This window comes from Cupriavidus phytorum, assembly GCF_003254285.1.
Taxonomy (GTDB): Bacteria; Pseudomonadota; Gammaproteobacteria; order Burkholderiales; family Burkholderiaceae; genus Cupriavidus; species Cupriavidus phytorum.
The window spans coordinates 1-56213 of sequence record NZ_QKZN01000005.1; the positions used below are offsets into that span (position 1 = coordinate 1).

Here is a 56213-nt window from a genome sequence, read left to right on the forward strand (position 1 = left end):
TTCTCGCCGCCTTCTTCGTAGTTGAGCACGAACTGCAGCGCGACGCGCGCGCCGCCCGGCCAGCGGGCATGCGGCGGGCGGGCGCCGTAACCGATGAGATCGCGTGGATAGTTATCGTTTGTCATGTGTCGTTGCTTGCTTCAGGAAACCAACCGGCACCGCCGTCCCGCCGCAGGCGCCGACCGTCATGCAATGAGCATGCCAGTGGTGCCGGCGGCGGCGCCGGTACTGCTTAGGGGCCGGGTCCCTGCGGGCCGGCCCGGCCTTGCCGGTACTTCGATTACTCGGTGCCGTGCGAGTTGGCCGCGGCGTTGCGCATGGCCTCTTCGCGCGACTGGATGCCGTTGTAGAACAGGTTCAGCGCTACCGCCACGATGGTGCCGAGCACGATGCCGCTGTGCGTGAACGGGTCGGTCCACTTGGGCAGGTACTGGAAGAACGTCGGCGCCAGCGTCGGGATCATGCCGAAGCCGATCGAGATCGCGACGATGAACAGGTTGTGGCGGTTGCGGTTGAAATCGCACGAGCCCAGGATGCGGATGCCGGTGGCGGCAACCATGCCGAACATCACGATGCCGGCGCCGCCCAGCACGAACTGCGGCACCGAGGCCACCACGTGGGCCATCTTGGGAAACAGGCCGAAGGCGATCAGGATGATGCCGCCGGCCGCCGCGACGTAGCGCGAGCGCACGCCGGTCACCGTCACCAGACCCACGTTCTGCGAGAACGAGGTGTAGGGGAAGGTGTTGAAGATGCCGCCGATCACCGTGCCCAGGCCGTCGGCGCGCAGGCCGCGGGTCAGGTCCTCGTTGCTCAGCTTCTTGCCGGTGATGTCCGACAGCGCCAGGAACATGCCGGTCGACTCCACCAGCGTGATCAGCATGACGATGCACATCGACAGGATCGCGGTCAGCTGGAAGGTCGGCATGCCGAAATGCAGCGGCGTGATCACGGCGACGAAGCTGGCTTCGTCCAGGCCGTCGAACGAGACCTTGCCCAGGCCCATCGCCACCAGCGTGCCGATGATGATGCCGAGCAGCACCGCGCAGTTGGCGACCAGGCCGCGGCCGTACTTGGTCAGCAGCAGGATGATGACCAGCGTCAGGCCGGCGATGCCAAGGTTGGCCAGGTCGCCATAGGCCAGGTTCGGCACTTCCTTGACGACGCCGTCGATGACGGCGCGCGTGGTGGGCTGGCCACCGGCCGACCAGTTGATGGCCACGCGCATCAGCGACACGCCGATCAGCGTGATCACGGTGCCGGTCACCACCGGCGGGAACAACCCCAGCATGCGCCCCATCAGCGGCGCGATCAGGATGCCGAAGATCCCTGACGCGATCACCGCGCCATAGATGCCGAGCAGGCCGACATTGGGGTCGGTGCCGATGGCGATCATCGGCGCCACCGAGGCAAAGGTCACGCCCATCATCACCGGCAGGCGGATGCCGAACTTCCAGAAGCCGATAGCCTGGATCAGCGTGGCCAGGCCGGCGGCGAACAGGTCGGCGTTGATCAGGAACGCCAGCTGGTCCTTGGGCAGCTTGAGCGCGCCACCCACGATCAGTGGCACGGCAACCGTGCCGGCGTACATCACCAGAACGTGCTGCAACCCGAGCGCGAGCAGGCGCCCGGAAGGCAAACGCTCGTTGGTGAGGTCCGTCGGGACCGTGGTGCTTGCGGAATTCATTGGTGCGTCTCCTCTCCTTTGGTTTGATGGGAACGCCACGTCCGTGCCGGCAGTTTGGTCGGTGTTGTTATGGGCCCGCCGTCGCCGCGCTCTCGTTTGCACTGCCTGGGCGCGGTACTGACGACGGGCCTGCTGCCTTCTTCTTGCGGGGGCGTGACGGGAACACCGTGCTAGGTGGAGCGGCCCAGCACGCTGCGAAGATCGAAGCTGCCCGGTTCGTCCGGCTGCACGCGGTCGGCGCAGGCGCCAAGGTGGTGCGCCATGCGCGACTGGGCCAGTGCGGCGTTGCCCTGTTCGAGGGCGTCGAGGATTTCTTCGTGCTCGTCGAACGAGCAGGCGTTGTTGCCCGGCGCTTCCACGCTGGCGATCATCAGCGTGGTGCGCGACACCAGGCGGCGCATCATGTTGACCAGCAGCGCATTGCCCGACAGTTCCGCCAGCGCGGTGTGGAATTCGGCGGACAGGCGGATCCACTTGGGACGGTCGTGGGTCAGGAAGGCCTGGCGCTCGTCGGCCACCATCTGCCGCAGCGGCGCGATCACGGCCTTGACGTCGGGCATCGCGGCCAGCTTTTCCAGCACCGCGCGCTCCAGCATCTGGCGCAGCTCGAACATGTCGTGCGCCTCGTCGGTCGACGGGCTGGCGATAAAGGCGCCGCGGTTGGGCTCGAGGTCGACCATGCCGTCGGCGGCCAGGTGCGACAGCACCTTGCGCACGGTGTGGCGTGCGGTGGCATAGATCTCGCAAAGCGAATGCTCGGTGAGCTTGGTGCGCGGCGGCAGCCGGTGCTCCATGATCGCGTCGTAGATCTCGTGGTACATGCGCTCCTCGACCGAGCCCTTGCGCGCGGGCTTGGCGGGCTTGCCCGGGATCTCGGTCAGGTCGCCAGCCTCGTGGTGGGCCTTGGATTCGGCCTTGGATTCGGCGTTGGCGGCAATCAGCTTCAGGCTCTTGGACATCGTGGCACCGGCAGGTCAGGCAGGGCACCGTAAATCCTGCGTATCAGGGTACGGTGATCCAAAAATTGTTGACAATTATTTGGTTACGGCCTCAATATTGTCAACAAAACCAACTCAGGTTTTCGACAACTCAGGGAAATCCCTGAATTGCCAACGGGGAAGTGCAGGCGCATTGTCGCCACGCACCAACCCAGCGCCGGGATGCGTTACCAGACGTACCGAGCGGGCACCATCCCACACATGGTGCTAGTGAAGGCAGCGGCGCCCCTCACAACCCAATCGCAAAAGGACAAATACGATGGGACGCTTGACCACCCATGTTCTCGACACCGCTGCGGGCACGCCCGGGCAGGGCATGTCGATTACTCTCCATAAAATTGTCGACAATCGTCGCGAAACCCTGAAGACCGTGGTCACCAACCACGACGGCCGCTGCGACCAGCCGCTGCTGGAAGGCGCCGACCTCGCCGCGGGCGTGTACGAGCTGGAATTCGCCGCCGGCGATTATTTCCGTGCCCAGGGCGTGAAGCTGCCCGAGCCGGCCTTCCTGGACGTGGTGCCGCTGCGCTTCGGCATTGCCGACGTCAACGCGCACTATCACGTGCCCCTCCTGGTTTCGCCCTGGTCGTACTCGACCTACCGCGGCAGCTGAAGCGGTGGCATAGGGAAACAGGAGACAAGACATGGAAGGCTATATCCTCGACTGGGCCAATATGCTGCTGCGGTGGGTGCACGTCATCACCGCCATTGCATGGATCGGCTCTTCGTTCTATTTCGTGTGGCTGGACAACAGCCTGACCAAGCCCACCGCGCCGGACCTGAAGGAGAAGGGTGTCGACGGCGAACTATGGGCGGTGCACGGCGGCGGCTTCTACAACCCGCAGAAGTACCTGACCGCGCCCAAGCAGTTGCCGGAGAACCTGCACTGGTTCTACTGGGAGTCGTATTCGACCTGGATGAGCGGCTTTGCGCTGCTGGTGGTGCTGTACCTGTTCAACGCCAGCACGTTCCTGATCGACAAGAACGTGTTCGACATGTCGCCCGGCGCGGCGGTCGGCTTTGCGGTGTCGTACCTGCTGATCGGCTGGATCGTCTATGACAGCATCTGCCGCCTGTTCAACAAGAACGACCGCCTGGTCGGCATCCTGGTGGCGATCTACATCGCCGCCGCCGCCTACGTCGCGTGCCATATCTTCTCGGGCCGCGCGGCGTTCCTGCTGACCGGCGCGATGATCGCGACGATCATGAGCGCGAACGTGCTGGCGTGGATCATCCCGGGCCAGCGCAAGGTGGTCGCGGCACTGAAGGCCGGCCAGCCGGTGGACCCGATCCACGGCAAGCGCGGCAAGCAGCGCAGCGTGCACAACACCTACTTCACGCTGCCGGTGCTGTTCGCGATGCTGTCGAACCACTACAGCATGACCTACGCCCACAAGTACAACTGGGTGGTGCTGATCCTGATCATGCTGTCGGGCGTGCTGATCCGCCAGTTCTTCATCCTGAAGCACAAGGGCAAGATCAACGTGCTGTGGCCTGCCGCCGGCGTCGCCGCGCTGGGCGTGGTCGCCGTGATGATCGCGCCGCAGCCGCGCCCGGCCGTAGCCAAGGCTGACGGCGAGGCCGCCGCGGCGGTCAGCTTCGCCAAGGTGCAGGAAGTGATGAACGCGCGCTGCGTGCAGTGCCACGCCGAGCAGCCGAAGATGATGCCGACCGCGGCCAAGGGCATCAAGCTCGAGACGCCCGAGGACATCAAGGCCCACGCCCAGCTGATCTACCAGCAGGCGGTACAGCAGAAGGCGATGCCGCTGGGCAACGTGACGCAGATTACCGACGACGAACGCGCGCTGCTGGGGCAGTGGTTCGAAGGCGGTGCCAAGACGACGAATTAACGTGGTCTGAACTGAGAAGCATTGGGGCTGGCGCTTGCAGAGCCAGCCCGCGAAATCCGAGCATCGGTGATCGACGGTCCGGAGGGTTGTGCGGTTGGCAACCGTCAGTACCGGACCGGCGAGGGTTTGAACGGGGCCTTGTGCCCCGTTTTTTTTGCCTGGCGCTTATCCGCCGATATTCAGCAGCGCCAGCACCCCCAGCACCAGGAAGATCCCGGCCGCAACCTTGTGCACCAGCCCGATCGGCATCTTGTTGGCGAACCGGTCGCCCAGCAACACGGCCGGTGCGTTGGCGATCATCATGCCGAAGGTGGTACCCATGACCACCGCCAGCACGGCGTCGCTGAAGCGCGCCGCCAGCGCCACCGTGGCAATCTGGGTCTTGTCGCCCATCTCGGCAAAGAAGAAGGCGACGAGGGTGGTGCCGAGGATGCCGATAAAGCCCTTGACCAGCCTGGCCTGCTCGGCGTCGTCGAGCTTGTCGGGGATCAGCATCCACGCGGCCATCGCGATAAAGCCCAGTCCCAGGATCCAGCGCAGCAGGCTTTCGCCAACCACGTGCGTGATCCAGCCGCCGAGCGCGCCAGCGAAGCCGTGGTTGAACAGCGTGGCGATCAGAATGCCGAGGATGATGGGCACCGGCTTGCGGTAGCGCGCGGCCAGTACCAGCGACAGCAATTGCGTCTTGTCGCCCATTTCTGCGAGGGCGACGATGCCTGTGGAGACAAGGAAGGCTTCCATATTGGTCTTGTGGGGTAGCCGGGCCGCAATGCATCGCGAGATGCCAATGACGCAACCCTTTCCCGGCCCGGCCAGAAAGGGTTGGTCATCGGTCTCGCCAGGCATGGACGCTGCCTGGGCCGGTCTGGCCAGGCGGGTCCGGAGCTGCGCACGCCATAACCGCAAGCGGTCAAGTCTGTTGACGTACGCCCCTGTCCCCCGGAGTCCGCATTGCGCGGCGCGGCGAGAGCAGGGCGGCTACTCCCCAATGGAAGCGGCGATTATAACCGCGGCGGCGGCGGCTCGTCCACCGCCGCCGGCGGCCGGCACGGCGCTCAGGCCGGAACCGGGGCGTTGTCGCTGGTCTGGCGGCCGCGGAAATCGGTCCAGCACAGCGCCTTGAAGTCATAGAGCTTGCAGCGGCGCGCCGTGTCGAAATACCAGCGCCAGGAGAAGTTCTCGATGATGATGCGGCCCGGCAGCGCGTGCTCCAGCAGCGCCTGCGCGCGCTTGAGGCGGTACAGCGGCACGCTCATGTCGACGTGGTGCGCGGTGTGTTCCATGATGTGGTGCAGTGCCGCGCCGATGCCATGGCGGAAGCGCAGGTGCACGGTGGTCGAGACGAACGGCTGGGCCCGGGCCCACATCGTCTTGGTGTCGTACCAGGCGACGCTGGTGTGGGTATGGTGCACGTACAGCACGAAGCCGACGGTGACGTTCCACACCAGGAAGGGCAGCACGAAGCCGGCGCCGACCAGCATCCAGACGGACTGCTGCGTGGCCAGCGCCAGGCCGACCAGCGCGCCGATCCAGGCCAGCCCGAACGCCGCCACCAGCACGCAGTCGCCGGTAAAGATCGGGCGGCGCGTGGCCATCTGGCGCTTGCTGGGGAAGAACAGCTTGCACCACCAGATCTCGACCAGGTAATACAGCCCCGGGCCGAAGCCGGTGCGGTAGATGCGCTCCATCACGCGGCGCCAGCGCGGCAGCGCATTGAATTCCTCGAGCGAATACGGAGCCCAGACGAAGTCGAACCCCTTCAGGTTGGTATAGCCGTGATGGACCACGTTATGGCCGACCTCCCACAGGCTGTACGGCGTCAGCGACGGCAGGAAGGTCAGCCGGCCCAGCCACTTGTTCAGGCCGCGGCGCGGGGTCAGGCTCTGGTGGCAGGCATCGTGGCCGATGATAAACAGGCGCGCGATCACCAGCCCCACCAGCACGCCCAGCGCGAGCTTGGCGGCCCAGTGCGGCGCCAGCACCACGCCAGCCAGCACGGCGCCGAACAACAGGTAATCGAAGCTGAACAGCATCAGCGCGCGCGGGGTGCTGCGCTGGCCCAGCGGGATCAGCCAGCCGCGGATGATCTTGCGCGACGGCAGCGGCGCGTCCGGCGCGATCGGTTCAGGCAGCGGAGCCTGGTGCGGGGCACGGGCGCGAGCGCCGGCATGCGCCTGGGCGTGCCCGGGGGCGGGCTCGACGGATGGAGCGGATTGATATGCGGTCATGCAGAACCTTCTGATTGCGGTCGATCGGTATTGGTGCGCGGCAAGGCAGAGTGGCCGCGGCGGAACCGCAAGGTTAGAAGGCTTTGTCGAAGGCAGTCTTGACGGTCGTCAAGCCGGTGGGACGCAGGAAGCGGTAAGGGCGCGCCCGCCGCGGGTGCGGCGGGCCACGGATGCGGACGTGTGGCGGATCAGGCTGCCGGGACGCTGGCCGGCTCGCCCATCACGTAGACGCTGTCGATCACGCGGTCGTCGCCCAGCATGGCAAAGGCGAACAGCTCTTCTTCCAGCGTTTCCGAGCGGTTGCTGCGGCGTGCGATCAGCGGCGTGGCCTTCGGATCCAGCACGATGAAGTCGGCCTCGCAGCCTTCGCTGAAGCTGCCGACGCGGCCGGTCCAGCCCAGCGCCTCCGCCGCGGCGCGGGTGGCCAGGTAGAACATGCGCAGCGCGGTCAGGTAGTAGCCGCCCATGCGCGCCACCTTGTGCGCGGCGTTCATGGTGCGGAACATCGAGAACGAGGTGCCGCCGCCGACGTCGGTGGCCAGCGTCACGTTCAGGCGGTTGGCATCGGACTGGTGGAAGTCATAGAAGCCGCTGCCCAGGAACAGGTTGGAGGTCGGGCAGTGCGCCACCGCCGCGCCGCTGTCGGCCAGCCGGCGGCGGTCGTCCTGGTCCAGGTAAATGGCGTGGCCATACATCGCGCCGGGACGCAGCAGGCCATAGCGGTCGTAGACATCCAGGTAGCTGCGCGCGTCCGGGAACAGCTCGGCCACCCATTTGACCTCGTCGCGGTTCTCGGCCACGTGGGTCTGGATAAAGGCGTCCGGGTAGGCGCGCGCCAGTTCGCCGCAGGCGGCCAGCTGCGCCTCGGTCGAGGTCGGCGCGAAGCGCGGCGTGATCGCGTATGACAGGCGTCCCTTGTTATGCCAGCGCGACAGCAGGTCGGCGGAATCCCGGGCGCCGCTTTCCGCGGTGTCGCGCAGGAACTCGGGGCAGTTGCGGTCCATCATCACCTTGCCGGTGACCATGCGCAGGTTGCGCGCCTCGCTCTCGGCAAACAGGGCGTCGGCCGAGGCCTTGTGCACCGTGCTCCAGACTACCGCGCTGGTGGTGCCGTTGCGCAGCAGCTCCTCGGTGAAGAAGCCGGCGACGCCGCGCGCGTAGTCGGGATCGGCGAAGCGGCGCTCTTCGGGGAAGGTGTAGGTGTCGAGCCAGTGCAGCAGGCCCGGCGACGGCGACGCGATCATGTCGGTCTGCGGGAAGTGCACGTGGGTGTCGATAAAGCCCGGCACGATCAGCTTGCCGCGGTGGTCGACGACCTCGGCGCCGGCCGGGATGCGCGCGGACAGCTGCGCGTAGTCGCCGGCGGCGGCGATGCGCCCGTCGGTGACGATCAGCACCCCGTCGTCCCAATACTGATACGCGTCCTCATGGAATTGCGGGTCGCGCAGGAAATGCAGCACGCGGCCGCGGATGGCGCGGGTACGGGAGTCAGTGGTGGGGTGGCTCGTCATGGTTTGTCTCTCGTGGCCGGCCCGCGCGGCACCGCATGGTGCAAGCTGCAGGCCGGGCTATTGGCATGCGCCGGGCTCAGGCCGCCGGGGCCGTCGCGGGCGGGGACTTGGGCGGAGCGGACCAGAAGTGGTCGACTTCCGCCAGGAACTCGGCCTTCTGCATGGCAGGCAGGAAGGCCGCTTCAAAACTGTTGCGGGCCAGCTTGTGCGCATCGGCCGCGTCCAGCGGCAGTGCGTCGAAGGTGGCTTCCCAGTTCGCATTCATATAGCCGCCGAAGTAGGCCGGGTCGTCCGAATGCAGGGTGATGGCCACGCCCGCGTCCAGCATGCGCTTGAGCGGGTGGTCGCGCAGGTCGGGGTAGACTTTGAGCTTGACGTTCGACAGCGGGCACACCGTCAGCGCCACGCGCTCGCGCGCCAGGCGCGCGACCAGCGCGGCATCGTCGATGGCGCGCACGCCGTGGTCGATGCGCTCCGCCTTCAGGATGTCGAGCGCATCGGTCACGTACTGTGCCGGGCCTTCCTCGCCCGCGTGCGCCACCAGGTGCAGGCCCAGCTCGCGCGCCCGCGCGAACACGCGCGCGAATTTCTCGGGCGGGTTGCCTTTCTCCGACGAATCGAGCCCGACGCCGACGAAGCGGTCGCGATAGGGCAGCGCCGCCTCCAGCGTGGCGAACGCGTCTTCCTCCGACAGATGGCGCAGGAAGCACAGGATCAGGCTGCTGGAGAAGTCGTACTCGGTGCGGGCCTGCGCCAGCGCATCGGCAATGCCGTCGATCACCACGCCGATCGGCACGCCGCGTGCGGTATGGGTCTGCGGATCGAAGAAGATCTCGGCGTGGCGGACGTTGTCGGCGACGGCGCGCTTGACGTAGTCCATGGTCATGTCGAAGAAATCTTCCTCGGTCAGCAGCACGCTGGCGCCGGCGTAGTAGATGTCCAGGAACGACTGCAGGTCGGTGAAGGCGTAGGCGGCGCGCAGCGCGTCGACGCTGGGGTAGGGCAGCGCCACCTGGTTGCGCTGCGCCAGCCGGAAGATCAGTTCCGGCTCAAGCGTGCCTTCGATATGCACATGCAGTTCGGCCTTGGGGGTGCGGCGGATCTGTTCCGCGAGCGCGGCATCGATGGTCATGGGGGCCTCGTTTCTGGGCTTTTCTGTGCCGGCCGGCAGCACCGGCGGCACGGGTTCAGGGATGCACCGTCTCCGTGCGGCCCGCACGCAGCGCGGCAAGGCGCTGTTCGCGGACCTGGAGCAGCTGGGCGACGATGGCAACCGCAATCATAGCCGGAGCCTTGTCGGTGATCCCGGGAACCCCCATGGGGCATGTCATTTCCGCAAACCGGGCCGGGTCGATGCCGTGCTCGGCCATGCGGTGTTCGAAGCGCGCGCGCTTGGTCTTGGAACCGATCAGGCCGAAGTAGGCGAAATCGGTACGCTTGAGGATTTCCTCGCACAGGGTCTGGTCGAGCGCATGACTGTGCGTCATCACCAGGAAATAGCTGCCCGCCGGCGCCTGCGCAACCACGGCCTCGGGCGTGTCGCTGGCCTCGGCCTCGACGTTGTCGGGCAGGCCACCCGGAAACAGCGTGTCGCGCTCGTCGACCCAGTGCACGCGGCACGGCAGCGTCGCCAGCACCTTGACCAGCGCATGGCCGACATGGCCGGCGCCGAACAGCACCACGTGCATGGTGTCGGGCACCAGCGTGTCGGTCCAGCTGCCGTCCGCTTCCAGCTCCACGCCGGCAAGCACCGCGCGGCTATCGCAAAAGGTCACCGCGCCACGGGCCGGCACCTGCCGTTGCAGCGCACGCTGCGCGGCGAAATTGCGCTCGACCGCATCGAGCCAGGCCAGGTCGGCCTGCCCCAGCACCTCGAACCCAACCTGCACCACGCCGCCGCAACACTGCCCCAGCGCCGGGCCCAGCGGAATGCGCTCGATCCGGCGCGGCTCGCCGCGCACCAGCATCTCGCGCGCGATGTCCATGCCGCGCCATTCCAGGTGGCCGCCGCCGATGGTGCCGACCAGGTCGTCGGCGCTGACCAGCATGCGGATGCCGGCCTCGCGCGGCGCCGAGCCCTTGACCTCGACGATGGTGACCATCGCCACCGGCACGCCGGCACGCACCATGCGGGCGGCGTCGGCGAAGCGGAAGGGTTTGAGCGGTGCGTCCTGCATGGTGGGGGGCCTTGTGGTGATGCGTGGTATGGCTTGTGGTATCGCTTGTGTCAGTGGTGGCGCGCGCCTGCTTCTTCCGCCGGCCCCTCGCCTGTCAACGCAGTCGAGGGGGGAAAGTCCGGGGCCTCCGCAGGCGCGCGCTTCCTTGCCACCGTTCAGGCTGCCTGCGCAGCCACTTGCGCCGCCGCAGCACGCACGGCATCGACGGCATCGAGGATCGCCTCGCTGGTGGCCGGCGCCTTCAGCGGCGGGTTGATGCGGTAGTCGCCCAGCGCGGCCACGGCGTCGCGGATCGCGAAGAACACCGAGAACGGCAGCAGCAGCGGCGGCTCGCCCACCGCCTTGGAGCGGTGGATGCTGTCCTCGACGTTGCGGTTCTGGAACAGGCGCACGTTGAATTCCTCGGGGCAGTCGTTGACCGTCGGGATCTTGTACGTCGACGGGGCGTGCGTCATCAGCTTGCCGTCCTTGTTCCACCACAGTTCCTCGGTGGTCAGCCAGCCCATGCCCTGGATAAAGGCGCCTTCGACCTGGCCGATGTCGATCGCCGGGTTCAGCGAGCGGCCGGCGTCGTGCAGCGCGTCGGCGCGCAGCAGCTTCCATTCGCCGGTGAGCGTGTCCACCAGCACCTCGGAGCACGCGGCGCCGTAGGCGAAGTAGTAGAACGGGCGGCCCTGCAGCGTCTTCTGGTCCCAGTGCAGCTTGGGCGTGGTGTAGAAGCCGTCGGACCACAGCTGCACGCGCGCCACATAGGCTTCGCGCGCCAGCTCGCCGAACGACAGGCGCAGCTCGCCGGCGCTGACCAGGTCATCGTTGAAGCGCACCTCGGACGGCTCCACGCCGGCCTTGCGCGCGGCAAACGCGGTCAGGCGCTCGCGGATCTGCCGCGCCGCGTCCTGCGCGGCCTTGCCGTTCAGGTCGGCCCCGGTCGATGCCGCGGTGGCCGAGGTATTGGCCACCTTGCTGGTATCGGTCGCGGTCACGCGCACGCGTTCCATGCGGATACCGAGCTCGTGCGCCACCACCATCGCCACCTTGGTGTTCAGGCCCTGGCCCATTTCGGTGCCACCGTGGTTCACCAGCACCGAGCCGTCGTTGTAGACGTGCACCAGCGCGCCGGCCTGGTTGTAGTGGGCCACGTTGAACGAGATGCCGAACTTCACCGGGGTGATGGCGATACCCTTTTTCAGCACCGGGCTGGTGGCGTTGAACGCGCGCGTGGCCTCGCGGCGGGCGCGGTATTCACTGCTGGCCACCAGTTCGTCGATCAGCTCGTGGATGACATTGTCTTCCACGGTCTGGCCGTAGGGCGTGACGTTGTTCTCGCCCTTGCCGTAAAAGTTGGCGCGGCGCACGTCGAGCGAATCCTTGCCGACCGTGCGGGCGATATTGTCCAGGATGTACTCGACCGCGAACGCGCCCTGCGGGCCGCCGAAGCCGCGGAAGGCGGTGTTGCTCTGCGTGTTGGTCTTGCCGCAGTAGCCGTCGATCTGCACGTTCGGCAGCCAGTAGGCGTTGTCGAAGTGGCAGATGGCGCGGGTCATCACCGGGCCCGACAGGTCGGCCGAGAAGCCGGCGCGCGACACCATCTCGACCTTGACGCCTTCGATATGGCCTTCGTCGTCGTGGCCGACGCTGTAGTCGAAGACGAAGTCATGGCGCTTGCCGGTGATCATCATGTCGTCGTCGCGGTCCGGGCGCAGCTTGACCGGGCACATCAGCTTCCACGCCGCCAGCGCGGCACAGCAGGCGAACAGCGCCGACTGCGATTCCTTGCCGCCGAAGCCGCCGCCCATGCGTCGGCATTCCACCAGCACCTGGTGCGCCTGCCAGCCCAGCATATGACACACGGCGTGTTGCATTTCGGTGGGGTGCTGGGTCGAGCACCACACTTGCATGCTGTCGTTCTCGCGCGGGGCCGCGTACGAGATCTGGCCTTCGAGATAGAACTGCTCCTGGCCGCCGAGGTGGATCGTGCCGCTGTCCTGGTGGGCCGCGCCGGCAATGCGCGCGGCCGGTTCGCCGCGCGTCAGGTGCATCGGCGGCAGCACGTAGCTGCCGGCCTCGTGCGCGGCCTGCGGCGACAGTACCGGCGGCAGGTCTTCATAGTCGATCACGCCGAGGCGGGCGGCGCGGCGAGCCGCGTCATGCGAGGTCGCCACCACGATAAAGACGGGCTGGCCGATAAACTGCACCACGCCGCGCGCCAGGATCGGGTCGTCATGGATGATCGGGCCGCAGTCGTTGGTGCCGGGAATGTCGTCCACCGTCAGCACGTCGACCACGCCCGGCGCGGCACGCACCTTGTCGAGCGAGACCGACTTGATGCGCGCGTGCGCGCGGGTGCTCATGCCGAGCGCGGCGTGCAGCGTGCCGGCCAGCTCGGGGATGTCGTCGGTGTAGGTCGCGGTGCCGGCCACGTGCAGGTGGGCGGATTCGTGCGGCCGCGAGATGCCGACCTGCGGTACCTGTTCGGCGGCGGCGTCGAGCAGGAAGGGTTCGGTTTGCTTGTTCATGCCGATTTCGTTCCTTGTTCTCCGGCTCAGGCCGTGGCGGTTTCGTTGATGCCGGCGCCGGGGGCGCGCACATTGACGGCTGCGGCGGGCAGCGCGTCGGCGTTGGTTTCCAGCCAGAACCGGTACAGCAGGTTGGCGGCGCCGCGGCTGCGGTACGACGCGGTCGCGCGCATGTCGGTGAGCGGCGTGTAGTCCTGCGCCAGCGCGGCCATGCCGGCGCGCGCGGTGGCTTCGTTCCACGGCTGGCCGGTCAGCGCCGCCTCGGTGGCGGCGGCGCGCTTGGGCGTCGCGGCCATGCCGCCGAAGGCGATGCGGGCCTGCGTGACGATGCCGTCCTGCACGGTGATGCCGAACGCGGCACACACGGCGGAAATATCCTCGTCAAAGCGTTTGGACAGCTTGTAGGTGCGGAAGTGCTGCGGGCCGGCCACCGGCACGCGCAGCGCGGCGACGAACTCGCCCGGCTGCATCGCGGTCTTCTGGTACGCCAGGTACAGGTCTTCCAGCGGCAGCGTGCGGCGCGTCTCGCCGTGCTGCAGCACCACTTCCGCGCCCAGCGCGATCAATGCCGGCATCGAGTCACCGATCGGCGAGCCGTTGGCGATATTGCCGCCCAGCGTGCCGGCATTGCGGATCGGCAGCGAGGCGAAGCGCTTCCACAGCTCTTCCAGCTCCGGGTGCGCGGCGTTGAGTGCGGCGTAGGCCTTTTCCAGCGTCACGGCGGCTCCGATCTCGATCATGCCGTCGCGCTGCTCGATGTGGTTCAGGTCTTCGACCTGGCCGACGTAGAGCAGGCTGCCGAGCTCGCGGAACTGCTTGGTGACCCACAGGCCGACGTCGGTGCTGCCGGCCAGGATGCGGATATCGGGCTGCGCCGCCTTGATCGCGCCGAACTCGGCCGCGGTGCGCGGGGCGAAGAACTCCTGCCCCTGGGCGCGGTAGCGGAAGGTTTCGCCGCGCTTGAGGTTGCGCAGCGTGTCGGCGATCTGGCGCGGGTTGAGTTTGTCCGCGGTGGGGGCGGGCAGGGCCATCATGCGTTCGCCGGCATCGATGATCGGGCGGTAGCCGGTGCAGCGGCACAGGTTGCCGGTGAGCGCGTCGCAGATGGTCTGGCGCGAGGGCGCCTCGCCACCGGGGGTGTGCTGCTGGTACAGCGCCCACAGCGACATCACGAAGCCCGGGGTGCAGAAGCCGCACTGCGAGCCATGGCACTCGACCATGGCTTCCTGCACGGGGTGCAGGTTGCCGTCGGCCTGGCGCAGGTCCTCGACCGTGATCAGGGCCTTGCCGTCGAGCGTGGGCAGGAACTGGATGCAGGCGTTGACGGCCTTGAATTCGACGTCGCCGCCGTCCTGCAGCTCGCCGATCACGACGGTGCAGGCGCCGCAGTCGCCTTCGGCGCAGCCTTCCTTGGTGCCGGTGCAGCGCGCGTCTTCACGCAGGTACTGCAGCACGGTGCGGGTAATGGGGGCTTCGGATACTTCCTTGACCTGGCCGCGATGGAAAAAGCGGATGGTTTGCGTCTCCATGGTCTTCTCTCTCTTGGTGATGGCGGAAACATAGCACCCGGGCCTTTCATGCAATATTCGGCCCAGGTGATATGCCCCATCAGCGGGCACCTCGGACGGTGCGCCGCCGCACCAGGCGGCGTCCCCCGAGGGAGGGGTGATTTGACCGTTTGTGGGGTGCCTGTCATACACTATGCGCCGTTCCCATCCCCCACGCCACCCATCCGGCTCCGCCGGCGGGCCGCCATCGCCATGCACGGACGCGACCATCTCGATACTTATTTGCTGCGGGTGCTCCACACCCTGCTCACCGAGCAGAGCGTGACCCGCACCGCCGTGCGTCTGGGCCAGTCGCAGCCCGCCATCAGCAATACCCTGAAGCGCCTGCGCGAGATCACCGGCGACGCCATTCTGGTGCGTGGCAAAAACGGCATGGTGCCGACCGAGCGCGGCCGCGAGCTGCTGGCGCTGGCCGAGCAGAGCCTGGCGGCGATGGACCGCATCGCGCGGCCGCCGCAGCAGTTCGACCCGGCCACCACCACGCGCACCTTCCACCTGGGCGCGCCCGACTACCTGGACGCCTTCTTCCTGCCCAATATCGTCGAGCGCGTGCGCCGGCTGGCGCCCGGCGCCAAGCTGTTCGTGCACCCGATGACGTCGTCGTCGGACTTCCTCGACGACCTCGAGCAGGGACAGCTGGATATCGTGGTCGGCAACTGGCTGTCGCCGCCGGAGCACCTGCATATCTCGCCGCTGTTCGACGACGAGGTGGTCTGCATGCTGGGCGCCCAGCACCCGCTGGCGCGCAAGGGGCTGACGCTCAAGCACTACCTGGAAATGCCCCACCTGGCGCCGGCGCCCTACGCGTCGATGCAGCGCAGCATGATCGACCAGGCGCTTGCAGAGCAGGGCTACAAGCGCAATATCCAGGTCACGCTGCCGTATTTCGGGCTGGTGCCGTATGTGCTGATGAAGACCGACATGGTCTTCACCACCGGCCGGCAGTTCGCCGCGCACTACGCGCAGTACCTGCCGATCCGCATGGTGCCGTCGCCGGTGTCGTTCCCGCGCATGCGCTTCTACCAGCTCTGGCACGAGCGCTGCCATGCCGCGCCGGACGTGATGTGGATCCGGCGCATGATCGCGGAGGTGGCGGCGGATCTGCCGCAGTTGCCTAGACTCGAGGCGGAAGCGGGTTGAGGCGGGGCCAGGGCGGCGACGCTACTTTGCGTGGGCAGTGGGGAAGAACAGCTGTTCGCCCTCGACCTTGTACCGCGCAATCGCGTCCTGTCCTTCCTTCGACGTGATCCACTCCACCAGCTTCATCGCATCCTTGTAGTTGGTGCCCGGATGCCTGGCCGGGTTGACCGCGATGATCCCGTACGGGTTGAACATCTTCGGATCGCCCTCGATGGCGATCGCCAGCCCGGTCTTGGCGCGGTAGGCGCCGTAGGTGGCGCGGTCCGACAGCGTATAGGCGGGCATCTGCGCCGCCATGGTGAGCACCTCGCCCATGCCCAGGCCGGCGTTGACGTACCACGGCTGGCCCTTGGGCTCGATGCCGAGCTGCTTCCAGTAGTCCTTCTCCATCACGTCGGTGCCGGAATTGTCGCCGCGCGAGATGAACTTGGTGCCGCTGGCGGCAAGCTTGCGGAACCCGGCCAGCACGTCCTTGCCGCCCTTGATCCCGGCCGGGTCACTGGCCGGTCCAACCACGATGAAATCGTTGTACATCACGTCGCGCCGGTTGACGCCGTAGCCGGCGGCGACGAACGCGTCTTCCATCTTGCGCGCGTGCACCAGCAGCACGTCGACATCGCCCATCTCTCCCATCTTCATGGCCTTGCCCGAGCCGACGGCGATGACTTTTACCTTGACGCCTGACTTCTGCTCGAAACGCGGCAGCAGGTGCTTCAGCAGGCCCGAGTTCTCGGTACTGGTGGTGGTGGCGAGCTTGATCTCGCCGGCCTGCGCGGCCGGCAGCAGGCCGAGGCACAGCAGCGGCACGATGGACACGACGAGGTGGCGCCTGCGGTGGCGCAAGGGGCGGGCACGGCGGGACATGGGCGGTCTCCTCCTTATTATGTTCTTGTCGACATAATTGATTTTGCCTTCGGATCTCGGGGAGAATCCGGCAAAACAACATAAGAATGGGGTATTCATTGTGGTCCAGCCGAGATCGACAAGTAAATATGTAGCGGGGAACCTATGACCTTCCGCTTCGACCTGTTTCCGGTGATCGCCTCCGATGACAATCCGCGCGCCAATGCCAAGGTGTTCCAGCTGCTCAAGGCGGTGCGCGAAACCGGATCGCTGCACCGCGCCGCGCGCGAGATCGGCCTGTCGTACCGCCACGCCTGGGGCGTGATGCGGTCGTGGGAAGAGATGCTCGGCCGCAGCATGCTGGATATGGAGCGCGGGCGCGGCGCGTCGCTGACGCGCTTCGGCGAGCGCCTGCTGCGCGCCGAGCTGCGCCTGCGCGAGTCGATCGAGCCGGCGGTGCAGCGCGCCATGGCGGAGTTCATCGCCGACCTGGACGACGCCCAGCAGCCGCAGTCGTGCGTGCATTTCACCGGCAGCCATGACCCGGCGGTGGAAGTGCTGGCCGCCGCGCTGGGCACGGCCGGCAGTCCGCTGCAGCTCGACACGGTGTTCTGCGGCAGCGTCGAAGGGCTGATCTGCCTGCAGGAGCGCCAGTCGGAGCTGGCCGGCTTCTATGTCTCGCCGGTGCAGACTGCGGGCTCGGTCGCGCATGTGACGCTGCGCAAGTGGCTGAGGCCTGGCGCCGTGCGGCTGCTGCGGCTGGCGTGGCGCGAGCAGGGGCTGATCCTGGCGCCCGGGCTGGCGCGCGAGGTGCACGACCTGCGCGGCCTGGCGCGCAGCCAGGCGCGCTTCGTCAACCGGCAGCGCAGCTCGGGCACGCGCATGCTGTTCGACCAGCTGCTGGCCGCCGAGGGCCTGTATCCCGACCTGGTCAACGGTTACGACGAGACCGAGTTCAGCAATGAAAAAGTGGCGGAAGCCGTGCACAGCGGCCGCGCCCAGGCCGGTTTCGGGCTGCGCATGAACGCCGAGGCCCACGGGCTGGCGTTCGTGCCGCTCACGCGCGAGGCCTATTACCTGGCGCTGCGCAAGAACGACCAGACCGCCGGCTGGATGGCCGCGCTGCTGGCCCTGCTGGCCGATCCGGCCTTTGCGCGGCGCATCGAGGCGCTGCCGGGCTATACCATGGCGGAGCCGGCGGGCATCCTGACCCCGCAGGAGGCGCTGCCGTGGTTCGGCCCGGACGGCAAGGAGGGCAGCTGAGCCACGGCAGGGCTGGTCCCGGACCGGTCGGGCCGGTCCGTATTACACTCCCTGCCAGGGCGCGCCGGTCTCTGCGCCGGCCCGCGCCGGACCCTTGCAAGGAGCGCCATGCTGGAAACCGCCGCGCTGGCCGCGGGCATGTCCTGGGCCAGCGGATTTCGCCTGTATCTTGCCGTGCTCGCCGCCGGGGTGCTGGCGCGGCTGGGCTGGCTGGAACTGCCGCCGGGGCTGCAGCCGCTGGAGTCCTGGTGGGTGATCGGCGTGGCCGCGGTGCTGGCGGTGGCCGAGTTCGTCGCCGACAAGGTGCCGGCCTTCGACACCGTCTGGGACGGCATCCATACCTTCATCCGCATTCCGGCCGGGGCGATCCTGGCGGCCGCCGCGTTCGGCCAGCTGGATCCGCAATGGGTGGTGGCGGCGGGGCTGGTCGGCGGCACGCTGGCCGGCACCGCGCATGCGGTCAAGGCCGGCACGCGCGCGCTGATCAACGTGTCGCCGGAACCGTTTTCCAACTGGACGGCCTCATTCACTGAGGACCTGACCGCCACCGGCAGCCTGCTGCTGGCGTTCTTCTTGCCGGTGCTGTTCCTGGTGCTGCTCGCGGTGTTCCTGGTGGGCTCGGTGTGGCTGCTGCCGAAGTTGTGGCGCGGGGTGCGCCGGCTCCATGCCAGCCTGCGCGGCGGAACCCGGCATGATGTGCCGCGCTAGCGGCGCAGTTGTTCCTGCCAGCTTTTTTGCATTACCTGACTGACCCGAGGCGCACCGGCGCCAGCAACCAAGAACCAAGCAACCGATGCCCCCCGAGTCCGCCATTGACGTCCCGGCCACCGCTGCCCAATCCGACGCCTCATCCGCCGGCCTGCACGCCGCCACCGGCGGCAAATTTTCCGCCTGGCGCCAGGCGCTGCGCATGGCCCGGCGCGACTGGCTGGCGGGCGAGCTCTACCTGCTGCTGTTTGCGCTGGTGCTGGCCGTGGCCGCGCTGACCAGCGTGGGCTTCATGGCCGACCGCATGCGGCTTGGGCTGGAGCGCGACGCGCGCCAGATGATTGCGTCCGACGTGCTGCTGGTGGCCGACCAGCCCTTCGACGCCGCGTTCGCGCAGCGCGCCCGCGCCGCCGGCCTGGCGGTGGCGCAGACCGTGACCTTCCCGAGCATGGCCACCGCCGAGGGCAAGGCCCAGGCCGGCGCCGAGCCGCCCAGCCAGCTGGCGGCGCTCAAGGCGGTCACCGACGGCTATCCGCTGCGCGGCCGGCTCAGGGTGACCGGCGCGCCGGGCGGGCCGGATGCGCCCGCGGATGGCATTCCCGCGCCGGGCACGGTATGGGTCGACGAGGCGCTGCTGGGCGCGCTGGGCGTAGCGGTGGGCGACAGCCTGCGGCTGGGCAGCCGCAGCTTCCGCATCGACCGCATCATCACGCAGGAACTCGACCGCGGCACCGGCTTCATGAACTTCGCGCCGCGCGTGCTGATGCCGCTGCCGGACCTGGACAGCACCGGGTTGATCGGCTGGGGCAGCCGCGTTACCTACCGGCTGCTGGTGGCCGGCCCCGACGCCGCCGGCGCGGCCTTCCAGAAATGGGCGCAGGACGAGATCGAGCGCCGCCAGCTGCGCAATACGCGGGTCGAGTCGCTGGAATCGGGCCAGCCGCAGATGCGCGCCACGCTGGACCGCGCCGAGCGCTTCCTGTCGCTGGTGGCGGTGCTGTCGTCGATGATCGCGGCGGTGGCGATCGCGATGTCGGCGCGCCGCTATATGCAGCGCCACACCGATGCCTGCGCGGTCTACAAGTGCCTGGGGCTGTCGCGCGGGCAGATCCTGCGTGCCTTCGGCCTGGAATTCCTGCTGGTCGGCGCGGCCGGCGCGCTCGCCGGCGTGCTGCTCGGCTACCTGGCGCACTATGGCCTGCTGCTGTCGCTGGGCGGGCTGCTCAAGGTGTCGCTGCCGCAGCCGTCGCTGCTGCCGGCGCTGGTGGGCGTGCTGGCCGGGCTGGTGCTGCTGGCCGGGTTTGCGCTGCCGCCGCTGCTGGCGCTGACGCGGGTCGCGCCGCTGCGGGTGCTGCGGCGCGATATCGGGCTGCCGCCGGTGTCGGCCTGGGTGGCCTACGCGCTCGGGCTGGGCGCCTTTGTCGCGCTGCTGCTGGTGGCCGCGCGTGACCTGCGGCTGGGCCTGACCACCGCCGGCGGCTTTGTCGCCGCCGGGGTGGTGTTCGGCGTGCTGGCGCTGGGCCTGCTGACCTTGCTGTCGCGGCTGCTCCGCGGACGCCTGCGCGGGCGCGCGGCGATGGGGTGGCGCTTTGCGCTGGCGGTGCTGGAGCGCCGCCGCGCGGTCACGGTGCTGCAGACGGTGGCGCTGGCGGTAGGGCTGATGGCGCTGCTGCTGCTCGGCATGACCCGCAACGACCTGGTCGATTCCTGGCGCAACGCCACGCCGGCCGATGCGCCCAACCGCTTCATCATCAATATCCAGCCGGACCAGCGCGAGCCGCTGCGCCAGATGCTGGCCGGCGCCGGCATCACCGACCTGCTTTACCCGATGGTGCGCGGGCGCCTGACCCATATCGGCGAGCGCACCATCCGCGGCGACAGCTTCGAGGACGGGCGCGCGCGCAACCTGGTCGAACGCGAGTTCAACCTGTCCTATACCGATGCGCTGCCGGAGGGCAACCGCGTGATCGCCGGGCGCTGGTCGAACGGATCCGACGGCGCCGAGGCGGGCGCGTCGGTGGAAGAGGGCATCGCCAAGACCCTGGGCATCCGGCTCGGCGACACGCTGCGCTTCGACGTGGCCGGCCAGCCGGTGCAGGCGCGCGTGACCTCGCTGCGCAAGCTCGACTGGGGCTCGATGCGGGTCAACTTCTTCGTGATCCTGCCGCCGCGGGCGATGCAGGGCATGCCCGAGACCTACATCACCTCGTTCCACCTGCCGGCCGCCAGCGCCGCGCTGGGCAACCGGCTGATCGCTGCCTTTCCCAACATCACCGTGGTCAACACCGACATGATCCTGCGCCAGATCCAGGACATCCTTGACCAGGTGATCGCGGCGGTGGAATTCCTGTTTGTGTTCACGCTGGCCGCCGGGGTGACGGTGCTGTACGCCGCGTTGTCCGGCGCGCGCGACGAGCGCATGCGCGACGCGGGCCTGCTCAAGGCGCTGGGCGCTTCGGCCGCGCTGGTGCGGCAGACCCAGTATGCCGAGTTCCTGGTGGTGGGCGGGCTCGCCGGCCTGCTCGCCAGCCTCGGCGCGATCGCGGTGGGCTGGGGGCTGTCGCAGTTCGTGTTCGATTTCCCGTACCGCTTCAATGCCTGGATCGTGCCGGTCGGCGTGGTTTCTGGCATGCTGTGCGCTTTTGCCGGCGGCTGGCTGGGCCTGCGCGAAGTGCTGCGCCAGCCCGCGCTGGCGACCTTGCGCGATGCCTGAGCCCGCGTGCCGGCGCCGCCGCAGAACGAGTGTGTGATGAGTACTGAATCCGATGACAAGCCCGGCAATGCCGAGGTCACTGCCTTTGAACTGGTGGGCGGCGAGGCGCGCGTGCGCGAACTGGTCGACCGCTTCTACGACCTGATGGACCTGGAGCCGCAGTTCGCCGGCCTGCGCGCGCTGCATCCGCCCTCGCTCGAGGGCTCGCGCGACAAGCTGTTCTGGTTCCTGTGCGGCTGGCTGGGCGGCCCCAACCACTTTATCGAGCGCTTCGGCCATCCGCGCCTGCGCGCGCGGCACATGCCGTTCGAGATCGGTGTCAGCGAGCGCGACCAGTGGATGCGCTGCATGGCGCTGGCGATGCAGGACATCGGCCTGCCCGAAGACCTGCAGCTGCGCCTGATGCAGGCCTTCTTCCAGACCGCCGACTGGATGCGCAACGTGGCGCGCTGAGGCGCCAACGCGCCCGTTTCTACCTCGAAAGGTTTCCCTGCCGATGACAGCCCAACTGCCTGAAGACGCCCTGCGTGTGCTGGATTTCTGGTTCGACCGGCCCGGTTCGGCCGCCTGGAATACGGCGCGCCCGCAATGGTTCACCAAGTCGGATGCGTTCGATGCGCAGATTCGCGCGAATTTCCTGTCGGTCTGGCAGGTCGCCTGCGACGGGGCGCCCGACGACTGGTCGGTCACGCCCGAGGGCGCGTGCGCGCGCGTGGTGTTGCTGGACCAGTTCCCGCGCAACATGTTCCGCAACGACCCCCGCAGCTTCGGCACCGATGCGCAGGCGCTGGCACTGGCCAAGCGCATCGTTGCCAGCGGCATGGACCGCGCGCTGCCGACCGACTACCACCGCATGTTCTGCTACATGCCGTTCGAGCATTCGGAGTCGCTGGAAGACCAGGACGAGGCGGTGCGCCTGATGACGCAGCTGCGCGAAGCCAGCGGCGGGGTGGTGGATGCCGTCGAGTGGGCCGAGAAGCACCGCGTGATCATCGCGCACTTTGGCCGCTTCCCGCACCGCAATGCGGTGCTGGGCCGGCCGAGTACAGCCGAGGAACAGGCGTTCCTGCAGCAGCCGGGCTCGTCCTTCTGAGCCCGGCCCGGCAGCCGGCGCGCGCTCAGGTCTGCTCGCGCGCCTGCTGCCACTTGTCGACGCGCAGGCGCGGCGCGGCCGCCAGTTGCGCCAGCAGGCCGGCGGGCGTGTCGCCCACGTGCAGCAGCTCGGCGTGCACCTGCTTCAGGAAGCCTTCGCGCACCGCGTGCGACAGGAAGCCCAGCATGCCGTCGTAGAACCCGGCCAGGTTCAGCAGGCCCACCGGCTTGGCGTGGTAGCCCAGCTGCAGCCAGGTAAAGGTCTCGAACAGTTCCTCGAAGGTGCCCACGCCGCCGGGCATGGCGACAAAGGCGTCGGCGCGGTCGGCCATCATCTGCTTGCGCTCGTGCATGTTGCGCACCACGTGCAGCTCGGTCAGGCCGCGATGGCCGACTTCCTTCTGCATCAGCGCTTCCGGGATGATGCCGATGGCACGGCCGCCATGTTCCAGCACGGCATCGGCGACGATGCCCATCAGGCCCACCTTGCCGCCGCCGTACACCAGCGCCAGATCGCTTTCGGCCAGGGTGCGGCCGAGCAGGCGCGCGCCCTCGGCGTATTCGGGGCGATTGCCGGGACTGGACCCGCAATACACGCAGACGGATTTCACTTCGTTTCCTTTGCCGCGCCGGCGGCCTTGGCTGCCGCGTAGTCGCGCGCCAGCTGGTCGAATGCCTCCCGTGCCCGGCCACGCAGGTAGGGCGCCAGGATCGAGAAGATGTGGTAGCTCGAGCCGTGCAGGTAGCCGCGGATCTGCTCGGGATCGTTGTACTGGCGCGGATGCTGCACGAACTGGAACGACAGCCAGTAGGTCGCGACCACCACCATGTTGGTGCAGATGGCCTCGACCTGCTCGGGCGTGGCTTCCATCTCGCCGTCCTCGATGAACTGGCGGCAGATCTCGTGCGCAAAGCGCTGTTTCTGCTCGACGATGCGCTTGAAGTTGGTCTCCAGCATCCGGTTGCGCGCCAGCAGGTCGTTGATGTCGCGGTACAGGAAGCGGTAGTTCCACAGGAACTCGGACATGTACTGCAGGTAGCCCCAGCTTTCGTCGAGCGTGGCCTTGTGGTCGTCCGGCATCTTCAGGCGGCGCTCCATCTCCTGCTCGAAGCGCACGAAGATCGAGTTGATGATGTCGTCCTTGTTGCGGAAGTGGTAGTAGAGATTGCCGGGGCTGATCTCCATCGCTTCCGCGATCGTGGTGGTGGTGACGTTGGGCTCGCCGACTTCGTTGAACAGGCGCAGCGAGACGTCGAGGATGCGGTCCCTGGTGCGGCGGGGTCCGGTTTGCGGTTTCGGTTCCATGGGCGTCCGGGCGATCGGTGCGATCGGTAAGTCGGGGGCAGGGTAGCGATTATAAGCAATCGGCCTGCCGCGCCCATTCTGCGCGCCGCCCCGGGCCGGATCAGCCGGCCAGCGCCTGCGCCCACCGCAGCACGTGCGGCCCGGCGATGGTGATCCAGGTGCCGCCGCACAGCACCAGCGCCAGCATCACCGCGGCGCTGCCGAAGTCCTTGGCGCGCTTGGACAGGCTGTGCCGCTCCAGCGAGATGCGGTCGACCGCGGCCTCGACGCTGGAATTGAGCAGTTCGACGATCAGCACCACCAGCAGCGTGCCCAGCAGCAGGATGCGCTCGACCGCGGTCACCGGCAGCAGCAGGGCGCACGGCGTCAGGATCACCACCAGGGTCAGCTCCTGGCGGAACGCGCTCTCCTCCAGCACCGCATAGCGCAGCCCGGACAGCGAATTGATGGCCGCATGCCAGGCCCGCGCCAGGCCCCGGTTGCCCTTGTGCGGATTCTGGTCGACGGAGTAGTCAGCGCTCTGCATGGCGGGCGGCGGCCTCTGCATTGGCGGGTCGGACGGCAGTTCCGGATGCGGTTTCGGCATGGGTTTGCGGGGCGGAAGGCTGGGCTGTGGCGGTTGAGGCCGCTGCGCCGCCCCGGCCCGGCCTGGCAGCGGCGAACGGCCGCAGGTGGGCCAGGAACTGCTCGGACGCGGCGCGCCACGAGAAGCGTTCGGCGTGGGCCCGGGCCGTGGCGCGGTCGATGCGCAGCGCTTCCAGGCAGGCCTCGCGCAGGTCTTCGTGCATCACGCCGGCGGGGCTGTCGCCGAGCACGTCGATCGGGCCCGTGACCGGATACGCTGCCACCGGCAGGCCGCTGGCCAGCGCTTCCAGCAGCACCAGCCCGAAGGTGTCGGTGCGGCTCGGGAACACGAACACGTCAGCGGAAGCATACACCCGCGCCAGCTCGGGCTGGCTCAGCACGCCCAGGTAGTTGGCGCCGGGATAGCGCGCGCGCAGCGCCGGCAGCGCCGGGCCGTCGCCGACCACCCATTTGGAGCCGGGCAGGTCCAGCGCCAGGAACGCCTCGACGTTCTTCTCCACCGCCACGCGGCCGACGTACAAAAAGATCGGGTGGGCGGTGTTGAGCACGTTGGCGCGCTGCGGCGTGAATACGTCCAGGTCCACGCCGCGCGTCCACAGCACGGCGTTGTTGATGCCGTAGCGCCGCAGGTCGTCCAGCACCACCGGCGTCGGCGCCATCACCGCCTGCGCGGGGCCGTGGAACCAGCGCAGGAAGCGGTAGGTCCACGCCAGCGGAATGCCGAAGCGGGCCTGCACATACTCCGGGAAGCGCGTGTGGTAGGCGGTGGTGAAGGGCAGCTTGCGGCGCAGCGCATGGCTGCGCGCGGCCAGTCCCAGCGGGCCCTCGGTGGCGATGTGCAGCGCGTCGGGGCCGAAGGCCTCGATGCGCCGCCGTACGCGCGCGCCCGGCAGCAGCGACAGCCGGATCTCGGGGTAGGTCGGGCAGGGCACGGTGCGGAATTCCAGCGGCGTGATCATGTCGACCGTGTGGCCCATCGCCTCCAGTTCGCGGCGCGTCGACTTGAGCGTGCGCACCACGCCATTGACCTGCGGTTCCCAGGCATCGGTGACGATCAGGATCTTCATGCAGCCTCCTTGGGCGCGGTGGAAGGGCAATGCGGATGGCGCCGGTCGGATGGAGCCATGCGATATAAGCGCGACCGGCGCGGCTCAGCCGGCCACGGCGGCGCGGCGCCGGCGGCGCATGGCGGGCGCGGGCGCGTCGAGCAGCGTGGTCCAGTAGACGATCTTCAGTTCGCCTTCCAGGGTTTCGACCAGCGCCGACAGGCTTTCGACCCAGTCGCCGTCGTTGCAGTAGAGCTGGCCATTGACCTCGCGGATCTCGGCCTTGTGGATATGGCCGCAGACCACGCCGTCGCAGCCGCGGCGGCGCGCCTCGTCGACCATCGCGCTCTCGAACGCGCCGATGTAGTTGACCGCGTTCTTGACCTGGTGCTTCAGGTACTGCGACAGCGACCAGTACGGAAAGCCCAGGCGCGCGCGCAGCCGGTTGAAGTGCCGGTTGAGCGCCAGGATCATGGTGTAGAGCGAATCGCCTAGGTAGGCCAGCCAGCGCGCGTGCTGCACCACGCCGTCGAACAGGTCGCCGTGCACCACCCACAGGCGGCGTCCGCTGGCGGTGACGTGGATCGCCTCTTCGCGCACGGTGATGTCGCCGAAGGCCATGCCGTCGAACTGGCGCGCGGCTTCGTCGTGGTTGCCGGGCACATAGATCACCTCGGTGCCCTTGCGCGCCTTGCGCAGCAGCTTCTGCACCACGTCGTTGTGGCTTTGCGGCCAATACCAGCCGCGGCGCAGCTGCCAGCCGTCGATGATGTCGCCGACCAGGTAGAGCTGGTCGGATTCGTTGTGCTTGAGGAAATCCAGCAGGTAGTCGGCCTGGCAGCCGGGCGTGCCCAGGTGGATGTCAGACAGCCAGATCGCGCGGTAGCGCTGGATCGGGTGCGGCTCGGGGGGATAGGTTTCCTGCGTTTCGCGCGGCGGCGCCAGCGCGGCGCCATCGAGTGCCGGCGCCATGAAGGCGGTCACCGGTGCGGCGGGGCCGCTGTCAGCGCTGCGGCGCAGCCATGGCGCCAGTTGCGAGGCCTTCGACAGATACCCGCGGGCAGATCGGATTGCTTGCACCATGCCAGTCCCGGTTGCGGCGATGGCTGCATTCAGCCAGCCGGCAATGACGCGACGGTGACGAAAACATGACTGACATGTGAATCGTTGCGGCCGCGGGACAGCCGCTGCATGGGCGGACTCGCAACCGGCTCGGCGTCCGGCTCAGCGGCCGCGCGCTGACAGTTCGGCCAGTGCGTCGAGTGCCGCACGCACCGCGGCGGGATGGCGCAGCAGCGACACATGGCCGATGCCGGACAGCGGGATATGGCCGGCGCCGTCGAGCCAGCCGGTGCAGGGCGGGCCCGCGATCGAATCGTGCCAGCTGAAGATCGAGATCATGCGCGCGCGCAGCCGCGGCGTTTCGGCGGCCGCCAGCGCGCGCAGCCAGGGGCTGCCGCAGCTCATCTGGCGCGCATTGTGACCGCCGCCAAAGCGCGCCAGCGCGCTGCCGTGGTGCGGGCTGCCCAGCGTCACGATGCCGGCGCAGAGGTCCTCGTCGCCGGCCAGCTGCAGCGCGGCGCGCGCGGCCAACCCGCCCATGCTGTGGCAGAGCAGCAGCGGCGCGCGCCCGCTGTCGGCGCGGATGCGCCGCATCGCGTCCAGCAGCGCGCGCGCGTAGTCGTCGATGTCGCCGAACACGGGTTCCAGGTCGATCCCGTGGCAGCGGTAGCCGGCGGCGGCCAACGCCGGCTGCATGTCGAGCCAGATCGCCTGGCCGCAGGCATAGCCATGGACCAGCAGCACCGGCGGGGCATCGCGGCCGGGCCGTGCAGGGTCGGCCGGCGCAAACGGTGCACGGGCGCGGAAGGGCTGCAGCCAGTCGAACATGCGCAGCACCGCCAGGCATTCGGTTGCGTAGCAGCGCAACGCTTCCGCTGGCCGCAGCGGCCTGCGCGTGGCGGCAAGTTCGGCGGGCGGCGCGGGCGGGTGGTCGCCGCGTGCGACCCACAGGCCGCGCCCGCTCAGCGCGAAGGCGATGCCAATGCCGGCGGCGAAGCCGCCCAGGATCAGCCCCGCGCCGGCGGCGAGCGCGCCCGGCCACGGCCATGCCGCCGTCCGTACCAGCGCCGCGGCAATGCCGACCGCTGCGGCCGCCTGCGCGGCCACCGCGACGCGGCGGATGCCGGCGGCGCCCAGGCTCATGGCCGGGTGCGCAGGTCGGTCAGGCGCGTGCCGGCCAGGCGGTCGTGCAGGAACTGGCGGCGCGGGTCGAGCCAGGCCAGCAGGATCCAGACCAGCAGGCCGGCGCACAGCACGCCGACGAACGGGCCCTTGACCAGCCCGAGCATGTGCCCGACGGCGGCCGATGGCGGCAGCCAGAGCCAGGCCAGCACGTAGCGCAGCGCCGCCTGCGGCCAGCGCGGCGGCAACCCGGCGGCGTTCTCGACGCGCATGCGCCAGGTTTGCATCGCCAGGGTCTGGCCGTTGCGCTGCCAGAACCAGGTGAAATACAGCCCCATCACGAGGAAGCTCCACAGCTGGATCACCAGCGGCCCGTCCGCGCCCAGCTTCTGCAGCAGCGGCCGCACCAGCAGGTAGGCGGCGGTCGAGGCGCTCAGCACGCCGAACAGCAGCACGCCTTCATAAAGCATGCAGGCGATGCGGCGGCGCAGCGGCGGGGCGGCCGGCGCGGACGCGGCAGGGGGTACGGGGTCGAGGGTGGCAGCGGGCATCGATGGCGGTCTGAACAGGGCGCCGGCGCCCGGCATGCGGATGCCGGTGCGGGCCTGGCGAAGCTGGCCCGCGTGCGCTGGCCGGCCTCAAACGGCCATTATGCCAAATGGCCTGCGAATTACTGGCGCACGGTGGCGTCGGACGCTGCCGCCGTCGCTTCGGTGGGCGCCTGCGCTGCCGCTGAGGCTGGCGCGGGGGCCGCGGGCAGCGCGGCGCTTGCGGGCGTCATCGGAGTGGCAGCGGCGGGGGCGGACGCCGCGGCCACGGCAGCTGCCGCGGCTGCGGGGGCGGCGGGCAGCGCCGCGCCCTCGCTGGCGGGCATACCGGCCGGATGGGCCGGATGGGCAGCGTGGCCCGCGCCCGCCTTGTGTTCATGGCGCAGCTGGCGGCTGGTGTCGCTGGGCAGGCGCTTGCCGCTGGGCAGCGCGCTGACGGCACCGGGGCGGCGCGGCACGTGGTCGGCGGCGGCCAGCTTCTTCTTCTGCTCTTCGGGCAACTGCTGGTACTTGTCCCAGGCCTCGGCCTTCTTCTCGGTCGGCAGCGAGCGGGTGATCTGGTAGTTTTCGCGCGCCAGCCGGCGTTGCTGCGGAGTCATCCTGACCCACTCCGCCATGCGCGCCTGCAGCCGGGCCTGCTCGGCCGGCGAATATTTCGGATAGCGCGCGGCGATGCGCAGCCACTTGTGGCGGTTCAGCTCCGGCAGGCTGTCCCACAGCGGCTGCAGCGGCGCCAGGATGCGCTGGTTGACCGGGCTCAGGTCGGCCCAGGCGGGCTTGGCGCTGACCGGCTGGGCCGGGTGGGGGGCGGCGGTCCCGACCGCCGCGGAAGCGCCCTGTGCCTGTGCCGGCGCGGGAAGCAGCCCCCAGCACGCGGCGGCGCCGGCGCCGGCCAGCAGGGCGGCCAGCCGGCGGCGCAGGGCGTCGGGGCGGGGAAGCGGGGGCGCCATGCTATTGCCCGTGCTTCAGGAACACGTGGAAGCCCTCGTCGGCATAGGCCGTGGGCGGCAGGTCGTCGAGCAGCATGGCCGCGTCGATATCGGCCAGCTCCTCGATGCGCTTCTGCTCCTGCCAGTGGTAGATGCCCACCAGGCCGGCGCCCAGGGCGACCAGCGTCCAGACCAGGCCCAGCCGGCGCAGCCAGGCGCCGGCGCGGTGCAGCGGCGAGGCGTCGTCTTCGAACAGCGGCGCGTGCGCGCCCGGCATGGCAAGCTGCGGCACCAGCACGGGCGCCTCGGCCTTCTTGCGGGCGACCGCCATCCGGCGCGCCGCGGCGAGCCGTTCGGAAATGTCGGCCGGCAAGGCGTCGGCGCCGGCGTCGAGTGCCGCGCGAACCTCATGCGCAAACCGGCGCTCGCGGATTTCTTTGTCGTTTCTGCTCATAGTCGGACCCCCCGTGCGCGCAGCGCCTGCGCAAGTGTGTGCGTGGCACGGGAACAGTGCGTCTTGACGCTGCCTTCGGAACAGCCCATCACGGCCGCGGTTTCGGCGACGTCCATATCTTCCCAGTAACGCATTAAGAATGCCTGGCGTTGACGCGTGGGCAGGCGCTGGATCTCCTGCTCGATGATGTGCATGACCTGGGCGCGCTCGACCTTGTCGGCGCTGCTTTCGGCCGATTCCGAGCCGGCCTGCGACTCGAGCGTCTCCAGCAGGTCGCTGTCGTCGCCGCCGTCGCGGTCGTCGCGCAGGCTGGAAAACAGCGAAACCCAGGTATTGCGCACCTTCTGGCGCCGGAACCAGTCATGGATGGTGTTCTGCAGGATGCGCTGGAACAGCGGCGCGAGTTCCGCGGCGCTCTTGTCGCCATATTTTTCGGCCAGCTTGATCATGGCGTCCTGGACGATGTCGAGCGCGGCCTCGTCGTCGCGGACGGCAAACACGGCCTGCTTGAAGGCGCGCCGCTCGACGCTGGCAAGAAAGGCGGACAGTTCCTGGTCGGTGGCCATTCAGGCGGTTGGGGCTTGTTGCGCCGGGACCCGGGCCCGGTTCTGGTGAATGTGCTGCCGAGGGCGCGCGGCGCCCCAAGGTGCTGGGATGCTAGCAAAATTTGGCCGCGCTGTACCGTTTTGTATGGCTGGACATACATGGCGCTGCGCAAAAGTTTTTGCAAATCCGGGGAACTTGCCGATGCCGGCGGCGTAAACAACCGTAGACCGCGCTGGTGCATTGCAGTATCATCGACAGTTCACACGACATCAGTGGTTGTCTCATCCGGCCGCTTATGAGGCGGTCTTCCATGCAGACGCGCACCGCTTGAACCCGAGCCACAAGTTCGGCAGAGAGCATCCAAACAATTTTTTGCCGAAAATTGCAAAGGACTGAAATGAACATGCCCAGCGCGGAATTCTCCCACGCCGACAGCAATTCATCTGCCGCACCCGAAATGATCGGGGCGGAAATTCTCGTTCACGCACTTGCCGAAGAAGGCGTCGAGTACGTCTGGGGCTATCCCGGCGGCGCAGTGCTGTATATCTACGACGAGCTCCACAAGCAAACCAAGTTCGAGCACATCCTGGTGCGCCACGAGCAGGCCGCGGTCCATGCCGCGGACGGCTACGCACGCGCGACCGGCAAGGTGGGCGTCGCCCTGGTGACCTCCGGTCCCGGCGTGACCAATGCCGTCACCGGCATCGCCACCGCGTACCTCGACTCGATCCCGATGGTGGTGATCACCGGCAACGTGCCGACCCACGCCATCGGCCAGGACGCCTTCCAGGAGTGCGACACCGTCGGCATCACCCGTCCGATCGTCAAGCACAACTTCCTGGTGAAGGACGTGCGCGACCTCGCCGCGACCATCAAGAAGGCGTTCTTCATTGCCTCGACCGGCCGTCCCGGCCCGGTGGTGGTGGACATCCCCAAGGATGTCTCGCGCAATGCCTGCAAGTACGAGTACCCCAAGTCGATCGACATGCGCTCGTACAACCCGGTCAACAAGGGCCACTCGGGCCAGATCCGCAAGGCGGTGGCGCTGCTGCAGAACGCCGAGCGCCCGTACATCTACAGCGGCGGCGGCGTGGTGCTGGCCAATGCCAGCGACGAGCTGCGCCAGCTGGCGGCGCTGACCGGCCACCCGGTGACCAACACGCTGATGGGCCTGGGCGCGTTCCCCGGCACCCACAAGCAGTTCGTCGGCATGCTCGGCATGCACGGCACGTATGAAGCCAACATGGCCATGCAGAACTGCGACGTGCTGATCGCCATCGGTGCCCGCTTCGACGACCGCGTGATCGGCAACCCGTCGCACTTCACCTCGCAGGCGCGCAAGATCATCCATATCGACATCGATCCGTCGTCGATTTCCAAGCGCGTCAAGGTCGATATCCCCATCGTCGGCAACGTCAAGGACGTGCTGCAGGAACTGATCGCCCAGATCAAGGCCAGCGACGTCAAGCCCAAGCGCGAGGCGCTGGCCAGGTGGTGGGAGCAGATCGAGCAATGGCGCTCGGTCGATTGCCTGAAGTACGACCGCAGCTCCGAGATCATCAAGCCGCAGTACGTGGTGGAAAAGATCTGGGAACTGACCCACGGCGACGCCTTCATCTGCTCCGACGTCGGCCAGCACCAGATGTGGGCTGCGCAGTTCTACAAGTTCAACGAGCCGCGCCGCTGGATCAACTCCGGCGGCCTGGGCACGATGGGCGTGGGTCTGCCGTACGCGATGGGCATCAAGAAGGCCTTCCCCGAGAAGGAAGTCGTCACCATCACCGGCGAGGGCTCGATCCAGATGTGCATCCAGGAGCTGTCGACCTGCCTGCAGTACGACACCCCGGTGAAGATCTGCTCGCTCAACAACGGCTACCTCGGCATGGTGCGCCAGTGGCAGGAGATCGAGTACGACAACCGCTACTCGCATTCCTACATGGATGCGCTGCCTGATTTCGTCAAGCTGGCCGAGGCCTATGGCCACGTCGGCATGCGCGTCGAGAAGAGCTCGGACGTCGAGCCCGCGCTGCGCGAGGCGTTCCGCCTGAAGGACCGTACCGTGTTCCTGGACTTCCAGACCGATCCCACCGAAAACGTCTGGCCGATGGTCCAGGCAGGCAAGGGCATTTCCGAAATGCTGCTCGGCGCGGAGGACCTGTAATGCGACACATCATTTCGGTCCTGCTGGAAAACGAAGCCGGTGCGCTGTCGCGCGTGGTGGGCCTGTTCTCGGCCCGCGGCTACAACATCGAGACGCTGACCGTGGCGCCGACCGAGGATTCCTCGCTGTCGCGCATGACCATCGTCACCACCGGTTCGGATGACGTGATCGAGCAGATCACCAAGCACCTGAACCGCCTGGTGGAAGTGGTCAAGGTGGTGGACCTGACCGAAGGCGCGCACATCGAACGCGAGCTGATGCTCGTCAAGGTGCGCGCGGTCGGCAAGGAGCGCGAGGAAATGAAGCGCACCGCCGACATCTTCCGCGGCCGCATCATCGATGTTACCGAGAAGACCTACACCATCGAGCTGACCGGCAACGGCGTCAAGCTCGATGCGTTCCTGGACGCGATCGACCGTACCGCCATCCTCGAGACCGTCCGCACCGGCGGCTCGGGCATCGGCCGCGGCGAGCGCATCCTGAAGGTCTGACCGGCCCCGGCTCACCCAACGGCTTCACGCAGTATCCCCGGGGCGGCGCGATCCGTGCGCACACGATGCGCGCGAGGATGCCGCTCCTCTCATACAAAAGACAGAGATTGAAGGAATCATCATGAAAGTGTTTTACGACAAGGACGCCGACCTCTCCCTGATCAAGGGCAAGAACGTCACCATCATCGGCTACGGCTCGCAGGGCCATGCCCACGCGCTGAACCTGAAGGATTCGGGCGTCAACGTGACCGTCGGCCTGCGCAAGAGCGGCGCGTCGTGGAACAAGGCCGTCAACGCCGGCCTGCAGGTCAAGGAAGTGGCCGAGGCCGTCAAGAACGCCGACGTGGTCATGATCCTGCTGCCGGACGAGCAGATCGCCGACGTGTACAAGAACGAAGTGCACGCCAACATCAAGGAAGGCGCCGCGCTGGCCTTCGCCCACGGCTTCAACGTGCACTACGGTGCGGTGATCCCGCGCGCCGACCTGGACGTGATCATGATCGCGCCGAAGGCCCCGGGCCACACCGTGCGCGCCACCTACACCCAAGGTGGCGGCGTGCCGCACCTGATCGCCGTGCACCAGAACAAGTCCGGCGCCGCCCGTGACATCGCGCTGTCGTACGCCACCGCCAACGGCGGCGGCCGTGCCGGCATCATCGAGACCAACTTCCGCGAAGAAACCGAGACCGACCTGTTCGGCGAGCAGGCCGTGCTGTGCGGCGGTACCGTCGAGCTGATCAAGGCCGGCTTCGAGACCCTGGTGGAAGCCGGCTACGCGCCGGAAATGGCCTACTTCGAGTGCCTGCACGAACTGAAGCTGATCGTCGACCTGATCTACGAAGGCGGCATCGCCAACATGAACTACTCGATCTCCAATAACGCCGAATATGGTGAATACGTCACCGGTCCGCGCGTGGTGACCGAGGAGACCAAGAAGGCGATGAAGCAGTGCCTGAAGGACATCCAGACCGGCGAATACGCCAAGAGCTTCCTGCTCGAGAACAAGGCCGGCGCCCCGACGCTGATCTCGCGCCGCCGCCTGAACGCCGAGCACGAAATCGAAGTGGTGGGCGAGAAGCTGCGCGCGATGATGCCGTGGATCGCCAAGAACAAGATGGTCGACCAGTCGAAGAACTGACCGGTAGCGCTGCCTGATGGCCCGCGCCGCACGGCGGCGGGTCGAAGCCGTTCAGCGTTCCGTGCCTTGCCCTTCTATCATCGGAAGGGGATTGCCGGGACCTGAACGGCTTTTTGTTATCCTTGTCGAACTTTTCGGGCAAGGCGTGCCGGATGCTGCTCCCCGCGGCGGCCGGCAGGGCGCGCGGCACGTGCGTGCCGCGGCCAGGCCGCCTTGCCCTGGCCTGTATCCACCGAAACACGTACTGCATGAACTATCCTCATCCGCTGATCGCCCGTGAAGGCTGGCCGTTCCTGGCCGGCGCCTTTGTCATCTCGCTGCTGGTGCATGCCAGCGCGGGCTTCTGGTGGGCGCTGCCGCTGTGGATCATCACGGTGTTCGTGCTGCAGTTCTTCCGCGACCCGCCGCGTCCGATCCCGTCGCAGCCCAATGCCGTGCTGGCCCCGGCCGACGGCCGCATCGTCGTGGTCGAGAAGACCATGGACCCGTACGCCAAGCGCGAGGCGCTGAAGATCAGCGTCTTCATGAACGTCTTCAACGTGCACTCGAACCGTGTCTCGGTCGACGGCGCGGTGGAGAAGGTCGAATACTTTCCCGGCAAGTTCGTCAATGCCGACCTGGACAAGGCCTCGACCGAGAACGAACGCAACGCGGTGCTGATCCGGCGCGCGGCCGATGGTCAGCTGGTGACGCTGGTGCAGGTGGCGGGCCTGGTGGCGCGCCGCATCCTGTGCTACACCAAGCCCGGCGACAACCTCTCGCGCGGCCAGCGCTACGGCTTTATCCGCTTCGGCTCGCGCGTCGACGTGTACCTGCCGCTCGACGCACGCCCGCGCGTGACCATCGGCGAGAAGGTGTCGGCCTCGTCGACCATCCTCGCCGAACTCGACGTGCAGTGAGCGGCGGCCTGACCGGAGCACAGTGATGGTTGCCTTCCATCGACGTAACAAGCGCAGCGGCAGCGGCAACGTGACCCACCTGCGGCCGTTCCGCCACAACCAGCTGCGCGGCGCCGACGACGACTTCGACGACGAAGCTGTCGACGACCACGACATCGTCTACCAGCGGCCGCGGCGGCGCGGCATCTACCTGCTGCCCAACGCCTTCACCACGGCGGCGCTGTTCGCCGGCTTCTTCGCCATCGTGCAGGCGATGAACATGCGCTTCGACGCCGCCGCCATCGCCATCTTCGCGGCCATGGTGCTCGATGGCATGGACGGGCGCGTGGCCCGCATCACCAATACGCAGAGCGCGTTCGGCGAGCAGTATGACTCGCTCTCGGACATGACCTCGTTCGGCGTCGCGCCGGCGCTGGTGATGTATGAATGGATCCTGCATGACCTGGGCAAGTGGGGCTGGATCGCCGCCTTCGTCTACTGCACCTGCGCGGCACTGCGGCTGGCGCGCTTCAACGCCAATATCGGCGTCGTCGACAAGCGCTTCTTCCAGGGCCTGCCGAGCCCGGCCGCTGCCGCGCTGGTGGCCGGCTTCGTGTGGCTGGTGATCGACAACAAGCTGCCGGTCAAGGAGCTGTGGATGCCGTGGGTGGCGTTCGGCATCACGCTGTACGCGGGGCTGTCGATGGTGTCCAACGCGCCGTTCTACAGCGGCAAGGCGCTCGACGTGCGCTACCGCGTGCCGTTCGGCATGATGGTGCTGGTCCTGGTGCTGTTCGTGGTGGTCTCGACCGATCCGCCGGTGGCGCTGTTCGGGCTGTTCGTGGCCTACGCGATCTCGGGCTATGTGCTGTGGGCCTGGCGGGCCATGCATGGCAAGCCGGCGATCGAGAAGAAGCCGCGGGAATAAATCGCAGAAGGGCGCTCAGGCGCCCTTCATGCATTGCGGGATTCACAATTGTTTTCATGCCACGGCCATCGGGGCGTGGCACTCTGCAGTGTTTTCCACCCACCGTCAGGAGGATGTCATGGGCATGTTCGACTTCATCAAGGAAGCGGGAGAAAAGCTGTTCGGCACCGGCGAGGCCAAGGCCGCGCAGGCAGCGGCCGCGGCGGATGCATCGGCGGAGAAGGTCGATGCCGCCAATCGCGCCGCGGGCGACGCGATCGAGGCGTATATCAGGAAGATGGGGCTGGACGCGACCGGGCTGATGGTGCAGGTCGACGGCTCGCAGGGACTCGTCACCGTGTTCGGCGTGGCACCCGACCAGGCCACGCGCGAGAAGATCATCCTGTGCGCCGGCAATGTCGAGGGCGTCGACAAGGTCGAGGACAAGATGTCGGTCAACGTCGAGTCCGCGGAATCGGGCTGGCACACCGTGGTCAAGGGCGACACGCTGTGGGCGATCGCGCAGGCCGCCTACGGCAACGGCGCCGAGTACAACAAGATCTTCGAGGCCAACAAGCCCATGCTGAGCCACCCGGACAAGATCTACCCGGGCCAGAAGCTGCGCATCCCGCCCAAGGGCTGAGCACCACCGCAGGCGGCGCGTGCGGCAAAACCCTGTGTTGCGCGTGCGCGCCAAGTCGGCTATAGTCGCAGCCATGATTTCGCGCCAAGTCCTAATCGCCCGCACCACCCTAGGTGGCCTACTAGGCCATCAGGTCGGGACGCGCGCGCGCTAAGGACGGACTTACCCCTTAGCGCGGAATCCGCAAGGAATTTTCCAACGCCCCGGCCTGCTCCATGCACGCCGGGGCGTTTTGCATTCCACAGCCGTGGAGCGCGGAACAGGCGGTAAATCCCCGGACGCAGCATGCCGGGGACAGCACACGACAAGCAATCAGGAGCTCCACACCATGTCTGACAAACTCATCATTTTCGACACCACCTTGCGTGACGGCGAGCAATCGCCCGGCGCCTCGATGACGCGCGAGGAAAAGATCCGCATCGCGCGCCAGCTGGAACGCCTGAAGGTCGATGTGATCGAGGCCGGTTTCGCCGCAAGCTCCAACGGCGACTTCGAGGCGATCCGCTCGATCGCGCAGGTGGTCAAGGACTCCACCATCTGCTCGCTGGCCCGCGCCAACGACAAGGACATTGCCCGCGCGGCCGAGGCGCTCAAGCCGGCCAACTCGTTCCGCATCCACACCTTCATCGCCACCTCCGCGCTGCACATGGAGAAGAAGCTGCGCATGACGCCGGACGAGGTCTACCAGCAGGCGCGCCTGGCGGTGCGCTTTGCGCGCCAGTTCACCGACGACATCGAGTTCTCGCCGGAAGACGGCAGCCGCTCGGACATGGACTTCCTGTGCCGCGTGCTCGAAGGCGTGATCGCCGAGGGTGCGACCACCATCAACCTGCCCGATACGGTAGGCTACGCCGTGCCGGAAGGCTATGCCGAGCTGATCCGCTCGGTGCGCGAGCGCATTCCCAACTCGGACAAGGCGGTGTGGTCGGTGCACTGCCATAACGACCTCGGCATGGCCGTGGCCAACTCGCTGGCGGCGGTCAAGATGGCCGGTGCGCGCCAGATCGAATGCACCATCAACGGCCTCGGCGAGCGCGCCGGCAACACCAGCCTGGAAGAAGTGGTGATGGCGGTGAAGACGCGTCGCGACTACTTCAACCTCGACCTCGGCATCGACACCACGCAGATCGTGCCGGCGTCCAAGCTGGTGTCGCAGATCACCGGCTTCGCGGTGCAGCCGAACAAGGCCGTGGTCGGCGCCAACGCCTTCGCGCATGCCTCGGGCATCCACCAGGACGGCGTGCTCAAGGCGCGCGACACCTACGAGATCATGCGCGCCGAAGACGTGGGCTGGACCGCCAACAAGATCGTGCTGGGCAAGCTGTCGGGCCGCAATGCCTTCAAGCAGCGCCTGCAGGAGCTGGGCATCGAGCTCGACAGCGAGAGCGAGGTCAACGCCGCCTTCACGCGCTTCAAGGAGCTGGCCGACCAGAAGGCCGAGATCTTCGACGAGGACATCGTCGCCATCGTCTCGAACGAGGCCCAGCACGACGCCAACGAACACTTCCGCTTCATCTCGCTGTCGCAGCGCTCCGAGACCGGCGAGCGTCCGCATGCGCGCGTGGTGTTCAGCATGGACGGCCAGGAGCAGAGCGGCGAAGGCGAGGGCAACGGCCCGGTCGACGCCACCCTGCATGCGATCGAGTCGCGCGTGGCCAGCGGCGCCGAGATGGTGCTGTATTCGGTGAACGCCATTACCGGCGGCACCGAGGCCCAGGGCGAAGTGACCGTGCGCCTGTCCAAGGCCGGCCGCATCGTCAACGGCGTGGGTACCGACCCGGATATCGTCGCGGCCTCGGCCAAGGCCTACCTGGCCGCGCTGAACAAGCTGCACGACAAGGCCGTGCAGAAGATCAACCCGCAGATCTGATCCAGGCCCCTGCGCTGACGGCGGAAGGCCTACCCGGCCCGAACGTACGGACCAGGCCCGCCATTCCCGACCCGGGGATGGCGGGCTTTTTCATGGGCGCAGTCAGAACAGGCGCCGCTCGTCGGGATCGTAGAGCGGGTCGGGCGTGATCTGGGTCCGGCGCAGCACGCCGGCATCGTCGAAATAGAAGTGGAACAGCGACGGCCATACGTCTTCGTGGCGGAAGCGGTAGGACCAGACCTCGTTGCGCATGCGCGGGTAGTAGCTGACCGGCAGCCGCGTCATGCCGAAGTGCTCGGCCACGTCGCGCCTGGTCCAGGTGTTGACCTGCGCCTTGTACAGCTCCGGCGTCGACAGCATGTTGCGGAACGCGGTCAGGTTGCCGTTGCGGTCGAAGTCGGCGCCATAGGCATACTGGCCCATCGGCTGCTTCGAGTAGATCCAGCGCGTGGTGCCCTCGCGCAGCGGGAACACATCGGTGGGCGGCCCGAACATGGCCTGCACCGCGGCCTGGGGCTGGCCCACCAGCCGCGTCCCTTCCTGCTCCGGCATCAGCGTGGCGCAGGCGGACAGCATGGCGACGCCCAGCGCCAGCACGAGACGGCACGCGCCCTTGGCGATGACGGAATTCATGGCTGGACCTCAATCGATGTATGGGGTGTGGATACCGCCAGTGTAGTCCGGCGGCGGCCAGTGTGTGCGTTCGGCGCTGCTTTTGTGCGGATCTGCCGATAACGCGGCCGGTTCTCCATGGAACTGGCGGTGCCGATGCGGTTCGCACCGGTATTTGCCCGCAGCGGGGCGCTGCCGTACCATCCAGCGCTTTCCAGGAGAGACGAATGACGGTTGCGGCGCGGTGGCGGGGATGGCTGGGCGGGTTGTTGCTGGCGGCAGCGGCGGGCGCCTCGGCGCAGGAGCCGATCCGGCTGGGCATGATCGACGGCCTGTCCGGCCCGTTCGCCAATGCCGGCGAAGCGGTGGCGCGCAACCTGCGCCTGGCGATCGAGCGCATCAACGCGCGCGGCGGCGTCAAGACCGCAGAGGGTGTGCGGCCGCTCGAGCTGGTCACCTTCGACAGCAAGGGCAATGTCGATGAAAGCCTGATCCAGCTGCGCGCGCTGACCGACAAGCGCATCCCCTTTGTCTTGCAGGGCAACAGCTCGGCGGTGGCGGGGGCGCTGGTGGCGGCCATCAACCGCCATAACGCGCGCCAGCCCGACGCGCGCGTGCTGTTCCTGAACTACTCGGCGGTCGATCCCAGCCTGACCAACGAGAACTGCAGCTTCTGGCATTTCCGCTTCGATGCCAGCGCCGACATGCGCATGCAGGCGCTGACCGAGGTCATCCGCCAGGACCAGGCGGTGCGCCGCGTGTACCTGATCGACCAGGACTACAGCTTCGGCCACCAGGTGGCGCGCTCGGCGCGCGAGATGCTGGCGGCGCGCCGGCCCGATATCCAGATCGTCGGCGACGAGTTCCACCCGATCGGCAAGATCAAGGACTTCGCGCCGTATATCGCCAAGATCAAGGCCAGCGGGGCCGATGCGGTCATCACCGGCAACTGGGGTAACGACCTGACGCTGATGGTCAAGGCCGCGCGCGAGGGCGGGCTGCGGGCCAAGTTCTATACCTTCTACGGCAATGGCCTGGGCGCGCCGGCGGCGATGGGCGATGCCGGGGTCGGGCGCGTGCTGGCCGTGGCCGAGTGGCATCCCAATGTGGGTGGGGCAGCGTCCGATGCGTTCTACCAGGAATTCCGCGCGCGTTATCCAGAGCCCAAGGACGACTACGTCCACCTGCGCATGCAGATGATGGTCGAGATGCTGGCGCGCGCGATCACGCAGGCCGGCTCCACCGACGCGGTCAAGGTGGCGCGCGCGCTCGAGCACATGCGCTACGTCAACGATTTCCACGAAGCCACGGTGCGGGCCGACGACCACCAGGTGCTGCAGCCGCTGTACGTGTCGGTGATGGAGCGCCAGGGCGGCGCCGTGCGCTTCGACAACGAGGGCTCGGGCTATGGCTTCCGCACCGTGCGCAAGCTCAAGGCGGCGCAAACCACGCTGCCGACCACCTGCAGGATGGAACGTCCGTGAGCGGCGGGGCGCCGGGTACTCCTGCACCGGCTTTTGGGCTATAATCCGCGGCTGTCGTTACCTGGCCCCGGTCCGGTGGCGGCAACAGCCAGTCAATTACATGGCACGACGCATGCGGCGCATCCCGCGCTGTAGCGTTCGCAAGTGAAAGGAAATCATCATGGCAGTCGCCGATATCAACAAGTCCGAAGTCATCAAGCAGTTCGCCCGTGGCGCCAACGACACTGGCAGCCCCGAAGTGCAAGTGGCCCTGCTGACCACCCGCATCAACGAACTGACCCCGCACTTCAAGGCCAACATGAAGGACCACCACAGCCGCCGCGGCCTGCTGCGCATGGTGAGCCGCCGTCGCCGCCTGCTGGACTACCTCAAGTCCAACGATGCCGACCGTTACCGCGCCCTGATCGAAAAGCTGGGCCTGCGCAAGTAAGGTTGCGTCCGATGGCAGCGCGATTCCAGGGTTTGCACGGTTTCGCGTGAGGCCTCGATGCCTGCTTCAGCACTGCTGGGCAGGCATTTTGCATTTCTGGCGGGGCGATTCCGTGCCGCCAGGGAGCAGGCTGTAATGGAGTGATTTTCGCTTCACGCCGTCCGGCCATGTCGATGGTGCGGGCGCCGTTGCGGCAAGCCGCGCAACGGAGTAAGTTGTTCTTTTTATCCAACACCCGGATCGGGCAAGGAAACAGGGCTTTGTGTCATTCCAGCACGGCATCGGCTGCGCCGGTGCCGCGCTGGAATGGCATAGCACTTCCCTGCGACCGCGACCGGCAACCCGGCAGTTTGCCTGCGGCTGAGAACGCAGGCGTCGCCGGCCGCGCGCGTGTCATTGCGTAGATCGCGCGGTCAGCACGCAAGTCAAGGAATGCATATGTCCATGTTCAACAAGGTCGTCAAGGAATTCCAGTGGGGCCAGCACAAGGTCCGCATGGAAACCGGCGAAATCGCCCGCCAGGCCGGCGGTGCCGTGCTGGTCGATGTGGAAGACACCGTGGTGCTGGCGACCGTGGTCGCCGCCAAGAACCCGAAGCCGGGCCAGGACTTCTTCCCGCTGACCGTCGACTACATCGAGAAGACCTACGCCGCCGGCAAGATCCCCGGCGGCTTCTTCAAGCGCGAAGGCCGTCCGTCGGAAAACGAGACCCTGACTTCGCGCCTGATCGATCGTCCGCTGCGCCCGCTGTTCCCGGAAGGCTTCTACAACGAAGTGCAAGTGGTGGTGCACGTGGTGTCGCTGAACCCGGATGTGCCCGCCGACATCCCCGCGCTGATCGGCGCGTCGGCCGCGCTGGCCGTGTCGGGCATCCCGTTCAGCGGCCCGGTGGGCGCCGCGCGCGTGGGCTACAAGGACGGCCAGTACCTGCTGAACCCGACCCGCTCGCAGCTCGCCACCTCGGACCTGGACCTGATCGTGGCCGGTACCGAGCGCGCCGTGCTGATGGTGGAATCGGAAGCCAACCAGCTGTCCGAAGACGTGATGCTGGGCGCCGTGGTCTATGGTCACGAGCAGATGCAGACCGCCATCAACGCCATCCATGAACTGGTGCGCGAAGGCGGCAAGCCGGAGTGGGACTGGGCCCCGGCGGCCAAGAACGAGCCGCTGATCGCCAAGGTCACCGAAGTCGCGCTGCCGCTGCTGCAGGAAGCCTATCAGCTGCGCCAGAAGTCGGCGCGCAGCCAGAAGCTGAAGGAAGTGTCGGCCAACGTGGCCGCCGCGCTGGCCGAGGCCGGCGTCGAAGCCGACAAGGTGGAAGTCGGCAACATCATGTTCGACCTGGAAGCGAAGATCGTGCGCGGCCAGATCCTGAACGGCGAGCCGCGCATCGACGGCCGCGACACCCGCACCGTGCGTCCGATCGAGATCCGTTCGTCGGTGCTGCCGCGCGCGCACGGCTCGGCGCTGTTCACCCGCGGCGAGACCCAGGCACTGGTGGTGGCCACGCTGGGCACCAAGAGCGACGAGCAGATCATCGACGCGCTGGCCGGCGAATACCGCGACCGCTTCATGCTCCACTACAACATGCCCCCGTTCGCCACCGGTGAGACCGGCCGCGTGGGCAGCCCGAAGCGCCGCGAAATCGGCCATGGCCGCCTGGCCAAGCGCGCACTGATCCCGGTGCTGCCGAAGGACGATGAGTTCGCCTACACCATCCGCCTGGTTTCGGAAATCACCGAATCCAACGGCTCGTCGTCGATGGCTTCGGTGTGCGGCGGCTGCCTGGCGCTGATGGATGCCGGCGTTCCGGTCAAGGCGCACGTCGCCGGCGTGGCCATGGGCCTGATCCTGGAAGGCAACAAGTTCGCGGTGCTGACCGACATCCTGGGCGATGAAGATCACCTGGGCGACATGGACTTCAAGGTGGCGGGTACCGACAACGGCATCACCGCGCTGCAGATGGACATCAAGGTCCAGGGCATCACCAAGGAGATCATGCAGGTCGCGCTGGCGCAGGCCAAGGAAGGCCGCCTGCACATCCTGTCGAACATGCAGGAAGCGATGGGCCACGCCCGCACCGAGCTGTCGGCGCACGCCCCGCGCATGATCACCATGAAGATCCATCCGGACAAGATCCGCGAAGTGATCGGTAAGGGCGGCTCGACCATCCAGGCGCTGACCAAGGAAACCGGCACCACCATCGACATCCAGGAAGACGGCACCATCACCATCGCCTCGACCTCGACCGAAGGGATGGCCGAAGCCAAGCGCCGCATCGAGGGCATCACCGCGGAAGCAGAAGTTGGCAAGATCTACGCCGGTACCGTGCTGAAGCTGCTGGACTTCGGCGCCATCGTCAACATCCTGCCCGGCAAGGACGGCCTGCTGCACATCTCGGAAATCGTCAACGAGCGTGTCAAGGACATCAAGGACTGGCTGAAGGAAGGCCAGCAGGTCCGCGTCAAGCTGATCCAGGCCGACGAGAAGGGTCGCCTGCGCCTGTCGCTGAAGGCCGCGCTGGCGGAAGAGGGCGGCAGCATCAGCCCGATCAACGCCGGCGAGAGCGCCGCGCCGGCAGCGCCGGCCGGTGGTTCGGAACAGCAGTAATACCGCGGGCAGTCTTGCCCGCCGGCGCCTCCGGGACGGAGGCGCCACCAGAAAACGGCTGGACCATGTCCAGCCGTTTTTTTGTTTACACTGCCGGCAACCCTATCGAGCGCAAGCTCACACCGACCCGACAGAAGACAAGGAGCAGCAAGCATGCAAGCCATCGAGATCCGCGAATACGGTGCCCCGGACGTCCTCCAGCTGACCGAGCGTCCCGACCCGGTGCCGGGCGCGGGCGAAGTCCTGATCCGCGTGGCTGCCGCCGGCGTCAACCGTCCCGACGTGTTCCAGCGTACCGGCAACTACCCGGTGCCGCCGGGCGCGTCCGACCTGCCCGGGCTGGAAGTGGCCGGCGTGGTGGTGGGCGGCGACCTCGGCCATGCCGACAACCGCTTCGGCCTGAAGGTGGGTGACCGCGTCTGCGCGCTGGTGCAGGGCGGCGGCTATGCGCAGCTGTGCACCGCGCCGCTGGCGCAGGTCCTGCCCGCGCCGCAAGGCCTGAGCGATATCGAGGCCGCGGCGCTGCCGGAGACGTTCTTCACGGTGTGGAGCAATGTGTTCGATCGCGGCTACCTGGGCCAGGGTCCGCGTGGCAAGGACGAAACCCTGCTGATCCAGGGCGGCTCCAGCGGCATCGGCACCACCGCGATCCAGATCGCCAAGGCGCTGGGCTTCAAGGTGTTCGTTACCGCCGGCACCGACGAAAAGTGCAAGGCCTGCGAAGACCTGGGCGCCGATCGCGCCATCAACTACAAGACCCAGGACTTCGTTGCCGAAGTCGCTGCGCTGACCGGCGGCAAGGGCGTCGACGTGATCCTCGACATGGTCGCCGGCCCGTACCTCGCGCGCGAGCTCAAATGCATCGCCGATGATGGCCGCATCGTCATCATCGCGCTGCTGGGCGGTGCCAAGGCCGAGATCCCACTGGGCGACATCCTGCGCCGGCGCATCACCGTGACCGGCTCGACGCTGCGTCCGCGCCCGGCATCGTTCAAGGGCAAGATCGCCGCGGCGCTGCACGAGCAGGTGTGGCCGCTGTTGGCGGCCGGCAAGATCAAGCCGGTGATCCACCAGGTGTTCCCGGCCGCGCAGGCGGCCGACGCGCACCGGCTGATGGAGTCGAGCGAGCATATCGGCAAGATCGTGCTGACCTGGTAAATCGGCGGGCATACCGGCGGGCATAGCGCCTTGCCCCTGCCACACGCTACAATAGCGGGTTTGATTTGGGAGGGGCACCTCGTGAGACAAAAGCTCGTCATCGGCAATTGGAAGATGCACGGCAGCCTGGCTGCCAACGCGGCACTGCTGGAAGCCATCCAGGCTGGCGCTGGTGTGACCGGCGCGACGCTGGCGGTCTGCGCGCCGTTCCCCTATCTTGCACAATGCCAGGCGCTGCTGAACGGCTCCAAGGTGGCCTGGGGTGCACAAGACGTGTCGGCGGAGGCGCGCGGAGCCTTCACCGGCGAAGTGGCGGCATCGATGCTGGGCGAGTTCGGCTGCACCTACGTGCTGGTCGGCCACTCCGAGCGTCGCACCTACCATGGCGAGACCGACCAGGCCGTCGCGGCCAAGGCGCTGCGGGCGCTCGAGTTCGGCATCGTCCCGGTGGTGTGCGTGGGCGAGACCCTGGCCCAGCGCGAGGCGGGCGAGACCGAGGCCGTGGTCGGCCGGCAGCTGCAGGCGGTGCTGGAAGCGCTGACGGTGGAACAGCTGGGCCGCGTGGTGCTGGCCTATGAGCCGGTGTGGGCCATCGGTACCGGCAAGACTGCCACCAGCGCGCAGGCGCAGGCGGTGCATGCCTTCCTGCGCGCCCAGGTCGCCGCGCGCGATGCGGGCGTGGCCCAGCGCATGGCAATCTTGTACGGCGGCAGCGTCAAGCCGGACAATGCGGCCGAACTGTTTTCGATGACCGATATCGACGGGGGGCTGATCGGCGGCGCCTCGCTCAAGTCGGAAGATTTTCTCGCGATCGGCAACGCCTGAATGCCGGCCGTTCCGATCGACCGATCAGGCAAGTAAGCTTATTTAAATCAAATGGCAATCTTCAAGACTTTGTTGGTGGTGCTGCAGGTGTTGTCGGCGCTGGGCGTAATCGGCCTGGTGCTGATCCAGCATGGCAAGGGCGCCGATGTGGGCGCGGCCTTCGGCTCGGGCGCCTCCGGCAGCCTGTTCGGCGCCACCGGCTCGGCAAACTTCCTGTCGCGCACCACCGCCGTGCTGGCCACGCTGTTCTTCGTCTGCACGCTGGCGCTGACGTTGCTGGGCAACTACAAGCCCGCTGCGTCGCTGGGTGTGATGGGCGCCGCCCCGGCCTCGGCGCCCGCCACGGCAGGTGCATCGGCCCCGGCCGCAGCCCCGGCTGCTGCTGCAGACGCTTCTGCGCCCGCGGCTCCTGCTGTACCGAAATAATCCGATTGCCTTGCGGCGGATTCCTGAGTTTTTTTGCAGTTGTGCGTTGAACAAAGCAAGAAATTTGGGTTAGAATGCAAGGCTTGAAACGATTCCCCAGCGATGGGTTCCGCGCAAAGACGAAAGCCTTTGTAACGGACCTGAAGGGCCTGAAAAACCCGGCGCCAGGCAATATTGTTTCTCCCCCAGCCGACGTGGTGAAATTGGTAGACACGCTATCTTGAGGGGGTAGTGGCGAAAGCTGTGCGAGTTCGAGTCTCGCCGTCGGCACCAAACAACTTGATCGGAGTCCCTGGCCGGGCAATGCACCCGAGCGTGGGGCTCCGGCAGTCCGCAAGGCGGCGCGCCGTGATTCTCATGGCTTAGCGCCTGGGGTGGGCAACAGGACGCCGCTTCAGCTGGTGCTGTTGACAACATTCCAGATAAGGCTGGCCGTACCTTGAATCTCGAAGCCTACTTCCCCGTTCTCATCTTCATCATCTTCGGTGTCGTGCTTGGCGTGGCACTGATGTCGATCGGTCGGATCCTCGGTCCGAACAAGCCCGATCCCGCGAAGCTGTCTCCTTACGAGTGCGGCTTCGAAGCGTTCGAGGACGCGCGCATGAAGTTCGACGTGCGCTACTACCTCATCGCCATCCTGTTTATCCTGTTCGATCTCGAAACCGCCTTCCTGTTTCCCTGGGGTGTTGCCCTGAGGGATATCGGCTGGCCGGGTTTCATCGCCATGGGCGTGTTTCTGCTGGAATTCATCGTGGGCTTCGTCTACATCTGGAAAAAGGGCGCGCTCGATTGGGAGTGATGTGAAATGGCAATCGAAGGCGTTCTCAACGAAGGCTTTGTCACGACTACCGCTGACAAGCTGATCAATTGGACCCGCACCGGGTCGCTGTGGCCGATGACCTTCGGCCTGGCCTGCTGTGCCGTGGAAATGATGCATGCCGGCGCCGCGCGCTATGACCTGGACCGCTTCGGCGTGGTGTTCCGCCCGTCGCCGCGCCAGTCGGACGTGATGATCGTGGCCGGCACGCTGTGCAACAAGATGGCCCCCGCGCTGCGCAAGGTCTACGACCAGATGGCGGAGCCGCGCTGGGTGATCTCGATGGGCTCGTGCGCCAACGGCGGCGGCTACTACCACTATTCGTACTCGGTGGTGCGTGGTTGCGACCGCATCGTGCCGGTGGATATCTACGTGCCGGGCTGCCCGCCGACGGCCGAAGCGCTGATCTACGGCGTGATCCAGCTGCAGAACAAGATCAAGCGTACCAACACCATCGCGCGCAAGGGCTGAAATGGCGAAGCTCGACACCCTGAAGGCCGCGCTCGAGAAGGCTCTCGGCAAGCGCGTGCAGAATCTGATCGAGGCGACCGGCGAACTGACGCTGATCGTCAAGGCCGGCGACTACCTGGAAGCCGCCCGCATCCTGCGCGACGATCCCTCGCTGCGCTTCGAGCAGCTGATCGACCTGTGCGGCGTGGACTATTCCGAATACGGCGACGGCGCCTGGGACGGCCCGCGCTTTGCCGCCGTCTCGCACCTGCTGTCGGTGACCCACAACTGGCGCCTGCGCCTGCGCGTGTTCGCTCCGGAAGATGATTTCCCGGTGGTGGCCAGCCTGATCGACGTGTGGAACTCGGTGAACTGGTTCGAGCGCGAAGCCTTCGATTTCTACGGCATCGTGTTCGACGGCCATCCGGACCTGCGCCGCATCCTGACCGACTACGGTTTCGTCGGCCATCCGTTCCGCAAGGATTTCCCGGTCTCCGGCTACGTCGAGATGCGCTACGACCCCGAACAGAAGCGGGTCATCTACCAGCCGGTCACGATCGAGCCGCGCGAAATCACGCCGCGCGTGATCCGCGAGGACAAGTACGGCGGTTTGGAGCACTGAGAACGCGCCATGGCAGACATCAAGAATTACACCCTGAACTTCGGCCCGCAGCACCCGGCCGCGCACGGCGTGCTGCGCCTGGTGCTGGAGCTGGACGGCGAAGTCATCCAGCGCGCCGACCCGCATATCGGCCTGCTGCACCGTGCCACCGAGAAGCTGGCCGAACAGAAGTCCTGGATCCAGAGCGTGCCCTACATGGACCGCCTCGACTACGTGTCGATGATGTCCAATGAGCACGCCTACGTGATGGCGATCGAACGGCTGATCGGTCTCGAAGTACCGATCCGCGCGCAGTACATCCGCGTGATGTTCGACGAGATCACCCGCATCATGAACCACCTGATGTGGATCGGTGCGCATGCTCTCGACGTGGGCGCGATGGCGGTGTTCCTGTACGCGTTCCGCGAGCGCGAAGACCTGTTCGACATGTACGAGGCGGTGTCGGGTGCGCGCATGCACGCGGCCTACTATCGGCCGGGCGGCGTCTACCGCGACCTGCCTGACACGATGCCGCAATATCGTGCCTCGAAGATCCACAACGAGCGTGCCATCAAGGTCATGAACGAAGCGCGTTCGGGCTCGCTGCTGGACTTCATCGAGGACTTCACCAACCGCTTCCCGAAGTACGTCGACGAATACGAGACGCTGCTGACCGACAACCGGATCTGGAAGCAGCGCTTGGTGGACATCGGCGTGGTCAGCCCGGAACGCGCGCTGCAGATGGGCTTTACCGGCCCGATGCTGCGCGGCTCGGGCATCGAGTGGGACCTGCGCAAGAAGCAGCCGTACGAGGTGTACGACAAGCTGGACTTCGACATCCCGGTGGGCGTGGGCGGCGATTGCTACGCGCGTTACCTGGTGCGCGTGGAAGAGATGCGCCAGTCCAACCGCATCATCAGGCAGTGCATCGAATGGCTGCGCCGCAATCCGGGGCCGGTGATCACCGATAACCACAAGGTGGCGCCGCCCTCGCGCGTGGACATGAAGTCCAACATGGAAGAACTGATCCACCACTTCAAGCTGTTCACCGAAGGCATGCACGTGCCCGAAGGCGAAGCGTATGCAGCGGTGGAACACCCGAAGGGCGAGTTCGGCATCTACGCGATCTCGGACGGCGCGAACAAGCCGTACCGCCTGAAGATCCGTGCGCCTGGCTTCCCGCACCTGGCCGCGCTGGACGAAATGGCCAAGGGACACATGATTGCTGACGCGGTAACGATCATCGGCACGCAAGACATCGTCTTCGGCGAGATCGACCGCTAATCACGGACCGCCGGCCCGGACGACGATCCGGGCGCTTTCCGAGGGGCTCTGCTGTGCGGAGCGGCCCGGAAGACCCGCGGCGGACCGGCACGGCCTCAGGCCCGCCGGCGGAACGGCAGCGACGGCTGCAAACCTGCGGAGAGACGCCCAGTGGCGCTGCCTCCGCCGTTTTACTGCAATGACCATGCTATCAGCAGAAGCTCTCAAGGAAATCGATCGCGCGATCGCGAAGTATCCGGCCGACCAGAAGCAGTCGGCCGTGATGGCGGCGCTTGCCGTGGCACAGGGCGAGGTGGGCTGGGTTTCCCCCGAAGTCATGCAGTTCGTCGCCAGCTACCTCGAGATGCCGCCCGTGTGGGTGGAAGAGGTGGCGACCTTCTACAACATGTACGACACCAAGCCGGTGGGCAAATTCAAGCTCGCCGTCTGCACCAACCTGCCGTGCGCCTTGTCCGGCGGCGAGCGGGCTGGCGAGTACCTGAAGCGCAAGCTCGGGATCGATTACAACGAGACCACCGCTGATGGCTGCTTTACCCTGAAAGAGGGTGAGTGCATGGGCGCTTGCGGCGACGCGCCGGTGATGATCGTCAACAACACCCGCATGTGCAGCTTCATGAGCGACGACAAGCTCGACGCGCTTGTCGACGAGCTGAAGGCTGAAGCCGCCAAGGGGGGCAAGTAACATGACCAGTCTGCACGACCGCCATATCCAGCCGCTGATCCTGGCCGGCCTGGACGGCAAGAATTGGCACCTGGAAGACTACGTCAAGCGTGGCGGCTACCAGCAACTGAAGCGCATCCTGACCGAGAAGATCCCGCCCGAGCAGGTGATCGCCGACGTCAAGGCCTCGGGCCTGCGCGGCCGCGGCGGCGCGGGCTTCCCGACCGGCCTGAAGTGGAGCTTCATGCCGCGCACCTTCCCGGGTCAGAAATACCTGGTGTGCAATACCGATGAAGGCGAGCCCGGCACGTTCAAGGACCGCGACATCATCCGCTACAACCCGCATTCGCTGATCGAGGGCATGGCCATCGGCGCGTATGCGATGGGCATCACGGTGGGTTACAACTACATCCACGGCGAGATCTGGAACGAGTACAAGATCTTCGAGGAAGCCCTCGAAGAAGCGCGTGCTGCGGGCTTCCTGGGCGACAACATCCTGGGCTCGGGCTTCAGCTTCCAGCTGCACGCCCACCACGGCTATGGCGCCTACATCTGCGGCGAGGAAACCGCGCTGCTGGAATCGCTGGAAGGCAAGAAGGGCCAGCCGCGCTTCAAGCCGCCGTTCCCGGCCAGCTTCGGCCTGTACGGCAAGCCGACCACCATCAACAACACCGAGACCTTCGCCGCGGTGCCGTTCCTGCTGGCGGTCGGCCCCGAGAACTACCTGAAGCTGGGCAAGCCGAACAACGGCGGCACCAAGATCTTCTCGGTCTCGGGCGACGTCGAGCGTCCCGGCAACTACGAGATCCCGCTGGGCACGCCCTTCGCCAAGCTGCTGGAACTGGCCGGCGGCATGCGCGGCGGCAAGCGCATCAAGGCGGTGATCCCGGGCGGTTCGTCGGCGCCGGTGGTGCCGGGCGACCTGATGATGGCGTCCGACATGGACTACGACTCCATCGCCAAGGCCGGCTCGATGCTGGGCTCGGGCGCGGTGATCGTGATGGACGAGACGCGCTGCATGGTCCGCTCGCTGCTGCGCCTGTCGTACTTCTATTTTGAGGAATCGTGCGGGCAGTGCACGCCGTGCCGCGAAGGCACCGGCTGGCTGTACCGCATGGTCAATCGCATCGAACACGGAGAAGGGCGCCAGGAAGACCTGGACCTGCTCAACAACGTCGCGGAAAACATCATGGGCCGCACCATCTGCGCGCTCGGCGATGCCGCGGCGATGCCGGTACGCGGCATGCTCAAGCACTACTGGAAAGAGTTCGAATATCACGTCGAACACAAGCAGTGCATGGTTCCGGCCTACATCTAAGCGTGGCAGAACATGGTTGAACTAGAGATCGACGGCAAGAAGGTTGAGGTTGCTGAGGGCAGCCTGGTGATGGAAGCGGCCCGCAAGCTGGGCACCTACATCCCGCACTTCTGCTACCACCGCAAACTGTCCATCGCGGCCAACTGCCGCATGTGCCTGGTCGAGGTCGAGAAGGCCCCGAAGGCGCTGCCTGCCTGCGCCACGCCGGTGACCCCCGGCATGAAGGTCTTCACCAATTCGGAGAAGGCGGTCAAGGCGCAGAAGTCGGTGATGGAATTCCTGCTGATCAACCACCCGCTGGATTGCCCGATCTGCGATCAGGGCGGCGAGTGCCAGCTGCAGGACCTGGCCGTGGGCTACGGTGCCTCGGAGTCGCGCTACAAGGAAGAGAAGCGCGTGGTGTTCCACAAGAACGTGGGCCCGCTGATCTCCATGGAGGAGATGACCCGCTGCATCCACTGCACCCGCTGCGTGCGCTTCGGCCAGGAAGTGGCCGGCGTGATGGAGCTGGGCATGCTCAACCGCGGCGAGCACTCGGAGATCACCACCTTCGTCGGCAAGACCGTCGACTCGGAACTGTCGGGCAACATGATCGACCTGTGCCCGGTCGGCGCGCTGACCAGCAAGCCGTTCCGCTACTCGGCCCGTACCTGGGAACTGGCCCGCCGCAAGTCGGTGTCGCCGCACGACGGCCTGGGCGCGAACCTGGTGGTGCAGACCAAGAACCAGCGCGTGATGCGCGTGCTGCCGCTGGAAAACGAAGACATCAACGAGTGCTGGATCTCCGACAAGGACCGCTTCTCGTATGAAGGCCTGAACAGTGCCGACCGCCTGACCCGCCCGCTGCTGAAGCAGGGCGGCGAATGGATGGAAACCGACTGGCAGACCGCACTGGAATATGTGGCCAATGGCCTGGCCGGCATCAAGCGCGAGCATGGCGCCGACCAGATCGCCGCGCTGGCGAGCCCGCACAGCACGCTGGAAGAACTGTTCCTGCTGGGCAAGCTGGTGCGTGGCCTGGGCAGCGACAACGTCGACTTCCGCCTGCGCCAGTCCGACTTCTCGGCCGCGCTGAAGGGTGCGCCGTGGCTCGGCCTGCCCGTGGCTGACGTCACCACGCTGCAACGCGTGCTGGTGATCGGCTCGTCGCTGCGCAAGGATCATCCGCTGCTGGCCTCGCGCCTGCGCCAGGCGACCAAGAAGGGCGCCCGCGTGGCCGTGCTGGGTGCTGGCGGTGAAGACCTGCTGATGCCCGCGACCCGCATCGACGTGGCGCCGTCCGGCTGGACTGCCGCCCTGGCGGGTGTTGCCCGTGCCGTGGCCGCCGCCAAGGGCGTCGCCGCCCCGGCCGGCACCGATGGTTTCGACGGTGGCGACGCCGCCGCCAAGGTGGCGGAAGCGCTGCTGCAGGGCGAGCGCCGTGCCGTGTTCCTCGGCAACGAGGCCGTGCGTCATCCGCAGTTCTCGGCGCTGCATGCGCTGGCACAGTGGATCGCCACCGAGACCGGTGCGACGCTGGGCTTCCTGACCGAAGCGGCCAACACCGTCGGCGGCTACGTCGCCGGCGCGCTGCCGAAGCAAGGCGGTGCCAACGCGCAGGCAATGCTGGACACGCCGCGCAAGGCCTACATCCTGCTGAACACCGAGCCGGAATTCGACACCGCCGATCCGGGCAAGGCCCTGGCTGCACTGTCGCAGGCCAACACGGTGGTGGTGCTGTCGCCGTTCCGCTCGGAAGCGGCCATGCAGTACGCCGACGTGATCCTGCCGGTCGCGCCGTTCACCGAGACTTCGGGCACCTTCGTCAACTGCGAAGGCAAGGCACAGAGCTTCAACGGTGTGGTCCGCGCGCTGGGCGAGTCGCGTCCGGGCTGGAAGGTGCTGCGCGTGCTGGGCAACCTGCTGGACGTCGCCGGCTTCGACTACGAAACCGCCGAGTCGGTCCGTGCCGAAGTGTTGTCGGCCCCGGTCGAGGCACAGCTGGACAATGCCACCGACGCGCCGATCCGCGTTGCCGCCGCTGCCGCCAACGGCATCGAACGCATCGCCGACGTGCCTATCTATCACGCCGACCCGATCGTGCGCCGCGCCGACTCGCTGCAGCTGACCGCTGCCGCCCGCCGCGCCATGCAGATCGCGCTGCCGGCCGACCTGTTCGCGCGCCTGGGCATCCAGTCGGGCGACCCGGTCCGCGTCACGCAAGGGCAGGGCAGCGTGGTGCTGCCGGCTGTGCTCGAAGCCACGCTGCCGGCCAACACCGTGCGCGTGCCGGCGGCAACGCCGGCCGCCATGGGCCTGGGCGGCATGTTCGGCACGGTCACCGTAGAGAAGGCCATCGACCTGGCACCGGCCAAAGCCGGCGCCGCGGTCACGGCGTAAGAACAACAGCGAGAAGAAGACATGATTGACTGGATTACCTCGCAAGGGCAGGGCGTGCTGGGCGCGTACTGGACGCCGCTGTGGATCCTGATCCGCGCCGTGCTGATCGTGGTGCCGCTGCTGCTGTGCGTGGCTTACCTGATCCTGTGGGAGCGCAAGCTGATCGGCTGGATGCACGTCCGTCTCGGCCCGAACCGCGTCGGTCCGCTGGGCCTGCTGCAGCCGATTGCCGACGTGCTGAAGCTGCTGCTCAAGGAAGTCATGATGCCGACGCAGGTCAGCCGCGGCATGTACCTGATCGCGCCGCTGATGGTGCTGATGCCTGCCGTCGCGGTCTGGGCCGTGATTCCGTTCCAGGCCGAGGTGGTGATGGCGGACGTCAACGCCGGCCTGCTGTACGTGATGGCGATCAGCTCGGTCGGCGTCTACGGCGTGATCCTAGCCGGCTGGGCCTCGAACTCCAAGTACGCCTTCATCGGCGCCATGCGTGCCGCGGCACAGATGGTGTCGTATGAAATCGCCATGGGCTTCGCGCTGGTGACGGTGCTGATGGTTGCCGGCAGCCTGAACCTGTCGGCCATCGTCAACGGCCAGAACACGGGCTACTTCGCCGACATGGGCATCAACATCCTGTCGTGGAACTGGCTGCCGCTGCTGCCGATGTTCGGTGTCTACTTCATCTCGGGCGTGGCCGAAACCAACCGCCACCCGTTCGACGTGGTGGAAGGCGAATCGGAAATCGTGGCCGGCCACATGATCGAATATTCGGGCATGGGCTTCGCGCTGTTCTTCCTGGCCGAGTACATCAACATGATCATCATCTCGGCCATGACCGCGCTGATGTTCCTGGGCGGCTGGGCGCCTCCGTTCTCGAGCGCGATCACCAACGCGGTCCCCGGCTTCTTCTGGCTGCTGGTCAAGGTTTTCCTGCTGCTGTCGGTCTTTATCTGGATCCGTGCCTCGTTCCCGCGCTACCGCTATGACCAGATCATGCGCCTGGGCTGGAAGGTGTTCATTCCGCTGACCGTGGTGTGGCTGATCATCGTGGCGATCTGGATCAAGTCGCCGTGGAACATCTGGCACTGAACAGCCAAGCGAAGGTGCGGCGCTGCAATGCGGCAGCGCGCACCGCGTGGAAATACTAGGAAGCAATCGTCATGCTGCTCGCCATCAAGGACTTCTTCAACAGCCTGCTCCTGAAGGAACTCTTCAAGGGCATGGCGCTGACCGGCCGCTATCTCTTCGCGCGCAAGGTCACCGTCCAGTTCCCGGAAGAGAAAACGCCGATCTCGCCGCGCTTCCGTGGCCTGCACGCGCTGCGCCGCTATCCGAACGGCGAGGAGCGCTGCATTGCCTGCAAGCTGTGCGAGGCGGTGTGCCCGGCGCTGGCCATCACCATCGAGTCGGACGTGCGCAACGACGGCACGCGCCGTACCACCCGCTACGACATCGACCTGACCAAGTGCATCTTCTGCGGTTTCTGCGAAGAGGCCTGCCCGGTCGACGCCATCGTGGAAACGCAGATCCTGGAATACCACGGCGAGAAGCGCGGCGACCTGTACTTCACCAAGGACATGCTGCTGGCCGTGGGCGACCGCTACGAGCCGCAGATCGCGGCGGCCAAGGCTGCCGACGCCAAGTATCGCTGACCGGCGCACGCGCCAAACGGCAGGGCGGCCACCCGTAACAGACCTGGCTGCTTCTGCCACCGAATTTGAATACGGTCCCTCCAATGCGAGGGGCCACAGCAAGGATGCCGCAGGAGCGGGCCACCCGAAGGGGAAGGCTTGTGCCGGACGGCCCTGAGAGGATCCGATAGGAACCATGGAACTCACGACCACCATCTTCTATGTCTTTGCGCTGGTGCTGGTGCTCTCCGCACTGAAAGTCATCACTGCGAAGAACCCGGTGCATTCCGCACTGTTCCTCGTGCTGTCGTTCTTCACGGCCGCCGCGATCTGGATGCTGCTCAAGGCGGAATTCCTTGCCATCCTGCTGGTGCTGGTCTATGTCGGCGCGGTGATGGTGCTGTTCCTGTTCGTGGTGATGATGATCGATATCGACATCGAGCACCTGCGCCGCGACTTCTGGACCTACGTGCCGATGGCCTCGGTAGTGGGCGCGCTGATCATCGCCGAGATGGCGATCGTGCTGGTGCGCAACTTCATCGGCACCACCGCGCCGGTGGTGGCCAGCGGTTCGCAGCAACCGGGCTACTCGAACACCGCTGCGCTCGGCAAGCTGATCTACACCGACTACATCTACGCCTTCGAAGTGGCCGGCATCATCCTGCTGGTGGCGATCATCGCTGCTGTCGCGCTGACCCTGCGCCGCCGCAAGGACACCAAGGCCCAGGACGTGTCGGCGCAGCTGCGTACCCGTCGCGACGAGCGCGTGCGCCTGGTGCCGATGCAGGCCGAAGCCCAGAACCCGCAGACGGAAGCCGCGGCTGCCGCCAATAAGAACTAAAGCCCGGAGAAACGCTGTGCTCTCTCTCGCCCACTTCCTCGTGCTCGGTGCGATCCTGTTTGCGATCAGCATCGTCGGCATCTTCCTGAACCGCAAGAACGTGATCGTGCTGCTGATGGCGATCGAACTGATGCTGCTCGCGGTGAACATCAACTTCGTCGCCTTCTCGCATTACCTGGGCGACCTGGCTGGTCAGGTTTTCGTTTTCTTCATCCTTACGGTGGCCGCCGCCGAGTCGGCAATCGGTCTGGCAATCCTGGTGGTGCTGTTCCGCAACCTGGATACGATCAACGTGGACGACATGGACACCCTGAAGTACTGATCCGTGCCGCACTACGCAGATACCCAAGACTCTCCGACCGCACACCACTAAGCGTCCTATGGCAACCACGCTCAACCCCAACCTGCTGCTTGCGATTCCGCTGGCGCCGCTAGTCGGCTCCGCGATCGCCGGCCTGTTCGGTACCAAGTTCTTTGGCCTGTTTTCCTCGGAGTCGCGCGGCGGCCGGATCGTGGCCCACACCTCGACCATCCTGGGCGTGGCCATTGCCTGCGTGCTGTCGGTGATGGTGCTGCTCGACGTGATGAACGGCGCGGGCTACAACGGCACCGTCTACGAGTGGATGGCCATCGGCAGCCTGAAGATGGAGGTCGGCTTCCTGGTCGACTCGCTGACCGCGATGATGATGGTCGTGGTGACCTTCGTCTC

General features: G+C 67.0%; 54 protein-coding genes, 1 tRNA gene, 1 pseudogene and 1 riboswitch (1 of these 57 running past the window's edge). Of the genes and pseudogenes, 34 read left to right on the plus strand and 22 right to left on the minus strand.

What is annotated here, in order from left to right; all coding sequences use genetic code 11:
• From C7416_RS29325 to C7416_RS14170, 3 genes and pseudogenes are all read right to left on the minus strand, one after another.
• Window positions 1–125: pseudogene (locus C7416_RS29325) on the minus strand (allantoinase); the annotation flags it as partial.
• 155 nt (window positions 126–280) lie between these two features.
• Window positions 281–1687: a nucleobase:cation symporter-2 family protein gene (locus tag C7416_RS14165; protein WP_062797683.1), complete on the minus strand. Its 1407-nt coding sequence runs from the start codon at window positions 1685–1687 to the stop codon at window positions 281–283.
• Between the two features lie 170 nt (window positions 1688–1857).
• Entirely contained in the window at window positions 1858–2646 is a 789-nt protein-coding gene (locus C7416_RS14170; protein WP_111519528.1) for a GntR family transcriptional regulator, read from the minus strand.
• 298 nt (window positions 2647–2944) lie between these two features.
• Between C7416_RS14170 and uraH the strand changes: the two genes are divergently transcribed.
• Both uraH and C7416_RS14180 read left to right on the plus strand, forming a co-directional pair.
• Entirely contained in the window at window positions 2945–3298 is a 354-nt protein-coding gene (gene uraH / locus C7416_RS14175; RefSeq protein WP_012352291.1) for a hydroxyisourate hydrolase, read from the plus strand.
• A 31-nt stretch (window positions 3299–3329) separates the two neighbouring features.
• Window positions 3330–4535: a urate hydroxylase PuuD gene (locus tag C7416_RS14180; RefSeq protein ID WP_111519529.1), complete on the plus strand. Its 1206-nt coding sequence runs from the start codon at window positions 3330–3332 to the stop codon at window positions 4533–4535.
• Between the two features lie 165 nt (window positions 4536–4700).
• Here C7416_RS14180 and C7416_RS14185 read toward each other — a convergent pair whose 3' ends face one another.
• The 7 genes from C7416_RS14185 to xdhA all read right to left on the minus strand — a co-directional run bounded on the left by C7416_RS14185 (window position 4701) and on the right by xdhA (window position 14496).
• Window positions 4701–5276 carry a TMEM165/GDT1 family protein gene (locus tag C7416_RS14185; protein ID WP_111519530.1) on the minus strand — a complete coding sequence of 192 codons (576 nt, stop codon included), beginning with the start codon at window positions 5274–5276 and terminating at the stop codon, window positions 4701–4703.
• Window positions 5277–5410: 134 nt separating this feature from the next.
• Window positions 5411–5534, minus strand: a riboswitch (yybP-ykoY riboswitch).
• A 56-nt stretch (window positions 5535–5590) separates the two neighbouring features.
• Entirely contained in the window at window positions 5591–6763 is a 1173-nt protein-coding gene (locus tag C7416_RS14190) for a fatty acid desaturase (protein WP_111519531.1), read from the minus strand.
• 188 nt (window positions 6764–6951) lie between these two features.
• The gene (guaD, locus tag C7416_RS14195) at window positions 6952–8274 is read right to left on the minus strand and encodes a guanine deaminase (protein ID WP_111519532.1); all 1323 of its coding nucleotides are present in this window, start codon (window positions 8272–8274) and stop codon (window positions 6952–6954) included.
• Between the two features lie 76 nt (window positions 8275–8350).
• Complete coding sequence (locus C7416_RS14200; RefSeq protein WP_111519533.1) at window positions 8351–9406, minus strand: adenosine deaminase; 1056 nt, start codon at window positions 9404–9406, stop codon at window positions 8351–8353.
• A 55-nt stretch (window positions 9407–9461) separates the two neighbouring features.
• On the minus strand, window positions 9462–10451 hold the full coding sequence (xdhC, locus tag C7416_RS14205) for a xanthine dehydrogenase accessory protein XdhC (protein ID WP_111519534.1): 990 nt from the start codon (window positions 10449–10451) through the stop codon (window positions 9462–9464).
• Between the two features lie 155 nt (window positions 10452–10606).
• Entirely contained in the window at window positions 10607–12967 is a 2361-nt protein-coding gene (gene xdhB, locus C7416_RS14210; RefSeq protein ID WP_111519535.1) for a xanthine dehydrogenase molybdopterin binding subunit, read from the minus strand.
• Window positions 12968–12993: 26 nt separating this feature from the next.
• On the minus strand, window positions 12994–14496 hold the full coding sequence (gene xdhA, locus C7416_RS14215) for a xanthine dehydrogenase small subunit (RefSeq protein ID WP_111519536.1): 1503 nt from the start codon (window positions 14494–14496) through the stop codon (window positions 12994–12996).
• A 231-nt stretch (window positions 14497–14727) separates the two neighbouring features.
• Here xdhA and C7416_RS14220 point away from each other — a divergent pair, with 231 nt between their 5' ends.
• Window positions 14728–15675, plus strand: a complete 948-nt coding sequence (locus tag C7416_RS14220) for a LysR substrate-binding domain-containing protein (RefSeq protein ID WP_010809162.1) — start codon at window positions 14728–14730, stop codon at window positions 15673–15675.
• A 21-nt stretch (window positions 15676–15696) separates the two neighbouring features.
• Here the strand turns inward: C7416_RS14220 and C7416_RS14225 are convergent, their stop codons facing one another.
• Window positions 15697–16539: an ABC transporter substrate-binding protein gene (locus C7416_RS14225; protein WP_111519537.1), complete on the minus strand. Its 843-nt coding sequence runs from the start codon at window positions 16537–16539 to the stop codon at window positions 15697–15699.
• A gap of 144 nt (window positions 16540–16683) precedes the next feature.
• Here C7416_RS14225 and C7416_RS14230 point away from each other — a divergent pair, with 144 nt between their 5' ends.
• The 5 genes from C7416_RS14230 (at window position 16684) to C7416_RS14250 (ending at window position 22295) form a co-directional block, all read left to right on the plus strand.
• Window positions 16684–17781, plus strand: coding sequence for a substrate-binding domain-containing protein (locus tag C7416_RS14230; protein ID WP_111519538.1), 1098 nt, complete (start codon window positions 16684–16686; stop codon window positions 17779–17781).
• A 108-nt stretch (window positions 17782–17889) separates the two neighbouring features.
• Window positions 17890–18489, plus strand: a complete 600-nt coding sequence (locus C7416_RS14235) for a DUF4126 domain-containing protein (protein ID WP_111519539.1) — start codon at window positions 17890–17892, stop codon at window positions 18487–18489.
• An 85-nt stretch (window positions 18490–18574) separates the two neighbouring features.
• Window positions 18575–21202 (plus strand): ABC transporter permease, encoded by a 2628-nt coding sequence (locus C7416_RS14240; RefSeq protein ID WP_111519540.1) that lies wholly within the window; start codon window positions 18575–18577, stop codon window positions 21200–21202.
• A gap of 36 nt (window positions 21203–21238) precedes the next feature.
• Entirely contained in the window at window positions 21239–21655 is a 417-nt protein-coding gene (locus C7416_RS14245) for a group II truncated hemoglobin (protein WP_111519541.1), read from the plus strand.
• A gap of 43 nt (window positions 21656–21698) precedes the next feature.
• Window positions 21699–22295: a DUF924 family protein gene (locus C7416_RS14250; protein ID WP_111519542.1), complete on the plus strand. Its 597-nt coding sequence runs from the start codon at window positions 21699–21701 to the stop codon at window positions 22293–22295.
• A gap of 25 nt (window positions 22296–22320) precedes the next feature.
• Here C7416_RS14250 and C7416_RS14255 read toward each other — a convergent pair whose 3' ends face one another.
• From C7416_RS14255 to C7416_RS14300, 10 genes are all read right to left on the minus strand, one after another.
• Window positions 22321–22905, minus strand: a complete 585-nt coding sequence (locus C7416_RS14255; RefSeq protein WP_111519543.1) for an LOG family protein — start codon at window positions 22903–22905, stop codon at window positions 22321–22323.
• On the minus strand, window positions 22902–23600 hold the full coding sequence (locus C7416_RS14260; RefSeq protein WP_018005421.1) for a TetR/AcrR family transcriptional regulator: 699 nt from the start codon (window positions 23598–23600) through the stop codon (window positions 22902–22904). Before C7416_RS14260 ends, C7416_RS14255 begins: the two co-directional genes overlap by 4 nt.
• Before the next feature lie 100 nt (window positions 23601–23700).
• Complete coding sequence (locus C7416_RS14265; protein ID WP_111519544.1) at window positions 23701–24186, minus strand: diacylglycerol kinase; 486 nt, start codon at window positions 24184–24186, stop codon at window positions 23701–23703.
• Window positions 24113–25252, minus strand: a complete 1140-nt coding sequence (locus C7416_RS14270; RefSeq protein WP_111519545.1) for a glycosyltransferase family 4 protein — start codon at window positions 25250–25252, stop codon at window positions 24113–24115. The genes C7416_RS14265 and C7416_RS14270 overlap by 74 nt, the downstream gene beginning before the upstream one ends.
• An 84-nt stretch (window positions 25253–25336) precedes the next feature.
• Window positions 25337–26314: a UDP-2,3-diacylglucosamine diphosphatase gene (locus C7416_RS14275; RefSeq protein ID WP_111519546.1), complete on the minus strand. Its 978-nt coding sequence runs from the start codon at window positions 26312–26314 to the stop codon at window positions 25337–25339.
• A gap of 141 nt (window positions 26315–26455) precedes the next feature.
• The gene (locus C7416_RS14280; protein ID WP_111519547.1) at window positions 26456–27436 is read right to left on the minus strand and encodes an esterase/lipase family protein; all 981 of its coding nucleotides are present in this window, start codon (window positions 27434–27436) and stop codon (window positions 26456–26458) included.
• Window positions 27433–27966, minus strand: coding sequence for an RDD family protein (locus tag C7416_RS14285; RefSeq protein ID WP_111519886.1), 534 nt, complete (start codon window positions 27964–27966; stop codon window positions 27433–27435). Before C7416_RS14285 ends, C7416_RS14280 begins: the two co-directional genes overlap by 4 nt.
• A gap of 119 nt (window positions 27967–28085) precedes the next feature.
• Window positions 28086–28913 (minus strand): DUF3106 domain-containing protein, encoded by an 828-nt coding sequence (locus C7416_RS14290; RefSeq protein ID WP_111519548.1) that lies wholly within the window; start codon window positions 28911–28913, stop codon window positions 28086–28088.
• 1 nt (window position 28914) lies between these two features.
• Window positions 28915–29346, minus strand: coding sequence for a DUF3619 family protein (locus C7416_RS14295; RefSeq protein WP_111519549.1), 432 nt, complete (start codon window positions 29344–29346; stop codon window positions 28915–28917).
• Complete coding sequence (locus tag C7416_RS14300) at window positions 29343–29912, minus strand: RNA polymerase sigma factor (protein ID WP_111519550.1); 570 nt, start codon at window positions 29910–29912, stop codon at window positions 29343–29345. The genes C7416_RS14295 and C7416_RS14300 overlap by 4 nt, the downstream gene beginning before the upstream one ends.
• A gap of 377 nt (window positions 29913–30289) precedes the next feature.
• Between C7416_RS14300 and C7416_RS14305 the strand changes: the two genes are divergently transcribed.
• The 7 genes from C7416_RS14305 (at window position 30290) to C7416_RS14335 (ending at window position 37980) form a co-directional block, all read left to right on the plus strand.
• Window positions 30290–32053, plus strand: a complete 1764-nt coding sequence (locus tag C7416_RS14305) for an acetolactate synthase 3 catalytic subunit (protein WP_111519551.1) — start codon at window positions 30290–30292, stop codon at window positions 32051–32053.
• Window positions 32053–32544, plus strand: a complete 492-nt coding sequence (gene ilvN, locus C7416_RS14310) for an acetolactate synthase small subunit (protein ID WP_012352317.1) — start codon at window positions 32053–32055, stop codon at window positions 32542–32544. Before C7416_RS14305 ends, ilvN begins: the two co-directional genes overlap by 1 nt.
• A gap of 121 nt (window positions 32545–32665) precedes the next feature.
• Window positions 32666–33682, plus strand: coding sequence for a ketol-acid reductoisomerase (gene ilvC / locus C7416_RS14315; RefSeq protein ID WP_012352318.1), 1017 nt, complete (start codon window positions 32666–32668; stop codon window positions 33680–33682).
• A 248-nt stretch (window positions 33683–33930) separates the two neighbouring features.
• Complete coding sequence (locus C7416_RS14320) at window positions 33931–34581, plus strand: phosphatidylserine decarboxylase (RefSeq protein WP_111519552.1); 651 nt, start codon at window positions 33931–33933, stop codon at window positions 34579–34581.
• A gap of 25 nt (window positions 34582–34606) precedes the next feature.
• Complete coding sequence (gene pssA / locus C7416_RS14325; RefSeq protein ID WP_111519553.1) at window positions 34607–35488, plus strand: CDP-diacylglycerol--serine O-phosphatidyltransferase; 882 nt, start codon at window positions 34607–34609, stop codon at window positions 35486–35488.
• Between the two features lie 118 nt (window positions 35489–35606).
• The gene (gene lysM / locus C7416_RS14330) at window positions 35607–36110 is read left to right on the plus strand and encodes a peptidoglycan-binding protein LysM (protein ID WP_111519554.1); all 504 of its coding nucleotides are present in this window, start codon (window positions 35607–35609) and stop codon (window positions 36108–36110) included.
• A gap of 328 nt (window positions 36111–36438) precedes the next feature.
• Entirely contained in the window at window positions 36439–37980 is a 1542-nt protein-coding gene (locus C7416_RS14335; protein WP_111519555.1) for a 2-isopropylmalate synthase, read from the plus strand.
• Between the two features lie 102 nt (window positions 37981–38082).
• Here the strand turns inward: C7416_RS14335 and C7416_RS14340 are convergent, their stop codons facing one another.
• Window positions 38083–38613 carry a hypothetical protein gene (locus C7416_RS14340; protein WP_111519556.1) on the minus strand — a complete coding sequence of 177 codons (531 nt, stop codon included), beginning with the start codon at window positions 38611–38613 and terminating at the stop codon, window positions 38083–38085.
• A 206-nt stretch (window positions 38614–38819) separates the two neighbouring features.
• Here C7416_RS14340 and C7416_RS14345 point away from each other — a divergent pair, with 206 nt between their 5' ends.
• From C7416_RS14345 to nuoL, 19 genes are all read left to right on the plus strand, one after another.
• Window positions 38820–40076, plus strand: coding sequence for a branched-chain amino acid ABC transporter substrate-binding protein (locus C7416_RS14345; protein WP_111519557.1), 1257 nt, complete (start codon window positions 38820–38822; stop codon window positions 40074–40076).
• Between the two features lie 160 nt (window positions 40077–40236).
• Window positions 40237–40506 (plus strand): 30S ribosomal protein S15, encoded by a 270-nt coding sequence (gene rpsO, locus C7416_RS14350; protein ID WP_010809136.1) that lies wholly within the window; start codon window positions 40237–40239, stop codon window positions 40504–40506.
• 438 nt (window positions 40507–40944) lie between these two features.
• Window positions 40945–43116 carry a polyribonucleotide nucleotidyltransferase gene (pnp, locus tag C7416_RS14355; RefSeq protein ID WP_111519558.1) on the plus strand — a complete coding sequence of 724 codons (2172 nt, stop codon included), beginning with the start codon at window positions 40945–40947 and terminating at the stop codon, window positions 43114–43116.
• A 153-nt stretch (window positions 43117–43269) separates the two neighbouring features.
• Window positions 43270–44274: an NAD(P)H-quinone oxidoreductase gene (locus C7416_RS14360; protein WP_111519559.1), complete on the plus strand. Its 1005-nt coding sequence runs from the start codon at window positions 43270–43272 to the stop codon at window positions 44272–44274.
• Between the two features lie 81 nt (window positions 44275–44355).
• Complete coding sequence (gene tpiA / locus C7416_RS14365; protein WP_111519560.1) at window positions 44356–45099, plus strand: triose-phosphate isomerase; 744 nt, start codon at window positions 44356–44358, stop codon at window positions 45097–45099.
• 51 nt (window positions 45100–45150) lie between these two features.
• A complete protein-coding gene (gene secG / locus C7416_RS14370) occupies window positions 45151–45525 on the plus strand; it encodes a preprotein translocase subunit SecG (RefSeq protein ID WP_111519561.1) in 375 nt (124 codons plus the stop codon).
• Between the two features lie 188 nt (window positions 45526–45713).
• Window positions 45714–45798: transfer RNA gene (locus C7416_RS14375), tRNA-Leu, on the plus strand.
• 166 nt (window positions 45799–45964) lie between these two features.
• Window positions 45965–46324, plus strand: a complete 360-nt coding sequence (locus tag C7416_RS14380) for an NADH-quinone oxidoreductase subunit A (RefSeq protein ID WP_010809131.1) — start codon at window positions 45965–45967, stop codon at window positions 46322–46324.
• Between the two features lie 6 nt (window positions 46325–46330).
• Entirely contained in the window at window positions 46331–46813 is a 483-nt protein-coding gene (locus C7416_RS14385) for a NuoB/complex I 20 kDa subunit family protein (protein WP_011297145.1), read from the plus strand.
• Window position 46814: 1 nt separating this feature from the next.
• Window positions 46815–47414: an NADH-quinone oxidoreductase subunit C gene (locus tag C7416_RS14390; RefSeq protein ID WP_111519562.1), complete on the plus strand. Its 600-nt coding sequence runs from the start codon at window positions 46815–46817 to the stop codon at window positions 47412–47414.
• A 9-nt stretch (window positions 47415–47423) separates the two neighbouring features.
• On the plus strand, window positions 47424–48677 hold the full coding sequence (locus C7416_RS14395; protein ID WP_111519563.1) for an NADH-quinone oxidoreductase subunit D: 1254 nt from the start codon (window positions 47424–47426) through the stop codon (window positions 48675–48677).
• A gap of 184 nt (window positions 48678–48861) precedes the next feature.
• Entirely contained in the window at window positions 48862–49359 is a 498-nt protein-coding gene (gene nuoE, locus C7416_RS14400; protein ID WP_010809128.1) for an NADH-quinone oxidoreductase subunit NuoE, read from the plus strand.
• A gap of 1 nt (window position 49360) precedes the next feature.
• Entirely contained in the window at window positions 49361–50656 is a 1296-nt protein-coding gene (nuoF, locus tag C7416_RS14405; protein WP_092314050.1) for an NADH-quinone oxidoreductase subunit NuoF, read from the plus strand.
• A 12-nt stretch (window positions 50657–50668) separates the two neighbouring features.
• The gene (gene nuoG, locus C7416_RS14410; protein WP_111519564.1) at window positions 50669–53035 is read left to right on the plus strand and encodes an NADH-quinone oxidoreductase subunit NuoG; all 2367 of its coding nucleotides are present in this window, start codon (window positions 50669–50671) and stop codon (window positions 53033–53035) included.
• A gap of 21 nt (window positions 53036–53056) precedes the next feature.
• Entirely contained in the window at window positions 53057–54121 is a 1065-nt protein-coding gene (gene nuoH, locus C7416_RS14415; RefSeq protein ID WP_111519565.1) for an NADH-quinone oxidoreductase subunit NuoH, read from the plus strand.
• A gap of 71 nt (window positions 54122–54192) precedes the next feature.
• Window positions 54193–54684: an NADH-quinone oxidoreductase subunit NuoI gene (gene nuoI, locus C7416_RS14420; protein ID WP_022534067.1), complete on the plus strand. Its 492-nt coding sequence runs from the start codon at window positions 54193–54195 to the stop codon at window positions 54682–54684.
• A gap of 175 nt (window positions 54685–54859) precedes the next feature.
• On the plus strand, window positions 54860–55504 hold the full coding sequence (locus C7416_RS14425; RefSeq protein WP_111519566.1) for an NADH-quinone oxidoreductase subunit J: 645 nt from the start codon (window positions 54860–54862) through the stop codon (window positions 55502–55504).
• A gap of 16 nt (window positions 55505–55520) precedes the next feature.
• A complete protein-coding gene (gene nuoK / locus C7416_RS14430; RefSeq protein ID WP_029044763.1) occupies window positions 55521–55826 on the plus strand; it encodes an NADH-quinone oxidoreductase subunit NuoK in 306 nt (101 codons plus the stop codon).
• Between the two features lie 58 nt (window positions 55827–55884).
• A protein-coding gene (gene nuoL / locus C7416_RS14435; RefSeq protein ID WP_111519567.1) for an NADH-quinone oxidoreductase subunit L crosses the window boundary here: on the plus strand, window positions 55885–56213 show its start. It continues 1759 nt past the right edge of the window; 329 of the gene's 2088 nt are visible here — the first part of the coding sequence; it begins with the start codon at window positions 55885–55887; the stop codon falls past the right edge of the window.

Bases quoted from the DNA above. Each gene is read 5' to 3' on its own strand.
- C7416_RS14165 (WP_062797683.1), bottom strand. From the start codon at position 1,687: ATGAATTCCGCAAGCACCACGGTCCCGACGGACCTCACCAACGAGCGT.
- C7416_RS14170 (WP_111519528.1), bottom strand. From the start codon at position 2,646: ATGTCCAAGAGCCTGAAGCTGATTGCCGCCAACGCCGAATCCAAGGCC.
- uraH (WP_012352291.1), top strand. From the start codon at position 2,945: ATGGGACGCTTGACCACCCATGTTCTCGACACCGCTGCGGGCACGCCC.
- C7416_RS14180 (WP_111519529.1), top strand. From the start codon at position 3,330: ATGGAAGGCTATATCCTCGACTGGGCCAATATGCTGCTGCGGTGGGTG.
- C7416_RS14185 (WP_111519530.1), bottom strand. From the start codon at position 5,276: ATGGAAGCCTTCCTTGTCTCCACAGGCATCGTCGCCCTCGCAGAAATG.
- C7416_RS14190 (WP_111519531.1), bottom strand. From the start codon at position 6,763: ATGACCGCATATCAATCCGCTCCATCCGTCGAGCCCGCCCCCGGGCAC.
- guaD (WP_111519532.1), bottom strand. From the start codon at position 8,274: ATGACGAGCCACCCCACCACTGACTCCCGTACCCGCGCCATCCGCGGC.
- C7416_RS14200 (WP_111519533.1), bottom strand. From the start codon at position 9,406: ATGACCATCGATGCCGCGCTCGCGGAACAGATCCGCCGCACCCCCAAG.
- xdhC (WP_111519534.1), bottom strand. From the start codon at position 10,451: ATGCAGGACGCACCGCTCAAACCCTTCCGCTTCGCCGACGCCGCCCGC.
- xdhB (WP_111519535.1), bottom strand. From the start codon at position 12,967: ATGAACAAGCAAACCGAACCCTTCCTGCTCGACGCCGCCGCCGAACAG.
- xdhA (WP_111519536.1), bottom strand. From the start codon at position 14,496: ATGGAGACGCAAACCATCCGCTTTTTCCATCGCGGCCAGGTCAAGGAA.
- C7416_RS14220 (WP_010809162.1), top strand. From the start codon at position 14,728: ATGCACGGACGCGACCATCTCGATACTTATTTGCTGCGGGTGCTCCAC.
- C7416_RS14225 (WP_111519537.1), bottom strand. From the start codon at position 16,539: ATGTCCCGCCGTGCCCGCCCCTTGCGCCACCGCAGGCGCCACCTCGTC.
- C7416_RS14230 (WP_111519538.1), top strand. From the start codon at position 16,684: ATGACCTTCCGCTTCGACCTGTTTCCGGTGATCGCCTCCGATGACAAT.
- C7416_RS14235 (WP_111519539.1), top strand. From the start codon at position 17,890: ATGCTGGAAACCGCCGCGCTGGCCGCGGGCATGTCCTGGGCCAGCGGA.
- C7416_RS14240 (WP_111519540.1), top strand. From the start codon at position 18,575: ATGCCCCCCGAGTCCGCCATTGACGTCCCGGCCACCGCTGCCCAATCC.
- C7416_RS14245 (WP_111519541.1), top strand. From the start codon at position 21,239: ATGAGTACTGAATCCGATGACAAGCCCGGCAATGCCGAGGTCACTGCC.
- C7416_RS14250 (WP_111519542.1), top strand. From the start codon at position 21,699: ATGACAGCCCAACTGCCTGAAGACGCCCTGCGTGTGCTGGATTTCTGG.
- C7416_RS14260 (WP_018005421.1), bottom strand. From the start codon at position 23,600: ATGGAACCGAAACCGCAAACCGGACCCCGCCGCACCAGGGACCGCATC.
- C7416_RS14265 (WP_111519544.1), bottom strand. From the start codon at position 24,186: ATGCCGAAACCGCATCCGGAACTGCCGTCCGACCCGCCAATGCAGAGG.
- C7416_RS14270 (WP_111519545.1), bottom strand. From the start codon at position 25,252: ATGAAGATCCTGATCGTCACCGATGCCTGGGAACCGCAGGTCAATGGC.
- C7416_RS14275 (WP_111519546.1), bottom strand. From the start codon at position 26,314: ATGGTGCAAGCAATCCGATCTGCCCGCGGGTATCTGTCGAAGGCCTCG.
- C7416_RS14280 (WP_111519547.1), bottom strand. From the start codon at position 27,436: ATGAGCCTGGGCGCCGCCGGCATCCGCCGCGTCGCGGTGGCCGCGCAG.
- C7416_RS14285 (WP_111519886.1), bottom strand. From the start codon at position 27,966: ATGCCCGCTGCCACCCTCGACCCCGTACCCCCTGCCGCGTCCGCGCCG.
- C7416_RS14290 (WP_111519548.1), bottom strand. From the start codon at position 28,913: ATGGCGCCCCCGCTTCCCCGCCCCGACGCCCTGCGCCGCCGGCTGGCC.
- C7416_RS14295 (WP_111519549.1), bottom strand. From the start codon at position 29,346: ATGAGCAGAAACGACAAAGAAATCCGCGAGCGCCGGTTTGCGCATGAG.
- C7416_RS14300 (WP_111519550.1), bottom strand. From the start codon at position 29,912: ATGGCCACCGACCAGGAACTGTCCGCCTTTCTTGCCAGCGTCGAGCGG.
- C7416_RS14305 (WP_111519551.1), top strand. From the start codon at position 30,290: ATGAACATGCCCAGCGCGGAATTCTCCCACGCCGACAGCAATTCATCT.
- ilvN (WP_012352317.1), top strand. From the start codon at position 32,053: ATGCGACACATCATTTCGGTCCTGCTGGAAAACGAAGCCGGTGCGCTG.
- ilvC (WP_012352318.1), top strand. From the start codon at position 32,666: ATGAAAGTGTTTTACGACAAGGACGCCGACCTCTCCCTGATCAAGGGC.
- C7416_RS14320 (WP_111519552.1), top strand. From the start codon at position 33,931: ATGAACTATCCTCATCCGCTGATCGCCCGTGAAGGCTGGCCGTTCCTG.
- pssA (WP_111519553.1), top strand. From the start codon at position 34,607: ATGGTTGCCTTCCATCGACGTAACAAGCGCAGCGGCAGCGGCAACGTG.
- lysM (WP_111519554.1), top strand. From the start codon at position 35,607: ATGGGCATGTTCGACTTCATCAAGGAAGCGGGAGAAAAGCTGTTCGGC.
- C7416_RS14335 (WP_111519555.1), top strand. From the start codon at position 36,439: ATGTCTGACAAACTCATCATTTTCGACACCACCTTGCGTGACGGCGAG.
- C7416_RS14340 (WP_111519556.1), bottom strand. From the start codon at position 38,613: ATGAATTCCGTCATCGCCAAGGGCGCGTGCCGTCTCGTGCTGGCGCTG.
- C7416_RS14345 (WP_111519557.1), top strand. From the start codon at position 38,820: ATGACGGTTGCGGCGCGGTGGCGGGGATGGCTGGGCGGGTTGTTGCTG.
- rpsO (WP_010809136.1), top strand. From the start codon at position 40,237: ATGGCAGTCGCCGATATCAACAAGTCCGAAGTCATCAAGCAGTTCGCC.
- pnp (WP_111519558.1), top strand. From the start codon at position 40,945: ATGTCCATGTTCAACAAGGTCGTCAAGGAATTCCAGTGGGGCCAGCAC.
- C7416_RS14360 (WP_111519559.1), top strand. From the start codon at position 43,270: ATGCAAGCCATCGAGATCCGCGAATACGGTGCCCCGGACGTCCTCCAG.
- secG (WP_111519561.1), top strand. From the start codon at position 45,151: ATGGCAATCTTCAAGACTTTGTTGGTGGTGCTGCAGGTGTTGTCGGCG.
- C7416_RS14385 (WP_011297145.1), top strand. From the start codon at position 46,331: ATGGCAATCGAAGGCGTTCTCAACGAAGGCTTTGTCACGACTACCGCT.
- C7416_RS14390 (WP_111519562.1), top strand. From the start codon at position 46,815: ATGGCGAAGCTCGACACCCTGAAGGCCGCGCTCGAGAAGGCTCTCGGC.
- C7416_RS14395 (WP_111519563.1), top strand. From the start codon at position 47,424: ATGGCAGACATCAAGAATTACACCCTGAACTTCGGCCCGCAGCACCCG.
- nuoE (WP_010809128.1), top strand. From the start codon at position 48,862: ATGCTATCAGCAGAAGCTCTCAAGGAAATCGATCGCGCGATCGCGAAG.
- nuoF (WP_092314050.1), top strand. From the start codon at position 49,361: ATGACCAGTCTGCACGACCGCCATATCCAGCCGCTGATCCTGGCCGGC.
- nuoG (WP_111519564.1), top strand. From the start codon at position 50,669: ATGGTTGAACTAGAGATCGACGGCAAGAAGGTTGAGGTTGCTGAGGGC.
- nuoH (WP_111519565.1), top strand. From the start codon at position 53,057: ATGATTGACTGGATTACCTCGCAAGGGCAGGGCGTGCTGGGCGCGTAC.
- nuoI (WP_022534067.1), top strand. From the start codon at position 54,193: ATGCTGCTCGCCATCAAGGACTTCTTCAACAGCCTGCTCCTGAAGGAA.
- C7416_RS14425 (WP_111519566.1), top strand. From the start codon at position 54,860: ATGGAACTCACGACCACCATCTTCTATGTCTTTGCGCTGGTGCTGGTG.